This is a genomic window from Actinoplanes sp. NPDC020271 (genome assembly GCF_044388125.1).
Lineage (GTDB): Bacteria > Actinomycetota > Actinomycetes > Mycobacteriales > Micromonosporaceae > Actinoplanes.
Genome location: NZ_JBIRWQ010000019.1, coordinates 1 through 56,317, shown reverse-complemented (window position 1 = coordinate 56,317; position 56,317 = coordinate 1). Strand labels below are relative to the sequence as shown.

Here is a 56,317-nt window from a genome sequence, read left to right as displayed (position 1 = left end):
CTTGGTCACTCTCGGTCCCCCGCCGGACGCGGTGCACCCCGCGACCCTGGCGGCACGGCTCGGACTCGTTCGATGACGTTCCGCCGGTGAGACCCGCACGGCAGATCCATACGTTTCCACCTTTTCCCGATGGGCACGTTAAGAGAGGACCACTCACGACACGACAGGAGGTCGCCCGACATGGCCGGCAAGGAACACGACGTGAATCGCAGTGCGCGCAGCGGCCGATTCGTCAAGGAGTCGACCGCGAAGAAGGATCCGAAGGCCACGAGCACCGAGCACGTCGGCAAGGAACGCGGCGACCGGGAGGTGAACCGGAGCACCAGCACCGGCCGGTTCGTCAAGAAGACGACCGCTGAGCTGCATCCGTCAACGACCGAGACGCAGAAGGTCTGACCAGAAGCAATCCCCCGGTTGCCGCTCCGAGCAATTGACACGCGGCAATGGCGACCAGCAGGATCGCGGGATCGCCCGACGCGAGCAGACCACCGGCGGCGGCTCCGGCCGCCGCCGCGGTCACCTTGAACCCGGCGCCCAGGCTGAACACCTGAGTGCGCAGCTCCGGCGGGGCCTCCCGGTCCCGGGTGCTCAACAGCGCGACCGCCGCGACGCCGCTGAACACCCCGGCCACGGCGAAGGACACCGCCGGCCAGGCGAGCGTGGCCAGCCCGAACGGCACTGTCATCGCCGCCGTGCAGAGCACCACCACGAGTTCCGGCCGCCGGTGCACGGCCGGGATCCGCGTGCAGAGCACCGAGGCGAGCAGCCCGCCGCACGCGCTCACCGAAAGAAGCAGACCGGTCAGCGCGGGCCGGTGCTGGTGGGCCGCGATCGAGGCAGCGGCCAGCGGCAGCGCCCCGAAACCGAGCATCTGAAACGTCGAGGCGGCGGTCACCGCAGCCAGTCGACGCCGTTTCACAAAAACCCCGAAACCCGCCATGGGGCGTACGGCCCGAGCCGTCGACGGCGACCAGCCGCGCAACGGCAACGTCAGGAACAGCGCCGCACCCGCCACCACGAACGCGCCCAACCCGGCCAGGGCCCAGCCCGCGCCCGCCCAGCCGGCGAGCACCGCCGCGACCGCCGGGCCGGCGATCCCCGCGGTCCCGTAGGTCCCGGCGTCGAGACTGAACGCGCGGGCCCGGTTCTCCGGAACCAGTTCACCGAGCAGACTGCTGAGACCGCCGAGCATCAGCGGGGAGAGGCAACCGGCGCTGACCAGGATCAGCGCGGCCACCCAGGACCACGAGCCGATCAGGGTCGCGGCTACGGCCAGACTCACGCCGTACCAAATGAAAGCGGTTGAATAAAGCAATCGACGGCGGCGGATGCGATCGGCGGCCGCTCCGACCAGCGGCGCGGCGAGCACATGCGGCACCATCAGCGCCGCCACCAGGAGACCGCCGAGAGCCGCGTCGCCGGCGCGCTCCAGCGCGAGCAGCACGATAGCGACCCGGGCGCCCTCGTCGGCGAGACGGACAGCGACAGCGGACAGCAGATATCGAGCCAGAGTCATGGATGCCATTCTTTACCCGGCAGTGGTCTCCGGCACCTTCTCCGGAATGGCGTTTGCGCATTCGTCGACAGGGAACAACGCGAGTCGACTATCCGGAAAAGGAGTGATGAGCGATGCCACCGCGTAAGCGAGCGACAGTCAGCACCACGAGCCCGAGCTACACCGTGCCCGGGATCAAGCCCGAAGTTGCGGGTGAGGTCATCACGCTGTTGCAGGACCGGCTGAACGCGCTGAACGACCTCGCGCTCACCTTGAAGCACATTCACTGGAACGTCGTCGGGCCGCATTTCATCGCCGTTCACCAGATGCTCGACCCGCAGGTCGACGCGGTCCGCGAGATGGTCGACGACATCGCCGAGCGCATCGCCACCCTCGGCGGTTCCCCGGTCGGCACGCCCGGCGCGCTGGTCGCCCAGCGGACCTGGGACGACTACTCGATCGGCCGCGCCGACACCAACTCGCACCTGGCCGCGCTCGACATCGTCTACACCGGCGTGATCGAGGCGCACCGCGAGGCGATCGAGAAGACCGACGAGCCCGACCCGGTCACGCAGGACCTGCTCATCGCCCAGGCCGGGCAGCTCGAGCAGTACCACTGGTTCGTGCGCGCCCACCTGGAGAACGCGGCCGGCGTGCTGGTGACCGAGGGCGTCAAGGACGAGAAGACCGCCGCTCGGCGCGCCAAGCGCTGACCTGCACACGCGAAAGGCCGCCGGTGCTCCCGGCGGCCTTTTTGCTGGTACGGGCGTTGGTCCTCGCTGTATCGGAAGCCGCGCGTCACAGAACGGGACGGCACGTCACAGGATCGGTTTGCCGCCCGTGACCGGGATGATCGCGCCGGAGATGTAACTGCCCTCGTCGGAGGCGAGCAGCACGTAGGCGGGAGCGACCTCCTTCGGCTCCCCGGCGCGCCCCAGGGGTGTGTTCTTGCCGAACTCCGCCACCTGCTCCGGTGGCATCGTCGACGGGATCAGCGGCGTCCAGATCGGCCCGGGCGCGACCGCGTTGACCCGGATCCCCCGTTCGCCGAGCATCTGCGCCAGCCCCGCGGTGAAGTTCGCGATCGCACCCTTAGTCGTCGCGTACGGCAGCAGCGTCGGCTTCGGCTGGTCATAGTTGACCGAGCTGGTGTTGATGATCGACGCCCCCTCCCCGAGGTGCGGCAGCGCCGCCTTGACCAGCCGGAACATCGCGGTGATATTGGTGTCGAAGGTGTGCTGCCACTCCTCGTCGGGGATCTCCTCCACCGTCTCGTGCGTCATCTGGAACGCCGCGTTGTTCACCAGCACGTCGATCCCGCCGAGCTCGCGCACCGCCTGGTCGACGATCCGCTTGCTCAGCGCCGGGTCGGTCAGGTCCCCGGGTGCCAGCGCCACCTTGCGCCCGGCCGCCTCGACAAGCGCCGCGGTGTCCCGCGCGTCGTCCTGCTCCTCCGGCAGGTAGGAGATCAGCACGTCGGCGCCCTCCCGGGCGAACGCGATCGCCACCGCCCGCCCGATCCCGCTGTCCCCGCCGGTGATCACCGCCCGCTTGCCGGTGAGCCGCCCCGAACCCCGGTACGACTCCTCGCCGTGATCGGGCTTGCGGTCCATCCGGCTGGTGTGCCCGGGCGGCCGCTGCTGCGGCTCCTTCGCCTGCTGATCTTCTTTGGTGATGGTCATACCGGCCGCATTCCCCACCACACGGTATTTATTGCTGCAGGATCCGGATCGCGTTGCCGGACGGGTCACGCAGGCCCATGTCGGTGCCGTAGAAGTGCCGGATCGGTTCCTGCGTGAAGTCGGTGAAACCGCTCGCCTTGAGACTCTCGTACAGCCCGTGGATGTCGTCGGTGTTGAGCACGAGGCCGTTCAGCGCGCCCTTCGCGATCAGCTCGCGCAACTGCTCGGCGGTGGCCTCGTCGTGCAGGGGCGGGCCCGGCTGCTCCAGGCGGATCTCGGTGTCACCACCCGGGACGCGGACGGTCAGCCAGCGGTAGGAGCCCTGCTGGACGTCGTTGCTCTTCTCCAGACCGAGCCTGCCGGCGTAGAACTCCAGCGCTTCGTCCTTGTCCAGCACAAAAATCGATGCGACGTTCAGCTTCGTCATCATGGCCGCACGCTACGGAACGCGCCGGGCCGGCCGCTTCTCCAGAACTGCTCGATCCCGCGGCCGGATGGCCTGCGCGGTACCGGCCGGCTCAGCTCACGGCCGACTCAGCCCGAGCCCGGCTCAGCCCGAGCCCGGCTCAGCCCGAGCCCGGCTCAGCCCGAGCCCGGCTCAGCCCGAGGCCGGCTCAGCCCGAGGCCGGCTCAGCCCGAGGCCGGCTCAGCCCGAGGCCGGCTCAGCCCGAGGCCGGCTCAGCCCGAGGCCGGCTCAGCGCTGGGCGGGCCGAGGCCGGGTGGCGGCCATCTGCACGCAGTGCGGCACGACCAGCGGCCGCCCAGGCGAGATCCCCGCGCTTCGCCACGGCTGACCGCCGTCGGCAACGCCACCACTCGCCCGGCCGGCTCAGCGTTCGACCCGGTCACCCCACTCGGTCTCGCCGGTGGCGGTCACCGCCAAGTGGACGAAGATGCTGTCGTCGGTGGCACCGTGCCAGTGCGGAACCCCCGGCTCGACGTGCACCCAGTCGCCGGCCCGCAGCTCACGCGGCTCGTCGAGCCCCTCCCACTGGATCAGCCCGCGGCCGGTGACGACGATCAGCGCCTGCTCGCCGGTGTGGACGTGCCAGTGGGAGCGGCTGCCCGGCGCGTACGAGAACCGGTGCCCGCGCAGCCCGCCGGGGCGCTGCCGGTCGAGGATCTCGGCCTGCCACACGTCGCCGTCGAAGGTGCGCGACGGCCCGGCCGGCGACGGCACCGATGCTTCCGGAACGATTCTGAAGTAGCTGCTCATGCCTCCATCATCGCGAGAACGCGCTCGATACCACGAGGGTCCACCAGTTGGCCTCCGGCTGCGCCGATCAGCGCTCCGGCGGGGAAGGAGCGTACGGGCTGCGGCCCGCTCCGGCGGTCGCTGGGCTGCAACAAAATGCAAACGACGAAGTTTCTTGTGTGTTAATCGACGTCCTTCTATGCTCGGCTGAAGAAGCTTAGGAAAGCGCTTTCCTGCACCCCATCCCCAAGGAGCGCCGAGCATGAGAAAAACCCGGTTCATCGCCGCCGCGGGCACCGCCGTCGCCGCGGGCGCCATCGCCCTCGTCCTCCCCAACGCCCAGGCCTCCGCCGCCGTCACCGGCTCGGCCAGCGGTTTCGCCACCCAGAACGGCGGCACGACCGGCGGCACCACCGTGCGGGCCACCACCGGCACCCAGATCCACCAGGCCCTGTGCAGCCGGGCCAGCGCCAGCACCCCGATCGTCATCGAGGTGACCGGCACCATCAACCACGGCAACACGACGAAGGTCTCCGGCGCCAGCTGCAACACCGCCGCCGACAAGATCGAGCTGAAGGACATCTCCAACGTCACGATCGTCGGGGTCGGCAACGCCGTCTTCGACCAGCTGGGCATCCACATCAGGAACTCCAGCAACATCATCATTCAGAACGTGACCGTCCAGAACGTGAAGAAGTCCGGCTCACCGACGTCGAACGGCGGTGACGCGATCGGCATGGAGACCGACGTCCACAACGTCTGGGTCGACCACACCACGCTGATCGCCTCGGGCGGCGAGTCCGCCGGTTACGACGGCCTGTTCGACATGAAGGACAACACGAAGTACGTCACGCTGTCCTACAGCATCCTGCGCAACTCCGGCCGGGGCGGGCTCGTCGGCTCCAGCGACAGCGACCTGGCCAACGGGCCGATCACGTTCCACCACAACTGGTACGAGAACATCGACTCGCGCACGCCCCTGCTGCGGGGCGCGACCGCGCACATCTACAACAACTACTACCACAGCCTCAACGAGTCCGGGATCAACCCGCGCGCCGGCGGCAAGGCCAAGGTCGACAACAACTACTTCCAGGACTCGAAGGACGTGCTCGGCACGTTCTACACCGACCTGGCTGGATACTGGCAGGTCAGCGGCAACATCTTCGACAACGTGACCTGGTCGCCGGCCGACTCGGAGACCAACCCGGCCGGCCCGAACCCGGTTTCGAACACGACCGTCTCCATCCCGTACGCGTACACGCTGGACAACGCGTCCTGCGTACCGACGATCGTGAAGGCGACGGCCGGGGCGGACACCGGGCTGAAGAGTTCCACCGGCACCTGCGCCACCACCACGAGCAGCCCCAGCCCGACCACGTCGACCGGCCCCACCGCGTCACCGTCGACCTCGACGTCGCCGGCCACGCCCAGCGGCACCAACCTGAGCCTCGCCTCGGGCGCCGGCGCCGACGGTTCCAGCAAGGCCGGCGGCACCAGCTACGGCAACGTGAAGGACGGCAGCCTCACCACGTACTGGTCACCGAGCGGCACCACCGGTGACATCTCCATCAAGTGGGGTTCGGCCACCACCGTCTCGCGCATCAACATCCGCGAGGTCACCAGCGGCGTCATCGGCTCCTACCAGGTGATCAACGGCGCCACCGGCGCCGTCCTGGCCTCCGGTTCCGGAGCCGGCGTGATCAGTTTCGCCGCCACCTCCACGACGAAGATCACCTTCAAGATCAACTCCGCTTCCGGTACGCCGAAGGTCGCCGAGTTCGAGACCTACGCATCCTGACCACCCCGCCGGCGTCCGGGCTCGCCCCCGGACGCCGGCGCTCGTGGTCAAAGGCGGCGCACTCGCGTCACCGCACCCTCCGACGACCGCCCTGCCACCCAGCCGCGGACCACGCGCCGGGCACACAACGGCGCGCAGCGGCGGGGCGGCCCGGCCGATGTCATGAGGCGGCACGCTCGGCGGCGCTGCGCTCGATACAGAACTCGTTGCCTTCCGGGTCGGCGAGCGTGACCCATCCGGTCCCGTCCGGCCTGCGGTGATCCCCGACGAGTTTGGCACCGGCCCCGATCAGCCGCTCGACCTCCTCGTCCCGGCTGCGGTCCTGCGGCTGCAGGTCGAGGTGCACCCGGTTCTTCACCGCTTTGCCTTCGGGCACCCGGATGAACAGCATCGTCGGCAGTCCTTCGGCGGCCAGCGACGCCTCGGGGTCCCCGGGCTGATCGTCGTCGGCCGGCGGACGGCCCACTACCAGCGACCAGAACTGCGCCAGCTCGTACGGATCACCGCTCGTGTCGAACGTGATGCTGTGAATGCCTGCAACCATCGCGCTCTCCCCAGTGGACGAGTGCGCCCCGAAGCACAGCAACGGGGCGCGGGAAACCTGTCGATGACCATCTCACCGCACCTCCCCCCGGCCGGGGCACGCAACCCCGGCCGGAGGCCCGCGCCGCGCCACGGCCCGGACCACAGCCCACGTCGCGCCGCGTACCGGAAATCAGTTGATGAACCGGGTGAGCAGACGGTAGTAATTCATCGAGATCATGGCCAGCAGCATCGCCACGAAAACAGCGCTGATCAGGCCATACGCCAGGTACATCGCACGCCGCGCAGCGGAGACGGCTCGATGCGCCGCGGGCAACGGCCGGCGGAGGATCACGTGCCCCAGGTAACGGAAAGCGCGATCCCGCAGGTTGATCTCACCGAGCCCGGCCTCCATCGCGTGATGCCCGTCGGTGAACGGCAGCAGCGGGTTCAGGTTGTTGAGGACGACGAACAACTGCATGCCCAGCAGCCAGCGCAGACTCTCGAACCGCACCGGGTCGGCCACGATCAGCCCCGCGCAGATCCCGGTCGCGACGAGGTCGATCAGCGGCCCGATCAGAGCGACCGCGCTGCGCCCGAATCGCGAGCGGACGCGGTAGGCGTCGGTCCGGTCGACATACGTCAGCGGGATGATCAGGCAGAACATCTTCACCCCGGCCTCGCGGACGGGAACGCCGAGCGCCTGGCAGACCGACGCGTGCCCCATCTCGTGCACCGCGGCCTGCACCAGCAGCGCGCCGGCGGTCAGCAGCCACGGCGGCCCGGCGTGGGTGAGTGGCGCCGGCAGCGCCGTCGCGAGCACGACGAGAACCGTCGACACCAGCGCGGACAGCAATGTCAGTCCGGTGCACGTGCGCGGGAACCGGGCCAGCACCGTCGACGGCGGCCGCAGCATCCGGTTCAGGTGCCGCGCCGGGATGCGGATGCGGGGCGCGAGCCGCAGGAACCAGAAGAACGTCCGGTCCCGCCCCCGCAGCGGTTCCGGCGGGACCGACAGGACGCCGGCCGCCCGCAGGTCGGTCAGGAAGGACAGAAGAACAGGAGCCCGATCCCGTACGCCGTCAGGACCGCGCGACCGCCGGGCGGCGTCCAGCAGCGCGGTGCCCGTGCGTGAGCCGTCGAGCAGCGGGACGAGGCGCGCCCCGGTCGGGCTGAGCCGGACGTAGGTGCCGCTGACGGGGTCGAAGAGCAGGGGGTGGCCGTCGGCGCCGTCGATGAGGGTGACCTCGGGGGCCAGCGCGACGGGTCCTTCCAGCCAGTCCGTGGTGGTCATCGTGCCTTTCCTCGCCGGACCGGCCGGGGGCGTGCCCCCGACCGGCATCGTGCCTCTCGTTCGTCAGTGCATGCCGCGGGTGCCGCCGCAGCCACCGCACGGGCCGCAGTGGTGGCAGCCTCGGGTGCCGCCGCAGGGGCCGCACGGGCCGCAGTGGTGACAGCCACGGGTGCCGCCGCAGGGGCCGCACGGGCCACACGGGCCGCACGGCCCACAGGGGCCGCAGCCACCGCAGCCGCCGGTGCCGAGCAGCGACGCGCTCACCACGGTCGGCAGCTGCTCGGCGGTCAGATCGTCCTCCAGCCAGAGGTCGAGTTCCTCGATCACCTCGGGCCCGTTCAGTTCACTGTGCATGCGACTCAGCTCCTTCGATGTGTCGTGTCCATGCAGGCTCCGCCCGGCTGTCGGGCCGGGCGGCCGGGGTCCGTACGCCGGATGCGCGGACCCCAGACTGTGGACCGGGCGCTACGCCGCCGGTTCCGCCGCGGGATGCGCGACGGCGAAGGCGAGCAGCGGCGCCCGGTGATATCCGTCGGCGCCCGCGCGTTCCCGCAGCACGTGGGGCAGCAGTCCGGCGAAGACGGTGCCGGCCAGGCGCAGGCGCAGGGCGGCCAGCCACGCGGCGTGCCCGGCGGCACCGGCACGGGACAGCAGCAGCCGGTGGCCGTGGCTGCCGTGCCGGTCGAGCGACGCGGCCAGGTTGCCGGTGACCACGAGCAGCGCGGCCGCGTCGGCGAACTCGGTCTGGATGACCAGTTCGGCCGCGGCGGGTCCGGTCGGCAGGCTCGCGACCCGGCGCAGGGCGTCACGTCCGGGCAGGTAGCGGTAGAGGCCGGTGTCGACGCCGGTGACCCGCCAGGCAGCGCAGAAGAACTCCAGTCCGACGCCGCCGGCACGCTCGCCGGGCCACGACTGGGCGTCCATCGTCTCGGCGGCGGCGAGGATCGCGGAGACCTCGGCGGCGGTGATCGGGCCGGGCGCGTAGTCGCGGACCGCGACCCGGCCGGGCAGGACGTCGTCCAGGGTGGCGCGCGGGGCGGCCGGCGCCGGCAGCTCGACGATCGGCCCCTGATCAGGAGCGGGCATCAAGTACGCGGGCACGGGCGCGAGCGGGCGCCGGACCGCATCGGCGTCGAGCCGGCTGTCGATCATCAGGTCGCCGAGGAGCCGATAGCGATCCTGGTCGGTGGTCACACTCATCGCAGGCCCTCCAGGGCGATCACGGCCGTCACCGGCTCGGTGTCCGGGTCGGTACGCAACGCCTCGTGGATCGCCGTGTCGTCCCAGCGGGCGGCGAACCGGGTGGTGATGCCACGCGTCGCCGCGACCGCGGAGAGCTGGGCGAGCGCGCACCCGGCGTCGAGCCCGAGGATCCGGTAGGCGAAGTCGTAGTACTTGGCGCCGACCACGGCGAGAGCGCCGGTGAGGACGAGCAGCGCGGACGGGCCGGTCTCCTCCAGCTCGGGGCTGACCCCGGCCGACGCGCCCCGGATGCGGCCGAGGGTGTGGTCGGCGCGCTGGTAGAAGTACCACGCCGGGTCGAGCCCCTCGACGTCGAGCGCGAGCAGGTACGCCTGCACCGACCCCAGGTTCCCGCCGGTCGGGGCCCACCGGCTGATCTGACCCGGGAGGGCCTTCGCACCGAGATCGCGCAGACCGGCCGTACGGCGAAGAAGGTCCGAGAGCGACCCGTCGCCCAGCGCGAGTCGCGGAGCGGCCCGGAACTCCTTGTGGTAGCGCTGCAGTGCGTGGTTGGCCGGCCGGTAGTGCGCCTGGTGCTCCTTGAGGTTGAGCCATTCGCGGGCCGGGAACGCGACCGCCTGCTCGTAGCGGTGGGCCGGCGGCAGCGTCTCCGTCGCGGCACGCGGATCGGTCGGCAGGCAGGTCGGGCAGCCGGGGCGGCGGAACGCGCCGACCGCGAGCTGCGACCACTCGTTCAGGTCGTAGACCGTGCAGACCTGCATCGACGGCGTCTGGCCGACCCGCGACAGCAGGTGAACGGTTTCGGTCACGGCCAGCGCTACCCAGGCCGCGGCCCGCGCCGCGGACGGCACCCCGGCCGGGCCCGGGCGGCGGCGCGAGAAGCAGTCGTGGCAGCAGGTGTAGCGGGCGTCGAACAGCGGCCCGACCTCGGCCGTGTTCGCGCCGGCGGCGGTCCGCAGCCAGCTGATCCCGGCCTCCCGGCAGGCGGCGTCGACCTTGGCCATCGCGGCCGCGTCCCCGTCGTCGACGGCGACCAGGAAGTCCCCTACGGTCAGTTCCTCACCGGCCCAGGCGTGCGCGTCCGCGCCGGCCCCGGCCAGTTCGGCGCGGAGCGTCGCGGCCAGCGGCCCGTCCCCGGCGACCAGGACCCGGGCCCGGGCCAGTCGTTCGCAGGCCTGGTCGCGGCTGCGGTTGACCCGGGTGGTGTCGAGGTTGCGGCCCAGGTAGCCGGCGACCTCGGGCGGGATCACCTCGACGATCTCGCCGATCGGGCCGTCCTGCAGCAGGCCGCTCACGTAGAGCAGGGAGACGCAGGCGTGCAGCGTCTTCAGCGGTACCCGCGGCAACGCCTCGGCCAGCTCGTCGACCGTGCGGGTGCCGTCCAGGTACGGCAGCAGCCGCGGGATGAGCTGCACGGCCGAGCGGCCGCGGAGGACGGTCTGCCGGTTGCCGGTGCCCGCGAACGCCACGCCGTCGACCAGCGGGACCTGGACCAGGCCGGTCACCAGGCACGGGCGTACGGGCGGGGCGAACTGGGGGTCGGTGGCCACGGCGTACGCCATGGTCGCGGCGTCCATCCGCCCGTCGGCGCGGGTGTTCTCCTCGACCTGGATCATCGCCACACTCCCTGCAGCATCTCGGGCAGCCGTTCGTACGACCGCGTCGTCTCGTCCCGTCCCAGCCCGCACCGCGGGCAGCCGTGCGCGCCGACCGTCCGGCCGGCGCGGATCTGCTGGGTCGGTACCTCGATCTGGCGGACCCGCCCGGCTTCGGCGCCGGGGTCGGTGCGCAGCCGTTCGACCGCCTCGGCGGCGAGAGCCGCGGCGAGCAGGGCGGTCGACGGGAGGAAGCCGTCCGGCCCGGCCTCGGGGTGGGCGTCGTAGTACTCGCCGGTGGCGGCGCGGATCACGCGGGCGTTGTCGTGCTGGGCGATGCGACGGCGGTAGCAGCCGTGGCAGGCGCCGTGGCCGGGGACGATCGCCGGGCCGACCTCCAGTTGCGGATGGTCGAGGATGACCGGGAGCCACGGCTGCCCGGTGCGGAACGACTCCTCGTCGAACTCGCGCTCCCGTTGCGGGGTGCGGCGCCAGGCGGCGAGAAGATTCAGTCCGCTTTTTCCCGATAAAACGCCATCGGGTGCGTCCACCACGGAAACGTCGTGAACCAGGTCCCGCAGCCGCTCGGCGACCGCGAACCCGAACGGCCCCACCGGCGTGATGCTCAGATGCGACATCGTGACTCCTCAGGCGAACGGCTGCGGCCAGGAATTGAGCTCGGATTCGGGCCGGCTCGGGTAACCCATCCGCACCGGCGCCTCGTACAGCCGCGGGCTGCCGAGGAAACGCGAGCGGTACGTGAACGAGAGCGGCAGCAACCCGGGGATCACGGCGCGGACCACGGTCGTCCCGGCCCGGATCGCCTCGTCCGGGGTGAGATCCACCAGGTACGAGTCGAGCCCGCTCGCGTCCAGCCGGTCGAGCACCACCCGCAGGTCGCCGGTCGCGTCGCCGGTGGACAGGTCCGGCATCTCGGACAGGCGGCGGCGGGCGGTGCCGCCGAGCAGGAAGTCGTAGGCGTGCGCCCGCGACGGGTGGCCCATGTAGATCGCGCCGTCGGACACGCCGCTGAAGTCCTGCACGTCGTCCGGCGCCTTGTCGCCCTGCAGCGCGATCCGCACGGACACCGTCTCCGAGATCGCCTTCGCGGCCGCGACCTGCGGGTCCAGGCTCGCGGCGCACGCCACGACGGTGTCGCAGTCGGGATGGTGCGGGGCGGTGGAGACGGCGTACACGATCGGGATCCCGAGGTCCGTGGTCGCGTCGAACAGCTCGATCGTCACGTCACGGTCGGCGTACAGGTCGAGGAAGCTCTGCAGTCGCGGGCCGACGACGTCGGGCTCGATCCGCGGCAGCGCGAGTTCCTGCAGCCAGACCAGGCTGATCGCGTCGCGTTCGATCACCTCGCAGAGCGCGCCGGTGATCGCGCGGACCGGGTCGGTGTGCGCTGCCGCGCCGGTCGAGATCGGGTTGGTGATCCTCTCCGCCCCGTGCGCGGAGATGTGCATGTAGACCAGCACCGCCGGGACCCAGGACAATTTGCGCGTACGGAGGTTCATGCCCTTGATCCACCGCATCCGCTCCGACTTTGCGGGCAGCACGACCGGGCAGCGCGGGTCGGCGAGTTCCGTCGCCGAGCAGCGCGGCAGCACGTCCAGGTCGAGCACGTCCTCGCCGAGCGCCACCAGCTCGTCCGCGGTCGCCCAGCGCAGTTGCTCGTCGGCGTAGAGGCTGTTCGCGTACCGTTCGAGCGCCTCGGCACAGGCGACCATCCGCGCGTGGTCGGCGTCCACCCCGGTACCGGTCCCGTCCAGGCTGCCCAGACAGTCCGGCCCACACATGGTGTCGATCACCGCCGACACGTCGCCGAGGTTCGCCGAGAAGACCTTGAGCGGCGGGTTCGAGGGCTCCACCGGCAGCCGCGCCACGCCGGTTATCAGGCCGCCCAGTGGGGAGACCAGGTCCTGCAGCGTGCCCGTCGTCCGCCGCGCCACCTCTGTGGCCACCGCACTCATCCCCGCGCACCCTCTCGTCAGCCGGCTTCGCGCCGGGCTGATCAGCCCGGCGCATACTTCAAGCCTCGCCCCGAGAAAGCGCATTTCGCTGGTGTTTACGAAAAATGCAGCCTGGGTACTTTTATACTCATTTGGTAACGATGTAGGGACAGTAACCTGCCCCTGTCCACGATCGTTCCGAACCGGTTCTCAGCGCCGATTCCCCAGTACGCCGATAGGCATTGTCACTCCAGGGTGACCGTCACCTGGGTGACGTTGTCGTCCTCCAGAAGAGCACGGCGCAACCGCGTCACCCGGCCCACCAGGTCGACCTCGTCCTTCGGCGTCAGCCACAGGTTGACCAGCAGCTGCGACGGCCCGACCCAGACCCCGTGCAGATCCTTGATCGTGGCCACCCACTCCTCGTCCCGCACCCGCTCGCGGATCGGGTCGAGCACGTCCTCCGGCGCCGACTCGTCCAGCAGCAGCCCCTTCGACCGCCGCGCCAGCAGGAACGCCACCACGATCAGCAGCAACCCGATCGTCATGCTGCCGACCGCATCCCACCCGGCCCAGCCGGTCGTCGCGTGCAGCACCAGCGCCGCGAGCGCCACCGCCAGACCGATCAGCGCCGCGGTGTCCTCCAGGAAGACCGTCGTCGCGCTCGGGTCGGACGCGTGCCGCAGGTGGTGCCGCATCGACCGGTCCCGCTCCCGGGCCTCCTGGCGCAGCTGCTTGTGCGCGGTGTACCAGGAATAACTCTCGAAAACGGCGGCCACCAGTAGGACACCGACACCGACCCACAGCGACTCCACCGGCTCGGGCGCCAGCAGACTCCGGATCCCCTCACCGATCGACAGCACACCACCGACCAGGAAGATCCCCAGCGCGGCGAGGAACGTCCAGAAATAACGTTCCTGGCCGTACCCGAAAGGGTGTTTCGCATCGGGTTCCTTGCGGGACTTCTTCAAGCCGATCAGCAACAACACCTCGTTGCCGGTGTCCGCGACCGAGTGTGCCGCCTCCGCCCACATCGACGCCGACCCGGTCAGCAACCCGGCGACGATTTTCGCGATGGCGATGGCCAGATTCGCGGCCACCGCCACGATCACCGTCCAGGCGCTGCCCTTTTCCTTTTCAGACCCATTTTCGGTACGGCCGTTGTCCGCGCTGTTTTCCACGAGACCGCCGATACCCGCCCGCGCGAGCGGGCACACTTGTCGATCCTCCGCCGGCCCCTTTCGGGCAGCTTCCGGCGCCTGGCGTCACACCCGCTCGACGCTCCACGCCATGCGCCGCTTCACACCCGCTCAGCGCTTCACACCCGCGCTCAGCGCTTCACACCCGCTCAGCGCTTCACACCCGCGCTCAGCGCTTCGCACCCGCTCAGCGCCTCACACGCGCTCGACGCCTCACACGCGCTCGACGTGGATTCCTCCGACCAGGCCGAACGCCCGCACTCGCACCACGATCTCGTCCCCGCCCCGCACCGGCGCCGCGTTCCGCACCGGCCCGAAGATCCGGAACCCCTCCGGCACGACGCTGACCCCCGCCGGCACCTGCAGCGACACGCCGCCCACCAAGCTGAACTCGGTGAGCCAGTACGGCTCCCCCTTCTCCAGGCCGGCTTCGCTCAGGTCAAGATTGACGCCACCGACCGTCCCGACGAACCGCATGTCCCGTGGCATCTTCCACTCGCCGCGCCGCTTGAGCCCTCCGAAGAGCGAGATGTACCAGGCAGCCCCGTCCCGGCCCGTGAACGCCGGCGAATCTGTGTCATCCATGCCCATCACGCTATGAACGTCCGCTGCCGCGGGCAGAGGCCGATCGTCACGCCCCGGCGATGACAGATGTCATCCCGGTGGAACCATCGTCGCCCCGGCAACGTCTCATCACCGGAATCACCAGCGAGAACATGGGGGAAGACCGATGCGTGGTGTGGTCAGGGCAATCACCTTCGTCATGGCAGTGGGTGTGCTGGCGGCCTGCGCCCGCCCGGCGGACTCACCGCCGGCGGCTCCGCAGCCGAGCAGCTCGCAGCCCACGCTGCCGGCCGGCTGGCGGTGGGAGTCGTACGGCGGTGTCCAGGTCGGCGTCCCGGCCGATTGGGGCTGGGCCAGCCAGGCACTCCGGCTCGACGCCTGGTGCATCAAGCCGGGAAATCACCCGCCCGCCGTCGCCCGGCCCGGCGCCGGAGTCCCCGCCATCGGCTGCCCGGCAGCGACCAACGGGACACCGACCGGCTCCCTGATCACGAACACCGGCTGGACCGTCGGATTCGCCCGCACGGACCGGCCGGACGGCATCACCCACGAAGGCGACCGCACCACGATCCGGCGCGACACCGTCGAAGTGATCGTCCAGGCCCCGCAACAGTTACGCGACCAGATCACCGCCACCGTCCACCAGGTGGAGGTCGACAGCGCCGGCTGCCCGACGAGCCATCGGATCAGCACCGGCCCCGACCTGCGCCCCACCCCGCCCGCCGACCTCGCCACGTTGCGTGACGTCACCTCGGTTTCCGTCTGCAAGTACCCACTGCCGGAAACCAGTCCCGCGCTGTCGCCCCGTTTGCTGTCCAGCCTTCGCCTGGACGGCGCCGCCGCCGCGGACGAGATTCAGCAGATCGCCGCCGCCCCCATCGGAGCAGGCGACCTCGACACCCCAGCCGACTGCGCACCGGAGGTAGCCCACGGCGACCAGATCATTCTCCTCCTGATCCGGGCCGCGACCGGCACCAGCGAGGCCACGGTGCGCTACGCCGGCTGCGTCCAGAACGGCTTCGACGACGGCACCACCGTCCGCCGCCTGACCAAGCCCGCCGTGGCTCCCCTGGTCACCGGCCCCAACCAGATATACGGCGGCTTCGCCGGCCAACCCGAGAAGAACGAGATGCTCCTCCCCCACGACTGACCCGGCCCGTCGGCCGAAGACCCCGGTACGGTCCCGTCGTGGCTGCCGCGGCCTGCGCGGATCAAGGCGGCCCAGTCGGTGGAGCCGGCGGTCGAGCAAGCCGGGGCAGCCCCGCACCACATCCGTCGAGCCCGCCCGGGGACACGCCCGGCAGGCCGTCCTCCGCGCAATTCCGAAGGCCTGGCTGACCGGGCCGGACGTGTGGAGAATGCGCGGAGCATCGGGAGACCCTGTAGAGGATCCGCCCGCCACCTGGACCAACGCCCGGCCCACGAGCAGCCTTACGGCCGTGACACTCCGATCGACATCACGCCCGCCACTTCTGGCCGGAGTGCTTCCGGCCGCAGCCGGCCGTACCGTCGCTGCCGCGCCCTGGTCGTACGCCACTTTCACGTTCACGCGTCACGCCGTGCCCGACTCCGTGTTCATGGTGGCCGTCCTGACCGGAGTGGCGGAGCTGGCGTGGTGCGTCATCTGTCTCACGCTCTACTTCTCGGTTCGACGGACCTCCCCCGGCTTCGCGGCAGGTGTCCTTTCGGGATGGGCAGTCGGGCTGATTGCCATCCCCTGCGGCGGCACCGAGGCGATCGGGTTTCTGGCCACGACGCCCTGACAGACGTCGCGGATCGCCTCCAGGTCGTGAATCCGAGCGGGCGGCTGCCCGCGACCGGTGCCGTGCCACAGTTGCGCCGGCCCGGTACCCACCAGCACCGCCCGCAGCGCCTCGTGCCGGCTGAACTTGGCCGTCATCGCATCACGCATCACCTGGTTCTTCAGCTCGTCCCACCGGCGCAGCTGCACGTCGTCCAGCAGCACGAGTCTGCGCTGCTTACGTGCCGCGACACCGGCACCGCGGGCCAGCTCGGTCCCGCTCTCCAGCGCGAACTGCCCGGCCAGTCGAGCGTCCACCAGGGCGATCTTCGCCGCCTGGAACGCATGCTCCACCGTCCGGTAGGTCCGGTTGCCCAGGTTGAACTCAGCCGGCCAGAAGTTCGACAGCATGCGCCGCCAATGCCGCACACCCGCCAGCGCGCCGTAGCGGCCCGCATCGGCCACCTGCTCGTGAACTCCCTGCCCGGGCGGCAGGTCAGCCGAGCCCGAGAAGAAGTACAGCCGGTCCTCCGTCGTCGTCACGCCCGGCACCCTACGACCGGAGTACGACAAGAATCCGAGGCCCCGAACCGCTGGAGGCGGCGGGTCGGAAACGGCGGGCCAGGGCGACGGCACGCAGTCGCGGGGCGGTCGCTTCGGTGGTGCGCCGGTGGTCCATGTCGAGTATTCGCTGACCGATCCGGGCCGTACCGTGATGCCGGTGCTGGACGCTGTCGCCGACTGGTCGCGGGAGCATCCGATGGCGTACGAAGTAGATGGCCCATCGACAGTGATTCCTGGAGGTCCGCTGTGACCGTAGTCTCCATCCGCAGAGTCGGCGACCCGGTGCTCCGGCGGGTTGCCGCGCCGGTCACCGACTTCGACGCCGAGCTGGATCGGCTGGTCAGTGATCTGACGCAGACACTGGCCGAGTCTCGCGGCGCCGGGCTGGCCGCGCCGCAGATCGGCGTCAGCCTGCGGGTCTTCGCGATCAACCCGGATCTGCCCGGTAACGATCTGAAGCTCGATCACCTGGTCAACCCGGTGCTGGCGTTCCCTGACGATCAGGAGCAGGCGGGCCCGGAGGGCTGCCTGTCGATCCCCGGGATCTACCTCGACACCAAGCGCCGCATGAATGTCTCCGCCAAGGGTTTCACGAAGAAGGGCGATCCTGTCCAGGTCGTCGGCGACGGCATCCTGGCCCGCTGCATGCAGCACGAGACCGACCACCTCGACGGCATCCTGTTCATCGACCGGCAGGACGCCGAGGGCCGGCAGCGGATCCTGGACACGCTGCGGGAGGCGGCCTGGTTCGAGGGCCTGCCGGCGCCGGACGTCAAGGTCAGCCCGCACTGACGCCCGGTTGTAGGCGACGACACCGCCGGTGACCAGCGCCAGCGCCACCAGGACACCGGCGGTGATCGGCTCGCCGAAGATCGGCACGGCCAGCAGCGTGGTCAGCACGGGACTCAGCGCGCCGGTCACCGCCGGGATCCCGCTGCCCAGGCAGCGGACCGCATGGACGTAACTGAGCGTGGAAAAGATCCCCGTCCCGACGCCTTGCAAGATCAAGAACATGATGTGGGATCTCGTGGGCACGCTGAGCAGATGCGCTCCGTCACCGAGGTCGAGCGCCAGCGCCACCACCGCCGACGGCACGCACACGACGAGCACGACGCTGATCAGATCCAGTCGTGTGGCGCGCAGCGCGATCGTGTAGACGGCCCACGCGCACCCGGCGGCGAGCAGGATCCCGATTCCGGCGAGGCTGGCCGTCGACCCGGTGAACACGGCGGTGGCGGCGACTCCGAGCGTGATCGCGGTCAGGGCGGCCAGTTTCCGGCCGGTGGGGCGGTCGTTACGACGTACTGCGGAAATAATCGCGACGAAAAGCGGCACCGAACCGGGCAGGAGCAGGCCGACCAGCGCCGCCGAGGTGAGGCTGCCGCCGGCCGCGGAGAGCAGGTAGTGCGGCAGCCCGGCGAGGCTCAGCGCCAGAATCGTGCCGGGCCGCTCGCGGCGCACCGCGCGGAACGCCCGCGGCAGCCACGGCGCCAGGATGATCACCGGCGTGCCGAACCGCAGCACGGCGGCGTCGACCGGGGTCAGACCGGAGGCGCCGATCCCGCGGATGGTGAGGGCGAACGACGCCCAGAGGACGACGGCGACCGCTAAGGCGGCCATGCCGCTTCGACGTTGCATGACAGCAACGCTAGGAACAAACGCCCGGCAGCCGATTGCGAATTCTGCCAGTACCGCGGAGTCCAGTGGCAGAATCTGCCACTGTGACGACTCTCGACGCCATCGACCGCCGGATTCTCCTCGAACTGCAGCGCGACGGGCGGCTCACCAACCAGGAGCTCGCCGACCGGGTCGGGCTCTCCCCGTCACCGTGCCTGCGCCGCGTGCGCCACCTGCAGGAGTCCGGCGTGATCGCGCGGTACACGGCCGTGCTGTCGCAGGAGGCGGTCGGCCTGCCGATCACCGCGTTCGCCCGGCTGACGTTGCTGTCGCACACGTCGGAGGCCGTCGACGAGGTGGAGGCCCGGCTGCGGGCGATCCCCGAGGTGGTCGAGGCGTACCTGCTGGCCGGGGACGACGACTACCTGGTCAAAATCGTCATCCCGTCGTTCGCCGCCTACGAGGACCTGCTGCGCCGCGAGATCCGGCCGATTCCGGCGTTCGCGTCGATCAAGACGACGTTCGCGTTCGCGGTGACGAAACAGCAGTCGCCGCTACCGCTGCCCTGACAGTCGCGCGGCCCGCGACTCCAGGTAACGCTGCTCGGGCCGGCTGAGCGTGAGCCGGGCCGCCCGCCGATACTGCTCGCGCGCCGCGTCCCGCTCACCGGCCAGCTCCAGCAGGTGGGCGCGGACCGCGGCGGTGCGGTGATGGCGGTCCAGCAGCGGATCCTCGGTGGCCCGGTTCAGCTCGGCGAGCGCGGGCTGCGGGCCGTCGACCATGGCGCGCGACGACCCGGTTCAGCGTCACCATCGGGCTCGGGGCGAGCGCGTGCAACAACCCGTACAGGGAAAGAATTTGCGGCCAATCGGTCTCCTCGGCCCGCGTCGCCTCGTCGTGCACCGCAGCGATCGCGGCCTGCACCTGCAGCGGGCCGACCGGCGCCCGGGTCAGCGTGTCCGTGATGAGCGCGACGCCCTCGGCGACGGCGGCCGCGTCCCAGCGGCTGCGGTCCTGCTCGGCCAGCGGGACCAGGCTGCCGTCGGCCCGGGTCCGCGCGGGCCGACGGGCGTCGGTGAGCAGCATCAAGGCGAGCAGCCCGGCCACCTCCCCGTCGTCCGGCCGCAGCCGGCGCAACTGCCGGGTCAGCCGGATCGCCTCCCGGGTCAGCTCCACCCGGTGCAGGTCGTCGCCGGAACTGGCCGTGTACCCCTCGTTGAAGATCAGATAGAGCACGTGCCGGACCGCGGTGAGCCGCTCGTCGGTGGCCGGCAGGTCGAAACGGGTGCCGGTCGCCCGGATCCGCTGCTTGGCCCGGCTGATCCGTTGACCCACGGTCGCCTCCGGCAGCAGCAACGCCCGCGCGATCTCCGCGGTGGTGAGCCCGCCGACCGCCCGCAGGGTCAGCGTGACCTGTGCCGGCACGCTCAGCGCGGGATGACAGCAGAGCAGCAGCACCGCCAGCTCGTCGTCACCGCGGACCTCCGGCTCGGGCTCGTGCCGGACCGCTTCCTCACGACGCCGGCGCGAAGTCTCGTTGCGCGTCAGCTCGACCCGGCGGCGGCTCGCCACGGTTGTCAGCCAGCTCTTCGGCTGCTCCGGGACACCGTCCCGCGGCCACTGCTGAGCCGCCGCGATCAAAGCCTCCTGCACCGCGTCCTCGCAGGCCTCGAAGTCGCCGTAACGCCGCACGACCGTGGCCAGGACCTGCGGCGCGCACTCCCGCAGCAGGTCCGGCAGCGCGGTCATTGCTCCCAGGCGCTCATGTCGAGGACCGGACGAACTTCGACCCGGGTGTACGCGGCGTCCGGCGCCTTCGCGGCCCAGGCCACCGCCTCGTCGAGATCGGCGACGTCGATCAGGTAGAAACCGGCCAGATGCTCCTTGACCTCGGCGTACGGCCCGTCGGAGGTGATCGTCCGGCCGTCGCGCACACTCACCTGGGTGGCCAGCGCCGGATCGCCCAGCCCTTCGCTGACCACGAGCACCCCGGCCTCGCGCATCTCCTCGCTCAGGCGCAGATGACCGAGGCCGAAATCGGTGCGCTGCTGCTCGGTCAGCGTCTCCCAGACCGCCAGCGACTGCGGGTTCGACTGGATCAGGATCAGATATTTCACCAATTCTCTCCTTCTCTCTGCCCAGGACGTCGAAGCCGGGCCGGCCGGTTTCGACATCAGGGCATGAACGAGATCCAAGAAACCATCGAACGCAAAGCCGCGCTGCTGGAGACCGGCGACGTGGAAGCCATCATGTCGCACTACGCACCCGGGTACGTCGAGTACAACCTCGCCCCGCCGCTGCGCCAACCCAGCGGGCCCGGCGACGGTGCCCAGCTGAAAGCGTGGATGGCCGGTTTCGAGAAGCCGCCGCGCCGCGAGGTCACCCAGTTGGAGATCACCACGGACGGCGACGTGGCGTTCGCAACCAGCCTCGACCGGCTCAGCGCGGTGCCTCGCGGCGCGACCGGGGGCTTCAGCATGTGGTTCCGGGTGACCCTGGGGTTGCGCCGCATCGACGGCCGGTGGCTGGTCACACACGAGCACGAGTCGGTCCCGTTCGAGATGGACGGCTCCTTGCGCGCCGCGACCGGCCTCACCCCGGCCGACTGATCCCGCCGTACCCGACACCGGTCCGGTGCTGACGGGGTCGCCCGATGCCCCGCACGGTCGGCATCATGGGTCCATGAATCTGCCGCTGTTGCTGTCACTCACCGGTCTCGCGCTGATCGACAGCACCAGCATCGGCACCCTGTTCATCCCGGTGTGGCTGCTGCTCGCGCCGGGCGGGGTGCGCACCGCGCGTCTGGTCGGCTACCTCGCCACGATCGCGGCGTTCTACTTCGGCGTCGGCCTGGTGCTCGTCGTCGGTGGCTCCCGGCTCGCGTCCGCCGCCGCGGCGCTGCCGGCCCGGCCACTGCTGATCGTCCAGCTGGTGATCGGTGCGGCCCTGTTCGCCCTCAGCTTCTGGGTGGAGAAGCGCCGCAGCGCCACCACCACGCGGATCCTGCGCTGGCGCGACCGAGCCGTGAGCGGCGCGGCCGATTCCGGGGCGTTGACCGGCCTGGCTCTGCTCGCGGCGCTGGCCGAGGTGGCGACGATGCTGCCTTATGTGGGCGCGATCGGGATGATGGCCTCGGCCGGCTTGCCCGGGTGGTCCGTTCCGCTGGTTCTCGCCGGCTACTGCCTGGTGATGGTCGTGCCGGCGCTGGCGCTGCTGTCGCTGCGCGCGATCGGCGCCGCGCGAGTCGAGCGACCTCTGGAGCGTCTGAACACGTGGGTGACGGCCAAGGGCGCCGGCTTGCTGGGCTGGATGCTGGGCATCGCCGGTTTCCTCGTCGCCCGCGACGCCGCCGCGCGCCTGTGGTTTCCGGAGCTGTTCGGCGGCTCGTGAACTCTCAGCCGAGCTGCCACGGGGCGACCGGGCTGGTCGGGTCGGCGCCGACCATGAGCCGGTCCGGGCGCTCGGCGGCGAAGACGGACGCGGATGCTGTACAGCGGCACCGTGGCGAAGGTGGGCGGGCCGGCTAGACCCCAGGGGTGAGCTTGGGCGCGAGCATCGCCTCCGGGATCGGCTCGCGGCCGATCATCGCGATGAGTTCGTCGGTCCAGGTGGTCAGCGCGGCGACGGGGATCTCGTGCGGGCCGATCGGCGCGTACGCCGAGATCCGCTCCCCCGCCCGGCCGAGCAACCGGACCGCCCCGATCTCGTTGCCGCGCCGCAGGTGGGTCACGCCGGCCGCGAGCTGGGCCAACCCTTTCCACAGCTCCCTCGTGTCGTCGTCGCACGCCTTCCACGCGCCTTCGAGCACCTCGTGCGCGTGGAACGGCCGACCGGCGGCGAGCAGACGCTCCGCCTCGCGCAACGCCTCGCCGGGCGGCAGCACGAGATCGTCCGGGGTGGTGGGAACACCGGTCAGGCCGTGCGGCAGGGGCCGGCCGAGCCCGTCCCGCGGCCGGGCGTTGCGGGCCCGGCCGGTCGCGTCCCGGTCCCGTTCCACGCGCTGAGGTTCCATGCCTTCCATACTGCCCGTTCAGGGAGCCGCCACGATGCGCCGGGCCGCCACGCGAACCCTCGTCCACGTGAACCTCGTCGTCGACCTCCTGCTCGCCGATGGGATCGCGTCCCCGTTCCGTGGCGCATGTCTCGTCGGCCGACCGCACCTTGACCTGAAGTCAGCTTGAGGTTTTACCGTCGACGCGTGGATCTAGGAACTTTGCCGGGTGTCGGCGAGCGCATGAAGGGCGCGTTCCGCCGATATCCCACCGGGGTGGCGGTGATCACCGCGGCCGGCCCGGACGGTCCGGTCGGGCTGACGGCCTCCAGTGTCGCCTCGGTCGCGGTCGACCCGCCCGCGTTGTCATTTTCGGTCATGGGCGGCAACTCGGCGCGGGCGCTGCTGACCGCGCCGAGTTTCGTCGTGCACCTGCTCGGCACCCGCCACGCGGACCTGGCCCGCCACTTCGCCCGCTCCGGCGGCGAGCGGTTCACGCCCGGTCAGGGCTGGAGCACGCTGCCGACGGGCGAGCCGATCCTGTTCGACGCGGTCGCCGCGCTGCGCAGCGCACCGTTGCACCTCGTGCCGGTCGGCGACTCGACATTGGTCGTGGCGAATGTTCTCGAAGTCTTTCACGGCCCCGAGGATCGTCCCCTGATTCACCATTCCCGGCAATTCTTGAGCACGGAGGAATTCTGATGCGTCTGTCGCGTCTCCTGCGCCCGCGTACCGTCGTGAGCGCGCATTGCGATCTGCCCTGCGGCGTCTACGACCCGGCGCAGGCCCGCATCGAGGCGGAGTCGATCAAGGCGATTGCCGAGAAGTACCAGGCCAGCGAGGACCCGGAGTTCCGCACCCGCGCCCTGATCATCAAGGAACAGCGCGCCGAGCTGATCAAACACCATCTCTGGGTGTTGTGGACCGACTACTTCAAGGCGCCGCACTTCGAGAAGTACCCACACCTGCACCAGCTCTTCAACGAGGCCACGAAGCTCGCCGGCGCCGGCGGCGCGAAGGGCTCGGTCGATCCCGCCGTCGCCGGCCGACTGCTCGCGAAGATCGAGGAGATCTCCACCATCTTCTGGGAGACCAAAAAGGCATAATCCTTTCCGCGTACGTCCGGAAAGCGCGGCCTCGTGACATCCGTCCGCGAGGCCGCCGCCACGTGCGGAAGTCCCACGACTACCGGCCCCGGCTGGTTCTCACCACGGATGTTCGGCCCTCGTAACAGGGGGTGAGAACCAGCCGGAGAGCGAGAGCCGCCCCGCAGGGCCGGCCCCCGTCGCGGGACCGGCCGGCGCCGAGGGGTGCGTCAACAGCCGCGGCACGCCGTCAGCGCCGGCCGGAATCGCGGGCTCACGGCGTTGCCGGGGCCGGGAGGGCGGACTTGTCGGGCTTGCCGCTCGGCGCCAGCGGGATTTGGTCGATAACGGTCACGGACCGGGGCACTGAGGACGGGCCGAGTTGGGCCGCGACCAGGGCGCGCAGGGCGGCCGGATCCGGGGTGCGGTCGGTGGCCGGGACGACGTACGCGTGAATTGCTTCTCCTGTCTCGTCGTCAGGGCGACCGATCACATAGGCCTCCGCGACCGACGGGTCCGTCGCCAGCGCGCGTTCGATCGGGCCGGCGTAGACCAGCGTCGCCTGCACGATGATCACGTCCCGGGCCCGGCCGAGCAGGCGCAGATAGCCGTCGTCACCGAGTGTGGCCAGGTCGCGGGTGCGGACCCAGCCGTCGACGAACACCCGCGCCGACTCTTCCGGGTCCTGCCAGTAGAAACTCGCCTGCGCGGGCGTACGCACATAAAGCTCTCCGCCCTCGAACCGCAGCGACGTCACCGGCGGTGGCCGGCCGACCGAGTCGAGCCGCTCCCCCGGTGTGGTCATGGCGATCATGCCGGTCTCGGTCTGCCCGTAGCCGTGGAAGATCACCGGACCGAGCACGTCGAGCGCCTCCCGCAGCCGGCCCGGTTCCAGCGGCGAGCCGGAGACCATCAGCGCCCGGAGGCTGCTCAGGTCGACCGGTTCGGTGCGCTGGGCGCGGACCAGCTGGTGCAGTTTGCCGACCGTGATCACGCTCGCGGTGGCCCGGTGCTCGACGATCGCGCCCGGGAAGGCCGGCGGGTGGGCCGCGACGAGCGTGCCGCCGGCGGCGAGGGTCAAGATGCCGTACTCGAGCATGACCTGGCTGCTCAGCGACCCGAACACGAGGTAGCGGTCGAGTCGTTTCGCCAGTTCGGCGATGGCCGTCGGCCAGCGGTCCGGGTGCGGCGCCCAGGCGGCGGACATCGCGGCGTACGTCTGGGCGCAGCCTTTCGGATTGCCGGTGCTGCCGCTGGTGTAGATGATCCGGGCGACGTCACCCGGGCGGCCGGCGGCTTCCACGGGTTTTTCCGGGAAGTCGGCCAGTGCCCTGACCGTCGCGTCGTCGATCAGCACGGCGTCGTCGCGTTCGAGCAGGTAGGACAACTGGCCCGGGGCGAGTCCGGACGGCATCCCGGACACCCGCGCGCCGGCAGCGAACGCCGCGATCGTCGCCGCGAACGCGTGCGCGTCCACCCCGAGCCGCAACGCCACCCCGCGCCCCGGCCCGAGCCCGTGATGCCGCAGCCCCGTCGCGATCCGCCGGACCAGCGCATACATCTCCGCCGCGGTGACCACCCGCCCGCCGTCCTCGAAGACCGGCCGGTCCCCGCCCCCGGCGAGCAGCTCCAGCACCGGGGCGGGCCACGTCGTCAGAGGACGCCCTTGATGAATCGAGCCAGGGGCTCCTGGTGCACCAGCGGCAGGTTCCACTGGTTCTCCAGGTTCTCCGCCAGGTGGTGCTCGGCGACCACCTCGCCGTGCCGCCGGACCCGGACGACCGGATGCAGGTAGCTCGCACGATGCGCGGTCGCGGCGTCGTTCTCGGGCACCCGCGGGATCGTGATGTCGAACGGGTCCACCTGGTCGTGGCCGGGCCCGTATTCGAGCGTGACCACGACCGCGAGCGGCTCCGGAGCCAGGTACGCGACCGGCACCTCCCGGCGGTACTCCGCGGTGCCGCGGTCCACCGCGATCACGTCGGCGAGCACCGCGAACTGCTGCCACAGCCCGGAGGAGACGTTGATCCGGGCGATGATCGCGTCGGTGATCGCCTCCGGGCTCGCCTCGACCGGGGTGGACGGCCACGCGATGTCGTGGTGACGTTCGCGCAGGATGTGGTGCAGCGCGCGGACGGCGTACCGGAATCCGTGAATGAAGCCGTTGGTGGACTTCTTGAAATCGCGTTGCTGGGAGAGGGTGCCGGCGAAGTAGAGGCCGGGCACGTCGACCGACTCGAAGGCCGGGGTCTGCTCCGGGAACCGGTCGTTGATGACCAGCCGCGGGCGGGCCGACTCGTCGAAGATCGACGCGTCGAAGCGGAAGCCGGTGGCCAGAATGATCCGGTCGTAGTCGATCTCGCGCAGCCGTTCGCTGGTCCGGGCGTAACGGAAGGTGATCCGGAATCCGCCGTCGTCGCGGCGGACGATGCGTTCGACGGTGCCGTCCAGCACCGCATTCTGCGATTTCAGCTGGTACGTGTCGAGGAAGTTGTTGTTGACGGCGCGGAGGTGCCCGACGTAGTGCGTCTGCCAGGCGAGGCGCACGGAGTGCGGGCCGGCCACGTGGATGACCGCGGCGGTCTCGACGAGCGCATCCGCGGTCTCGAAGGCCGAGTTGCCCTTGCCGATGATCAGCACCCGCTGGTTGACGAAGTCCTCCGGGTCGACGCTGACGGTGTCGTAGCGTTCGCACAGCTCGGCGCCCTCGATCGGCGGGACGTAAAGCTGGGAGACGCCGGTGGCGACGACAATTCTCCTCGCCGTGAAGGTCTCCTCCGCGGTGGCGACGGTGAAGATCGCCTCCGCCGACGGCGGCCCCGAGCGCGACACCCGTCGAACTTTCCTGCCGTAAAGAATGTTCAAACCGTCGGAGAAATCCTTCAGGTAACGCACGAAGTCGTCGGCGGCCGGAAAATACTTCCGGCTGTAGTTCTTGAAAAGAAGTGCCGGGTCCTCGGTCAGCAGCGAGTTCCAGTCCGCCCGCAGGTTGAACTCCGGGTCGTCCGACCCGGTCCACACCTTGTTGATCGAGATCAGCGTCCGGTGCCGCGGATACCGGGTGAAGAAGGTTCCCGCCGCGTCACCGGCCTCCAGGACGACGTAGTCATGACCGTCGCGCTCCAGCAGCGCGGCGAGCTGCAGGCCGGCCGGTCCGGCGCCGATGATGAGATAGTCGTGCGTCATGCGGCGGAAATTACCGACGCGATTTCAGAGGGCTCTGAGAAGTTCTCACTAGCGTCGGCGGCCATGACGACCGAGGTGGACCTGGCAGCCCCGCTGCGCATCGCCGACCTGCGCGCCGCCCGCGAGCCGATCACCGTGCTGGCCGGGCCGGGGGTCCGCGAACGGGTCACGGCCGGCCGGGTCTTCCTGGCCAAGGTGCTCGGCGACGACCGCGCGGTCTACGGCGCGACCACCGGTTTCGGCGCCCTCGTCGGCTACGCGGGCCGCGCCGACCAGCGCGACCAGGCCGACAACACGCTCGCGCACCTCGGCGCCGGCCACGGCCCGGACCTCGACCCGGATCTCGCCCGCGCCACGCTGCTGGTCCGCGCGCACTCACTCGCCCGCGGCCACTCGGGCGTGTCCCCGCACGTCGTCGACGCCCTGGTCGCGGCGCTGGGCACCACGTTCGCCCCGGCGATGCCGCGGCTGGGCTCGGTCGGCGCGAGCGGCGACCTCATCCCGCTGGGCGCGGCGGCGCAGGCCCTGCGCGGGCGAGGACACGCTTACGTGTACGGCGAACGCCTTCCCGCCGCGGAAGCGCTGGACCGGGCCGGGCTCACCCCGCTGCCGCTCGACGGGCGCGACGCGCTGGCGCTGGTCAACGGCACGTCGCTGACCACGGCCGCGGCCGCGCTCGCCCTCGACCGGGTCCGCACCTCGCACCGTGTGATCCAGCTGCTCTCGTGTGTGCTGGCCGACCTGCTCGGCTGTGACCCGCAGTTCCTCGACGCGTCGCTGCTGGCCGCCTACGGGCACTCGGGCGCGGCCGCGGTCGGCGCACGGATGCGATCGTTGCTCGACGGGGTGACGCCGTCGGGGACGCGGCCGTTGCAGGAGCCGTACTCGATCCGGTGCACGCCGCAGCTGCTCGGCGCGGCCGAGGACGCGTTGCGCTATGCCGACGGCGTCGTCGCGGCCGACCTGGCGAGTGTCAGCGACAACCCGTTGTTCTTTCCTGGCGCCGACAACGTCGTACACGGTGGAAATTTCTTCGGTCAACCCGCCGCCTTCGCCGCCGACGTCCTCACGATGGTGCTGGGACAACTCGGCAACCTGGCCGAACGGCAGCTCGACCTGCTGGTCGACCCGGTCCGCAACGGTGGCCTCCCGCCGATGCTGGCCGCCGGCCCCGGCCGGCAGCACGGCCTGCAGGGCGTCCAACTGGCGTCCACCGCGCTGATCGCGGAGATCCGCCGCGACGCGATGCCGGCCGGTCTCCAGAGCCTGCCGACAAACCTTCACAACCAGGACATCATCCCCCTGGGTACGCAGTCAGCCCTGCGCGCCCTGGACCAGTCCCGCCTGCTCAGCCTGATCACCGGCTCGCTGGCGCTGGGCCTGCGCCAGGCCGTGCACGTCGGCGCCCGCACCCCGACCGCGCCGGCCTGCGCGCGACTGATCACCGCTCTCGCCGACGCGATCCCCCCGATCGACCCGGACCGGCCGCTGGAGTCCGACGTCCGCCGAGCCGCCGAGCTCGTGGAAACCCATCCGGGCGTCGCGCCGGAGCCACCTCCGGCACCGCGCTGAACGCCGGATCCGCCGGCTGTCCGGTGCTCAGCCTCGGCACGCCGAGCAGTGGCAGCTCAGGAGTCGCCCAGCCGCGGGGTGACCGTGCGGACGGCGACCGGAGCACCCGGTCCCCCACCCGGCCGCGACCGGTACTCCGGAACACCGACGCACGTGAACAGCAGCGTCGCCAGCTCGCCCGGCTCGCCGAGCAGCCCCGGCACCTCCGAGTCCAGGAACGTCATGCCGGTGGCGCTCGCTCCCAGGGCGTACGCGGCAAGGTGCAACCGGCCTTCGACCAGCCCCGCGGCCAACTGGGCGTCGCGGTAGCCCCGGTCGTCGAGACCGGCGAGCGGTGTGGCCGCGATGACGACGTACGCCGCGTCAGCCGCCAGCGCCTGGTCCAAGCAGACCCGCAGCAACTCGTCGCGCAGGTCCTCCGCCCGCAACGGATGCTCCAGATCCGGCCACCGGTAGAGCCCCGCGCCGACGCCGTCGACGCCGTGCACGACCACCCAGTGCGGCACCGTCACGCCGCGCAGCGCCGCTTCGAGGGGCCAGCGCAGCTGCTCGGTGGTGAGCGTGCGGGAACGATCCATCCGGCGCTGCGACCCGCGGCGGCGGACGATGTCGTCGAGCGGGTCGGACGGCGGCACCTCCGGCACCGCACCGCCCACCGGCCAGGGGTCGCCCAGGGTGTCCCGCTCCCCGGCGCGCTGCGCGGCGGTGCACAGCGGGAACTCCACTTCGGGCAGCTCGCCCCGGGTCGCGGCGCCACCGGGCTGGATCGCCGGTTCGCCGTCCCCGAGCGAGAGCAGCGCCAGCGGGTATTCGTGCACCCCGTCCGCGCCGACCAGGTCCCGCACTGTCGCGTCCGGGAACAATGACCGCAGCCGCGGCGCGAACCCGGCACTGTCCGCCGCGGCGGTCAGCTGGGCGAGCACGGTGCCGGCATCCCAGTACAGGTGGCGCCAGCCGCGCTCGGCGTAACGCCAGCCGGTCCGCCACGGAATCCCGGTCACGACCAGCGTGGACACCGCCCCGCCGGCCGCCGGCGCGACGCGGACCAGAGCATGCGCGACCGGGTCGTACCAGTACACCGCGTCCGGAACCCCGTCGATGCCGCGAGCGCTGACGTAGATCTCCAGCGGGAACCGGGCACCGGCCGACCCGGCCGCACGGAACAGGAGCGGCTTGCCGTTGCGCTCCCCGGTCCGCACCACACCCGCGCCCAGGAACAGCAGCCGACCCAATTGCGCCGCGTCCAGCCGCTGCGCCGGGGCGTCGACGCCGGCCAGGACCGCCGTGGCGCTCACCCCCGGATCGGGCAGTTCCTGCGGCAGAATCAGAGTTCCGAGCCCATCCGCGTACGCCTTGACCTGCGGCGGCAGCGTGGACGCATCGTTCGGCGTCAGGTCGTGACGGACCCGCGGATCATCGACGGGGACATCCCACTCACGGTCCGGCACGTACGACGTGAGCCGGTGCAGCAGCCCGGCCCCCTCAGCAAGATTCACCCTGTCACTCTGCCAGACGGTGCACGCCGCCACGACGAGGTCGCCGCGCCCGATCAGCGGCCGGTGACCCCGTCGATCAGCTCGCGCAGGATGTCGGCGTACCCGGCGTGCCGCACGGTCTCGCTGCTCACGTGGGCGATCAGCCACCGATGCTGCACCAGCCCGAGCAGGGTCGTGTCCGGCACCACCAGCCGCCGCCGCAACTGCTCCTCGTCGAGCCCGTCGGTCTTCTTCAACACGCACGACCGCGCGAACGCCGGGAACGCCGGCGCCGTGTCCAGTTCACCGTCGTCGTCGAGGGGCACGCGCTCCCGCTGGGTCTCGAGCATGCCCGCGGCCCTACCGCCGGCGGTCACTCACCGCGGTCCCGCCGCCGGCCGCCACTCCCCCTCCTACCGGGACCACGCTCAGCGCCGGCCCGGCCCACCGAGCTGGGCGCCGGAGCGCGCTCTGAAAATTCGCTGAGTTCTGATTCGTACCGTCGGCGCCATGCCGCTTGATTACTTGATCGTCGGGGCGGGGCCGGCCGGCCTGCAGCTCGCCGCCCTGCTGGAAGCTGACGGCAAGCGCGACTACCTGGTGCTGGAGGGCGCGGCCGGGCCCGGCGCGTTTTTCACCCGTTATCCCCGGCACCGGACGCTGATCTCCATCAACAAGCCGCACACCGGCTCCGACGATCCGGAGCTCAACCTGCGGCTGGACTGGAATTCGCTGCTGAGCGACGACCCGGATCTGCTCTTCGGAAAGTACACCGAGCGCTATTTCCCGGCCGCCGACGATTACGTGCGCTATCTCCACGATTTCGCGCGCGGCCTGCGGATAAAATACGACTCCCGGGTGACCAGGATCAGCAAGAACGACGAACTGTTCACGGCCGAGACCGATGCCGGCACTTTCTCCGCGAGATGCGTGATCGTGGCGACGGGCGTGTCGAGAACCCATCGGCCCGACATCCCCGGCTTCGAGCTGGCCGAGGGCTACGACGAGATGTCCGTCGACCCGCGCGACTTCCTCGACCAGCGGGTGCTGATCATCGGCAAGGGCAACTCGGCGTTCGAGACCGCGGACAACCTGATGGAGACGACCACGGTGATCCATGTGGCCGGGCCGAGTTCGGTGCATCTGGCCTGGCGGACGCATTACGTCGGGCATCTGCGTGCGGTCAACAACAACTTCCTCGACTCGTACCAGTTGAAGTCGGCGAACGCCGTCCTCGACGGCACGGTCCGGCGGATCGAACGCGACGGCGACGGTTTCCGGGTCACGTTCAGCTTCTCCCGGGCGAACGAAGTCGTCAAAGAACTGTATTATGACCGGGTCCTGGCCTGCACCGGATTCCGTTTCGACCCGTCGATGTTCGACGGTTCCGCCCGCCCCGAGATGATTATCAAGGACCGCTTTCCCGCGCAGACCGAGGCCTGGGAATCGGTCAACGTTCCCGGCCTGTTCTTCGCCGGAACCATCTCCCAGGTGCGGGACTTCAAGAAATCCACGAGCGGTTTCATCCATGGCTTCCGCTATGCGGTGCGCGCTCTTCACAAAATCCTCGAACGTACGTACGCGGAAGTCCCCTGGCCGGCCGGGAAACTCGATGCCACGCCGGAAGCGGTCACCGACGCCATCATTGCCCGGGTCAACCGGTCCTCGGCGCTGTGGCAGCAGTTCGGTTTCCTCGCCGACGTGGTGACGGTCGCCGCGACGGACGCGCGCTACCACGACGAGGTGCCGGTCGCCTGGTTCGCGCAGCACGGGCTGGCGACCGGCGATCACGAGTACCGGCACGCGTTCACGGTGACGCTGGAGTACGGCCCCGAGCACGACAAGGTCGACCCGTTCGACGTCACGGTGACCCGGGTCGCGCAGGACGTGCCGGGTCAGGCACACGCCGCCGCGTACCTGCACCCGGTCGTCCGGTACTTCCGCGACGGTACGCACGAGGCAACGCACCACCTGGCCGAGAACCTGGAGAACCAGTGGGACCGGCCGGACGTGCACGTCGCCCCGTTGAGAAGTTTCGTCACGCGCAGCCTGTCATGAACCCCGTTCACGCCGACTTCTTCGCCGGTGGCGCCGGTGAGGAACGCACGGTGCGCGGCAACCTCGCGGCGTTCGACCGGCTGCGGATCGTCCCCCGGGTGCTGCGCGCCACCGGCGACCGCGACCTGCGCACCACCCTGTTCGGCACGGAGCTGGCGACGCCGATCCTGGTCGCGCCGACCGCGTTCCACCTGCTGGCGCACCCGGGCGGGGAGGCGGCGACCGCGCAGGGGGCGGCCGCCGCCGGAACCGTCATGGTGGTGAGCATGGCCGCCACCCAGCCGGTGGAGATCATCGCCGCAGCCGGTGGCCCGTTGTGGTTCCAGCTGTATCCGCAGCCGGACCCGGCGTTCACCGCGGCGGTGGTGAAGCGTGCCGAGTCCGCCGGGTGCCGGGCCCTGGTCGTGACCGTCGACTCCCCCGTCCTCGGTCACCGCGCCCGGGACGTGCGCAACGGCTTCACCGATCTGCCGGCCGGATTGGCCTGCGAGAACATGCGCGACGACACCGGGCGGGTGCGGCCCGTCGCCATGGACGCGACGCTCGGCTGGGACCGGATCGCCTGGTTGCGCTCGGTGACCGGATTGCCGATCGTGCTCAAGGGCGTGCTGCACCCGGCCGACGCACGGCTGGCGGTGGAGCACGGGGTGGACGGCCTGATCGTCTCCAACCATGGCGGTCGCCAACTCGACGGCGCCATCGCCACCATCGACGCCCTGCCGGCCGTGGCGGAGGCGGTCGCGAACCGCATCCCGGTGCTGGTCGACGGCGGAATCCGGCGCGGGACGGACGCGCTGATCGCCCTGGCCCGTGGCGCTACCGCGGTGCTGCTCGGCCGGCCGGTGCTGGACGCCCTCGCCGCCGGCGGCGCCACCGCCGTCCACGAGAAGCTGCGCACCCTGACCGCCGACCTCGATCGGGCAATGGCCCTCGCCGGGGCCCGGCGCCCGTCCGACCTGACCCCGGACCTGGTGACGGTGACCGGGTGAACACCGTGGTGCGCCTCCGTGAGTGGATCTTCCAGCGGGTCAACGGGGCGGAGGGGATTCCCGTGCCCGGGCCGCTGGTCGGTGCCGAGCACTTCGAGCGGGTCTACAGCGACCCGGCCGCGGACGGGCGCAGTCGGGGTGCCGGGCTGTCGGATCTGTTCTGGTACTGGCTGGCGCCCGGTCCGCAGATGCACCAGGAGCACCTCGAGCCGGGTGATCGCTATCAGACGGTCGCGCGGACCACGCGAAGGATTCTCGCCGTCCCGCACGCGCGTTCGGACGAGCTGGCGACCGCGGCGACCCGGCGGGCCCTGGACGAGCTCCCGGCGGCGCGGACTTCCTTCGTCCGGCTCCGGGATCTGATGATGCCGGTCTGGGCGGAAGTCTTCTTCGAGCTCGTCTTCGAGGAGAGGTGCCCACCGGAGGTGCGGGAACTTGTCGTCGCCAACGCCGACGACGTCGTCACCGCCCTGAAAGGTCTGAGCCTGCGCCACATGCGACGCCGGCAGCGCCTGACCCGATACCTCCTGGCCCGTTTGACGGAAAAGTCCTGCCCGGTCGTGCTCCCGGCACCGTTCACCGAGCAGGAAACCGCCTGGTACCTGCAGGGCGCGTTCTTCAACACCGCCGTCGTCCAGATGTCCGAGGCGATGGCCCACGTCCTGCTCTGCGCGGCGCAGTCCGGGGTCACCGACCGCTCCGACGACGGCATCGACCGCCTCATCGACGAGACCCTGCGGGTCCATCCGCTCTTCGGCATCGCGCATCGGATCACCTCGGCGCCGATCGTCGCCGGGGATGTCACGATCCCCACCGGATCGGTGCTGCTCTTCAACTATCTGGCGTTCCAGCGCACGGGACCGGCCGCCGACGACGTCTTCGACCCGGATCGCTGGCTCACGCTCAAGCGCAGGGACGCTCACTTCATCCCCTACGGCGTGACCGCGAACCGTGCATGCCCCGCGCGCGGCGCCGCGCCGGTGATGTTGCGGGCCGCCACCCGCGAGGTGCTGCGCCGCTTCCACCTCGCGTCCTCGGTCCCGCACACCCGGTCGCTGCCCCACCGCGGCCCCGCGTACCTGACCCCTGTCGGTCACGACGGCCCGAGCCGGGCCCGCCTCACCGCCCTGCGCCGAGCCGACCGGCTCGCCGACCTGGGGCGTTCGATCAAGCAACTGGTGCTCGGTACCTGGATGGTGCTCGACGCCCGGCGCCAGAAGCTCTGCACCACCTACTTCGAGGAGGTTCGCCGGTGACTCCCACTGAACTCGCGCCGCGGTTCTTCATCGCGGTCGCGGTGATCATCCTGTTCTGCCGCCTGGTCACCTGGCTGCTGGCCAAGGTCGGCCAGCCCCCGGTGGTGAGCGAGATGCTGGCCGGCGTCCTGCTCGGCCCGTCGCTGCTGGGACTGCTCTTCCCGCAGGTGCAGGCGGCACTGTTCCCGGCGCCGCTGCTGCCGGTCCTCTACGTGGTCGGGCAGATCGGCCTGGTCCTTTTCATGTTCCAGACCGGGTACGCCTTCAAGTCCCACAAGGTCACGAAGCTGGCCGGCACCGCGGGCGCGGTCTCCCTGGCCGGGGTCACGGTGCCGCTCGCGCTCGGTGCGCTGCTGGTGCTGGCCACCGCGGATGTCGTGCCGATCCGGGTGGACGGGGTGTCGATCGGGGTGACCGCCGCGTTCGTCGGCGTGGCGCTGGCGATCACCGCGTTCCCGATGCTGGCGCGGATCATCACCGAGCGCAACATCGCCGGGACCCGTCACGGTTCGCTGGCGCTGGCCAGTGGTGCGGTCGACGACTGCGTCGCGTGGATCATGCTGGCGGTGGTGCTGGCGTTCGGGTCGGGTGAGGCCGGTCCGGCGTTCGTCACCGCCGGTGGCACGATCGTTTTCGGTCTGGTCCTGTGGCTGGTGGCGCCGCGGGTGACCGGCCCGCTGATCCACACCGACCGGCTCGACGAACGGGCCCGGATGCTGGGCGTGGTGGCGCTGCTGTTCCTGGTGGCGTTCTACACCGACGAGATCGGGCTCTACGCCGTGTTCGGGGCGTTCGCGCTGGGTGTGGTGATGCCCCGGCACGAGCGCACGGATCGGATCATGGAGCGGGTCGGTCCGGTCGCGTCGGCGGTGTTCCTGCCCTTGTTCTTCACGTTCTCCGGATTGCGGACGGAGTTCGGCCTGTTCGGGGATCCGCGGGTGTTGTCGTTCGGCGGGGCGTGCGTGGCGTTGGCGATCGCCGGGAAGTTCGGCGCGTGCTGGGCCACTGCCCGGTTGCGGGGTGAGCCGCAGCCGGTGGCGTTGCGGGTCGGGATCCTGATGAACGCGCGCGGCCTGATGCAGCTGATCGCGCTGAACGTGGGCCTGGAGGCGGGGATCGTGAACTCGTCGCTGTTCACGGTGCTGGTGCTGGTCGCGCTGGTGACGACGCTGATGACGACACCGTTGCTGTCCTGGGTGGAGCACCGGGAGGCTCGGCGTGCGCCGGTCCCGGAGGCGCCGGCGCCGGTCCTGGCCGGTAACTGAGCGCGGTTCACGACGTACCTTAAGAAAGATCTTGGGGGTTCTTAAGAAGTTGGTTGAATTATCAAACTTTTCTCCCGGAACGTCACTACATATGAGATCTTCGATGTCATGCGCCGGCTTCTTGTGGTCGAGGACGACTCGGATCTGCGCGAGATGGTCACCGAGACGCTGGTCGACGAGGGGTATCACGTCGACCAGGCCCCGGATGGCCAGCGCGGTCTCCACCTGGGCCTGACCAGGCCATATGACGTGCTGGTGATCGACCGGCGGCTACCCGCGCTCGACGGCCTGGACCTGATCACCCGCCTGCGGGCGCGGGCGGTCGCGGCCCGCGCGCTGATGCTGACGGCGCTCGGCACCGTCGACGACCGGATCGCCGGGCTGGACGCCGGCGCCGACGACTACCTGGTGAAACCGTTCGATCTGGACGAGCTGAGCGCCCGGATCCGTGCCCTGTGCCGGCGCACGTCCGACGCCACTGACGTGCTGCGTCTCGGGGACGGGTTCCTCGACCTGGGGGTACGCGACGTCGCCCTTCCCGACGGCACCCGCGTGTCCCTGTCGGCGCGCGAGTTCGAGCTGCTGCGGGTCCTGGCGGCACGGCCCCGGGCGGTGCACTCGCGGGCGGTGCTGCGCAGCAAGGTGTTCGACGAGGCCGCGGCGGCGTCGATCGTGGACACCTACGTCTACTACCTGCGCCGCAAGCTGGGACGTCCCGTGGTGCAGACCGTGCACGGCCTCGGCTACCGGCTGGGGGCGCTGTGAGCCAGTCGCTGGAACTGCGGGCGGTGCGGCAGGCGCGCTGGCGGATCGGGTTGCTCGTCGGGCTCGCGATCGGAGTGCTGCTGGCGATGGCCGGCGCCATCTCGTACGAGGTGTTGCGCCACAGCCAGGAGGACCAGATCGGCCGCGAGCTGGACTACGGCCTCCAGAACGGTGTCATCGCCGGACCGCCGGCGTGCACCTGGGTCTTCTTCTACGCGACCGACGGCACCCTGGCCCACGGTGACCGGGCCGCCCCGGCCGGTCTGCCGTTGCGCGGTGACGTCGACCGGGTGGTGGCCACCGGCGTCACCCAGAACCGGCAGGTCGACCGGGACGGCACCACCTACTGGGTGCGCACCCAGACGCGCGGTGAGGTGATCGTCCAGGCCGTGTTCGACGCCCGTTTCCAGCTCGCCGACCGGCGGCATCTGCTGACCGCGTTCCTGCTCGCGGCGGCGGCCGGGCTGTTCGCGGCGGTGCTGACCGCGATGATGGTGGGGCACCGGGCGGTGGCGCCGCTGGCCGAGGCGCTCGGGCGGCAGCGCCGGTTCGTGGCCGACGCGAGCCACGAGTTGCGGACGCCGATCGCTCAAGTACACACCCGGGCCCAGCTCCTCGCCCGGCGGGCCGCGCGCGACGGCACCGACCAGCGCGACCTGGACCGACTGGTCAGCACGACGCGGCGGCTCGGCGAGATCGTCGACGAATTGCTGTTGTCGGCGCGGCTCGCCGCCGACCCGGGGAACCTGCCGCCGGGGCAGCCGGTGGACCTGGCGCGGCTGGCCGCGGAGGAGACCGAGCGGGCCCAGAACTCGGCCACCCCGATCTCGCTGGACGTCCCGCCGAGGACGGTGCTGGTCAGCGGGGTGGAGTCGGCGCTGCGCCGGGTGGTGAGCGAACTGCTGGCCAACGCGCTGACGCACACGCCCGACGGGTGCGTCACGGTCACCGTGCGGACCCTGGCAACCGGCGCCGAGCTGGTGGTGGCCGACACCGGTGACGGGTTCGACCCGGCCGACGCCGCGAGGATCTTCGACCGTTTCCACCGCGGAGCGGGCGCCGGGGAGCGGCGTTTCGGGCTGGGGCTGGCGTTGCTTCGGGAAGTCGTCACCGGGCACGGGGGCACGATCGTGGCGGAGGGGCGCCCGGGCGCGGGCGCGACGTTCACCGTTCGGTTGCCGCTCGCGCCCGGCGCGGAGCGGCGGCCGTCCGGTGGCCCGCTGGACGCGGGGCCGCGCCTGATCCCGGCCCTGCGGCTCGCCGGTCGGCGCTCAATCAGCCGGCGGTGACGGCCGGTAACCCAGCATCGGCAGCCACAACTGCTCCACGATGTCGACGATCGCCTCGTCCGGCACCGGCTTCATCGTCATCAGCAGCTCGTGCCGGAACAGGTCGAACGGCAGGCTGATCATCCGCGGCGGCCGGGGAACGTCCGGCACCTCGCCCCGCGCGACCGCCCGCGCCACGATCCGCTCCAGCGAGTTCGGCTGCCCGGGCGTCCGCAGCGTGTCCCGCAACTGGGCGAAGCTGCTCCCACTCTCCCGGAAGTAATCCATCAGCTGCACGCTGAGCAGCGTGAACAGCCGGAACCGGCCGTCGGCGGCGTGCCGCAGGAACTCGACCGCGTCGTCGCGCAGGTTGCCGGTGTCGGGCACCGGGATCGGCCGCGACCACCAGTGTTTGCGCAGGGTCGCCAGGAGCAGGTCGTCGCGCTGCGGCCAGCGGCGGTAGAGCACCGGGCGGCTGGTCTCGGCGCGGGCGGCCACCGCCTCGTACGTGAAATGGGGGTAGCCCTGCTCGACCAGCACGTCCCAGGCGGCGTCGAGGATCGCGTCCTCGAGCTCGGCGCCGCGGCGACGGGTGCCCTTAAGAGTCACTTGCGTATCTTATCGCGGCGCCGTACGGTGGCCAAAGTTAGATACGCTCGCGTACCTTAAGGCGGTACCGATGTCCGGAACCCGTATCGACCCGACCGCCCTGCGCACCGCGATCGCGGTGCTCACCGGCGGCATCACGGTCATCCTCGACTCGACGATCGTCAGCGTCGCGCTGCACGAACTCGCCACCGACCTGCACGCCGACGTCAGCACCATCCAGTGGGTGAGCACCGCCTACCTGCTGGCGCTCGGCGTGGTCACCCCGCTCGTCGGCTGGCTGCAGAGCCGGCTCGGCGGCAAGCGGCTGTGGATCGCCGCGCTCACCGTGTTCCTGCTCGGCTCGGTGCTCTGCTCGTTCGCCTGGAGCGCGGCCGGCCTGATCGGCTTCCGCGTGGTCCAGGGCCTCGGCGGCGGCGCGATGATGCCGCTGATGATGACCATGATCATGCAGCAGGTGCAGGGTAAGGACGTGGGGCGGCTGATGTCGCTGGTCGCGCTGCCGGCCGCGCTCGGGCCCATCCTCGGCCCGGTGATCGGCGGCCTGATCCTCGGCGCCGGCGACTGGCGCTGGCTGTTCCTGGTCAACGTGCCGCTCTGCCTGATCGGCCTGTTCCTCGCGGCCCGGCTGCTCCCGGCCGACCGGCCGTCCCCGCGCGTGCGTCTCGACGTGGTCGGCCTGGCCCTGCTCTCCCCCGCGCTGGTCGCGCTGCTCTACGGGCTGTCCGAGATCAACGGCACGGACAGCGGCGGCGCGGTCCTGCCGATCGTCGCCGGGGCGGTGCTGCTGACCGGGTTCGTGCTGTGGGCGGTCCGGCGGCCCGGGACGGCGCTGGTCGACCTGGCCGTGCTGCGGTCCCGGCCGACCTGGACGTCGACCGCGCTGATGTTCCTCTCCGGGGCCTCCCTGTACGGCGCGATGATCCTGCTCCCCCTCTACTGGCAGGAGGTCCGGGGCGAGGACGCGCTCGGCGCGGGTCTGCTGCTGATCCCGCAGGGCGTCGGTTCGCTGCTCAGCCGCGCCGCCACCGGCCGTCTCACGGAGCGGGTCGGCGGGCGCGGCGTGGCGCTGATCGGTTTCGTGCTGACCGGGCTGGCGACCGTCCCGTTCGGGTTCGCCGACGCCGGCACCGCCAACTGGCCGCTGCTGGTCACGCTCTTCGTCCGCGGGCTCGGGCTGGGCATGGTGGTGATCCCGCTGATGCAGATGGCCTTCGTCGGCCTGGCCCGGGAGCAGGTGCCGCACGCCAGCATCGTGGTCCGGATCGGGCAGCAGGTCGGCGGCTCGGTCGGGGTCGCGCTGCTCACCGTCGTGCTGGCGGCTTCGGCGCAGCGCAGCGGTTCGCTGATCACCGGGTTCGACACCGCGTTCTGGTGGTCGATCGGGTTCACCGGCGTGGCCGTCCTGGTCTCGTTCCTGCTCCCCGGGAAAGCGCCCGCCCCGGCCCCCGAGCCGGTCGCCGCCAAAGGATAGATTCGCGGCCATGTCACCCATGGCCGTCGAGGAACGGCACGCCACCTGGCTGGAGCTCTTCTTCGACCTGGTGATCGTCGCCGCCGTCGCCCAGCTCGCCCACCTGCTGCACAGCGAACCGGACGGCCGGCAGCTGCTGATCTTCGCGGTTCTCTACTACGCGATGTGGAGCGTGTGGACCGGTTTCACGCTGTACGCGAACGTCGCCGCCACCCGGACTCGCCTGCTCACCATGCTGGCCGCGATGTTCGGCATCGCCGTGATGGCCGCGTCCGTCCCGCAGCTGGCCGAGCACGACCGGCCGCAGCCGTTCATCGTCGCGTACCTGGCCTGCCGCATGCTCGCCATCGCCTCGTGGAAGCGGGAGAACGAGGTGATGACCGAGTGGCCGGGCGTGCACCAGGCGCTCGGCCTCATCCCGTGGGTGGCGTCGCTCGGCTTCGACGCCCCGGCGCGCTACTGGCTGTGGGCGCTGGGGATCGTCTTCGACATCGGGTTCTCGCTGCTGGCGTCGCGCTCGCCGGAACGGCTGCTCGCCGCCGAGCGCCGCGACTACGAGCGCGACCAGCGCCGGTGGACGACGCGACTGGTCCGCCGGTACGCGCCGTGGCACGAGGCCGACCCGGAGCCGCAGGCCGCCGCGGCGGATCGGCCGCACCTGGTCGAGCGGCTGGGACTGTTCGTGATCATCGTGCTCGGCGAGGCCGTCGCGCAGTTGGTCAACGCGGCCGCCGGGGTGGACGAATGGTCGTACCGAATGTGGTTGCTGGGGTTGATCGGTTTCGGTCTTCTGGTCGCGCTCTGGTGGCTGACGCTGAACGCCGCGCCGGCCTCCGAAGCGCTGCGGGCGTTGCGTCTGACCATGCCGGTGCACTACCTGACCACCGCCGCGATCGTGGCGATCGCCGCCGGGCTGGGCGGGCTGGCCGGCGAGTCCGGGCACGCGAGCGCCGCCGTCCGCTGGGTGCTGTGCGGCGGTGCAGCCGTGTACTTCCTGGTCGCAGGCCCGATCGGCGGGTCGGGCACGGCGCTTCGATGGACGCTCGGATGGGCCCTGCCGTCCGCGGCCGGCGCGATCCTGCTCGGCGCGTTCGGCGCTCACCTGGCCGCCTGGCTGCTCGTCGGCGGCCTGCTGGTCCTGACGCTGTGGCAGGTCGGTCACCGCCGGCTCGCCAGCATCCCCACCGTACCGGCCTGACCTGTGGCCATGGTCGGACCGTGTTGTCGATGACAGCCCGGCCGATCGTCGAGGCGACCCTGCCGGGGCGCTCGCCCGGGACGAGGTCTACTGGCTGATGGCGTATGCGCTGATCAACCACGAGCGCGGAGGCTACCCGGCGAGCGTGCCGGGGCCGGCGATCCTGCGCTCGGCCGGGGTGACGCCGCCGGCCGAGGCGAGACAGGACGGCCTCGCGCCGCGGGTCCGGAAGCCGATCAGCGCGCTGCTCCGGCCCGGCTGACCAGCACGATCATCACCACGGTGGCGGCGACGTCGAGCTCGACCAGCACCGCGCGCGGGCCCAGGAACAGGCCGAGGAACGGCATGGCCAGGAACGTGGCGACGCAGAGCGCCGACACGGTCGGGAACGGGCAGGGCGCCGCGCTCATCCGCCGGGCGAACCCCGGGTCGGTCGCGTGGAGCTGCTGTTCGATGTCCGCGAGGGCGCGGCGGTCCTTCTCCTCCAGCATGCCGTCCCCCATCCGGACATAAGAGGAATAGCCGATCTGCCACGACTTAATGCGCAAGAAGCCTATAACAGAGGGTGAGCAGTAGATCTCCGTATGCGCAGTCGAGGAGTCTGGATGACCACCGTCGCCCCGAGGCCCACCCCGATCAGGCCTCATCCGGTCCGCCGGCAGGTGAGAGGGTCGGCACTGGCCCGGACCCTGCGCACCACCGATGCGAAGCAGATCGGGATCATGTACATGGTCACCTCGATCATCTTCTATGTCATCGGTGGCATCATGGCCTTGCTGATCCGGGCCGAACTGGCCCGGCCGGGCATGCAGTTCCTGTCACCGGAGCAGTACAACCAGCTCTTCACCATGCACGGCACGGCGATGCTGCTGTTCTTCGCGACGCCGATCGTGTTCGCGTTCGGCAACTTCGTGGTGCCGATCCAGATCGGTGCGCCCGACGTCGCGTTCCCACGGCTGAACGCGTTCGCGTACTGGCTGTACCTGTTCGGCACGCTGACCGCCATGACCGGTTTCGTCATGCCGGGCGGCGCGGCCGACTTCGGCTGGTTCGCCTACACCCCGCTGAGCGACTCGCTGCACTCGCCCGGCATCGGCGGCAACGCCTGGGTGGTCGGCCTGGCCATCTCCGGTCTCGGCACGATCCTCGGCTCGGTCAACCTGATCACCACGATCCTGACCCTGCGCGCGCCCGGCATGACCATGTTCCGGATGCCGATCATGACGTGGAACATGCTGGTCACCGCACTGCTCGCGATCATGGTGTTCCCGTTCCTGGCGGCCGCGCTCTTCGCGCTCGCCGCCGACCGGGTGATCGGCGCGCACGTGTTCGACGTGGAGACCGGCGGCCCGATGCTCTGGCAGCACCTGTTCTGGTTCTTCGGCCACCCCGAGGTCTACATCATCGCCCTGCCGTTCTTCGGCATCATCACCGAGGTCATTCCGGTCTTCAGCCGCAAACCGCTCTTCGGCTACAAGGGTCTGGTCGCCGCCACCATCGCGATCGCCGCGCTGTCGATGAGCGTGTGGGCGCACCACATGTATGCGACCGGTCAGGTGCTGCTGCCGTTCTTCAGCTTCCTCACGTTCATGATCGGCGTGCCGACCGGCATGAAGTTCTTCACCTGGATCGGCACCATGTGGCGCGGCCAGGTCAGTTTCGAGACGCCGATGCTGTTCGCGGTCGGCTTCCTGGTCACGTTCCTGTTCGGCGGCCTGTCCGGCATCATTCTGGCCTCGCCGCCGATGGACTTCCACGTCTCCGACTCGTACTTCGTGGTCGCCCACTTCCACTACGTGCTCTTCGGCACGATCGTGTTCGCGGTCTTCTCCGGCATCTATTTCTGGTTCCCGAAGATGTTCGGCCGGATGCTCGACGAACGCCTCGGCAAACTGCACTTCTGGCTCACGTTCATCGGATTCCACACCACATTCCTCGTGCAGCACTGGGTCGGCACGAAAGGCATGCCGCGCCGCTACGCGGACTACCTGCCCACCGACGGCTTCACCGGGCTGAACACCATCTCGTCGATCGGCTCGTTCATCCTGGGCGCGGCCACGCTGCCGTTCCTCTACAACGTGTGGCGCTCCTACAAGATCGGCACGCTGGTCACCGTCGACGACCCGTGGGGGCACGGCAACTCGCTGGAATGGGCCACGAGCAGCCCGCCGCCGCTGCGCAACTTCGACAAGATGCCGCGGATCCGATCGGAACGGCCCGCCTTCGACCTGAAATTCCCGCATCTCGCCGCCGGGGAACAATCACTGGCCGGGCCGCCCGAGGGCGGTGCGCGGCCGCTCAGCCGGGAATCGGACGGCGGGGCGACCTACGCCGAGGACATCGCCGCCGATCGCGACCGCAAGAAGAAAAAACGCTGACCGATCCGGCATCAGGCCGCCCACCCGCTTCCAGCGGGTGGGCGGCCGTCAGGTCAAGGCCCTTCGCGCGTACGCCGCAAGCCGCTCTTGACGCCGAAAGCTCCTGGGGAGCGGGTCGTCAGCCCGTGTAGTCCGTGCCACACGTCTTGGCGGTGGTGCCCGGCGACAGGAACGCCATCGCGTCGAAGGCGACATCGATGGTGCCGTTGGCCGAATCGTCATCGTTGGTCAGCTGGAAGCGAGCGCCCGGCGACAGTGTGTAAGTCCCGAGATTCACCCACTTGTCGACGCCGTTGGTGTCCTGATTGATCTTGCAGGTGGCGCTGCCGACCGACGCGGCCGTCGCACTGTTGTAGTAGTAGTACTGCGCGTTGGTCACCTGCCCGCCGTGGCTCGGGAGATGGACGATGACGTCGTACTTGGCCGCGCCCGCCTTCAGGTTCGGTGTCCACGCCCCGACCACCCGGTGATAGGCCTTCCGGGACGCCGGATAGGTGTGGGTGAACCACATGTGACCTTGATAGCCGGCACCGAGCTGGTGCAGGTCGATCTGAGCGGTGAGCGCGAGGCTGTTCTCGTAGGTCTGGACGGAACCGTCCGCGTTGACATGGGGAACGTCACCGGCCGGGGAGCCCACCCGCAGAGCGAACTTTCCGCCGGTCGCCTCGCCCGGGCAGCCGAGCACGTTGTACGAGCCGTTCGCCGTCTCCGGCGGCCCGTTGATCGCGCCCGGCACAGCGGCGGAGTCGGGTAGATCGTCGACCACCGTGGCGGTGACCCCGCTGGGAACCTTCAGCTTCCCACAATCCTTGGGATAGGTTCGCTCCGTGGCCGGCTCCGGGTCACTGTGGGTGAACAGCAGCCTCTCAGTGGCACAAGCACTCGGGCAGTCGGTCCAGTTCCTGCTGCCGTGCCACCAGCACGCGTCGCTGTTCGCGGGACATGGATTGCTCTGGTTCGCATAGTCGCACGCCTGACCGACGGCATTGCAGAACAGCGAGTAGCGAACAGAGGGGTGATCAGCCGGCAGATCCAGGTGAGAAGGCACCACGGGCGCGGTGCCGAACGTCGGCGTCAGGTACTTCGGCGCGGGCAGCCCGTCGATCCACTGCCACTGCGGCCGCTCGGCCCACCCCATGATCCGCTCCTGGTACGGCCAGTCGCCCGGATGCGAGGCGTCGTCGAGCGAGCCCCGGAGGAAGGGATCCCGGTTGTACGGATACCGCGGGTTCGCCGGGTTGTTCAGCCAGCCCAAACCCCAGTTCGTCCCCTGCTGGCCCGGCATGTAGATACCGGTGTTGTAGCCCCAGGCGGCGAGATACCAGTTCTCGATGTAGTGCGGGTCGCCGCCGTTGACCGTCATGCCGAGCGCGTTCAGCTGCTTCCATTTGTCGACCAGAACGTACAGGGATGCGGCGATGTTCGCGGCGTAGTCGGTAGCGGCCGCCACCTGCTGAGCCTTGGAGAGAACCACTTCGGTGTCCTCGGCCCGCATGCCGGTGGTCACCTGGCCGATGCCGTAGCCGCAGTCCGTGTTGTCGTAGTTGATGCTGTCGATGTCGGTGTTTCGGTTGCCGTAGTAGTCCGACACCAGCGGGTTACCGGCGTCACCCGGAACAGCGTGCCAGCTGGCCTGTGCCTCGTTGGTCTCCTGGGCAAGAATCGCCAGCATCAACTGGGCCGGCACCGCCACGGACGTGTCCGGGTACGGGAAGAGGTCCTGCGGCCGGTACCCGGGCAACCGGGTGTTCAGGTAGGTGTCCGGGCGCAGCACGTCGAGCCGGTTGTGGACAGCCAGGTCGACAGCCCATTCCACCTGCCGGACGTCCGGCTGCGGAACCTGACGGTTGAGCTGGTTGCGCTCGACTGCGCAGGACGGCTTGGCCACCGCCCCCACCGGGCCGACGCCCAGGGTCGTCACGGCCGGCGCGGCAGCCCGCGAGACCGCAGCGGCACTGGGGGTCTCCGACGGAACCGTGACCGGGGTGATCGTCCCGGTCGCTACGCGGCCACTGTGCAGCGCCCTGACCGCGATGTCCACGTGGTCGTCGGCCTCGACCGACGCCGATCCCTGCGTGACCTGCCGGCTCGCCGCACGCTGCAACAGCAGGTGACCCTTGGTCGAGACCGCCTCCACACCGGTGTCGCTGGCGACCGTCACCAGGTCGGCCTTGCCGCTGGCATGCAGCCCGGAGACGTCGCCGATCAGCGCGTTACGCCCGCCGGCCAGCCCTTCGAGCTGCAACCGGGTGCGAGGCGCGGAGCCGAGCTCGGTCACCTTCGTCTTGTCGTAACGCCACGCCAACGCCTTCTCGTCCACCACGGTGAGCACGTCGACAGAGCCTTGCGCGGTCGCACGGACGGCGAAGGGACGCCCTGTCACGGTGGCCACCGAGCGGGCGACGCCCGCGTCGTCGACGCGGACCAGCCGGCCGCGCACGATGCCGTAGTCGGTGGTGGCCGACGCAGTCGGCGAGGTCAGCTGGGCGTCCACCCGGCGTGTACTGAGCACTCGGCCGCTGGCCGCGTCGACGGCCAGCAGGTCCGTCTGCTCATCATTGTCACCGACCGATCGGGTCAGCAGCACCCGGTCGGTCGGGCCGCACGCGGGGTTGAAATAGGCGATCTCCACCCCGCCGGTGATCTCGTGCACCTGTCCGGTCGCCATGTCCACGACCGCGGCGAAGCCGCCGGATCGGACGAGCGCGGGCTTGTTGAGGGCGACGGCCGGGGCGTACACCGCGACGACGTATTTACCGGAGCCGGTCACACAGGTGTAACCGGTGAACGAGCCGAGACCGGTCAGGTTCGTGCCCAGGCTGGCCAGCGTCTTCCACTCGTACGCGTCCTTCTCCCGCGCAATCATGACGTGGAAGCCGCCGGCGTCGCCGACACCCTTCGCGATCACGTCACCGGATTCGCGGTACCCGCTGCCGAGCGCCGATGCCGGGTCCGGAAGCTTTCCCCGGCTGCCGGTCAGATGCACGTGCCCGTCGTCCTTCGGCGCGGCCTGAGCCGGACCGGCCGAGCCGACCACGGTGGCCAGCGCGGCCGCCGCCATGAATGCCACACCGGCTCGCAGCCGCTGGCCCCGTCGCATGATTCTCCTCGCCTTGGCCATGGCTCGCCTCACGTCCACAACGTGCAGAAACTGCCCGTGTCCGACTGTTTGTTGGTGTAGGGGTCCGGGTCGGTGTACGGGGGCGGCTCGTTCAGGATGTAGCAGGCCTTCAGGGAATAGTCCCAGTCCAGGAGCGTGCTCACCTGCACCGTGCTGCTGACACCGATGGTCTTGGCGGACAACGCGCGGCCCCCGTTCTGCGGCATGTAGAGCGGGAGCAGCGCGTGGAGCTGAGCGGTGCCACCGGGGTCGGGGATGACCATCTCGGCATAAGCCGCGTGGCAGGTGCTGGAATAGCGGATGGTGAGCACTGCACGGTCGCTGCTGCCGGACTGGAAATAGGGCACGAACGTCCCGCAGCCGCTGACCACAGTGGTGTCGAACGGGCTCTTGCCGTCGCAGGCGGCACCGAAGCAGGGCGGCGCGGCAAGGGCGGGTTGATCCATCAGGATTGTCGGCACGGTGCCGGCCAGCACGGCGACGGCTACCCAGGCCAGGCGCCTGAACAGGCGATTCACGTCTTTCCTCCCCGTGGCCGCCGTTCGACCGGTTTGTCAAGATCACGGCAGGACCGAGGAGACGGTAGACGCACCGTCAGGCTTGGATCAATGTGAATATTTTCTCACGTTCTGGCATTGCTTTCATCGCGTCGCATCTATTACATCATCGAGTAATGGATCTTCGAGAACTAGATACTCAGGAGGGTCCCGTGCCGGTCTCGCAAACGGGGACGGCCCGGGCCGTCCTGCTGGCCAGCATCCTCGCCGTCTCCGTCGGCACGCTCACTGCCTGCGGTGACGACCCGGCGCATCCGGCCGCAGGGCCTGCGTCCTCGGCGGTCACACCGTCGGTCACACCGTCATTGGGCGGCGAAGCAAGCGGCGCAGCCACGATCCCCGGAACCATCGGCGGTGCTGCCACCGCCGGTACCACCGGCACGACTCCGTCGGGCGCCGTGGCCCCGAGCGCGGGCAGCACGGATTCGCAGGTGTGGAATTTTGCCGCCGTCCCCGGCGCCTCAGCGGCACCGATCACCGGCACGCTGGCGGCGAAGTGGAAACTGACCCGGGCCAACCAGACGACAATGGGCCGGTACGTGGAATCGATCTACTACGCGGGCTCGGCCGACCTGAACAAGGGCCGGTCGATCCGCGTGCAGCTCGACGTCGGCGCCACCGACGGACTGCCGCATTACGTCAGTTGCATGGGCGGTGGCCCGGGCGTCGACCGCACCCGGGACACGGCGGCGCGCGACTTCGTCGAGGAGTGCTTCCAGGCGGTCGTGCCGCCGGCTGAGCGCGCGAAGTTCCAGGAGTGGTTCGACACGTCGTTCAGCAAAACCGGCTCGACCCGGTACCACTACAGCGGTACAGGATTCGGCTCCTCGCTGTTGCTGACGGACAACTGGATCAACGTGGAGATGGTCGGCCATGACCCGAAGGCCGCCCCCGACTCCACGCCGCTAGGTCAGTAGTACCTGATATGCGGTAGTTCATCAACAGTTGTAAGTATTCCTCCAGATTGATACGGTCCGGTCGCACGGGGGAGATCGTCTTCGGTGGCCGCGACGGATACGCGGTCACCCGGTTCCGCACGCCACTGTCGCGTCGGCACTGCTCCGGCCGCTGTCAGTCCGGTATCGGGAGGCACCATGCCATCGAAGAGAGGCAGAGCATCGGCTCTGCTCGCGGCCATAGCAGTGGGGGTGCCGCTGGGACTCTCCGGGCCGGTCGCCGCCGCCCCGTCGCCCCAGCCCACCGCCACGCCCGCCAAGCCCGCCACTCCGGTGGCTCGGCCGGCCGTCCCTGAACCCGACAAGACCCTGCGCAGCGGCTGGCGCAGCTCGGCCGACCGGGCGGTGACGGTCGCCGGTGACCTCGACGGCCTGCACGTGCTGGCCGCAACCGAGAGATCCGGATACTCCTGGAACACCGTGGCCACACTGTCCGAGCCGGGAGTCGATACCAGCCAGTGGATCGGGCAGGCCTGCACCACTGGCTCCGGGCAGCGGGCGGTGGTCGTCTACGCCCCGGTCGAGGCGTCCAACCATCCCGACCGGATGGAGAGCGGCGGTTTTGTCGCGACCGTCGATCTGACCACCGGAACGGTGCACAAACTCGGCCTCCGCGCCTCGCTGGCCTACTACAACCCGGGCTGCGGCAGCGGCGAGACCGCCGTGATCACCGCTCAGCAGACCACTGATTCCGGCATCGACTCCACGCTCACGGTCGTCGACGCGGCCCGCGGCAAAGCCGGACGCAGCCAGAAGATCCGCAAGCAGATCAGCTCGGCCGTGCCCTACCAGGACGGGATCGCGGCAGTCGACGGCAACCAGCTGATCAGCCTCGGCTCGACCGGTGCCCGGCGCAACCTGACCACCGCCGACGGCAGCCCGCTGCGCCTGCACCCGGACCTCGACGGCGGCCTCGGCTACGAGGTCGTGAACGGTTCGGATACTCAGGTACGGCGCCTCGCCGGAGGCAAGAGCGCACTGCTCGGGCACGGCGCCGGCGGGGATGTCCAGCTCCAAGCCGCGGGCGGACGGGTCTTCGTCATCGGACAGAGGGCCGACCAGGTCACACTGCCCAAGGCCAAGAGCTGGAAGCGCGTCCCAGCCGCCGCGGACTCGGACATCTCGACCACGGGCGAACTGGCCGTCACCTCGGCCCGGTCGACCGCGACCGCGCGGCCCGGCGGCGGACAGACCCTGATCGCGGCCGATGTCACTGCGACGGCCAAGCCGGTGAGCTTCGCGGTCAACCCGTCGTCCGTGACCGACACCGACGGTGCCGCACCCGCGCCCGGGACGACCGGCACCAGCTCGTCCGGTCCGATCGCGCCCAAGTCCTCACTGGCCACTGTGGACCCGGCCACTGTGCCCTGGGACCCCGACCGCGGCTGCGCGGTGGCTCGCAACGACCCGAGCATGATGACCTACCAGGCCACCTCCCAGCAGGTCGAGTGGGCGGCCGACCTGGCGGTCAAGGGCCAGCTGATGGTGTCCCGGCCGGCCAACTGGGAGGGTTCCGGCATGCCCTCGACCTGGCAGCCGCAAGCCCTGTTCCCGCTGCACCCGCTGCTCGGCGGCGGGCACGTCCCGGTGCAGGTGCTGCTCGGCGTGCTAGCTCAGGAGTCGAACACGATGATGGCCAGCCCCCATGCGGTCGACGGCGAACGCGGGAATTTCAACCAGGGCGGCTTCTACGGTGACACGATCACGTTCAGCAAGGTCGACTGCGGGTACGGTGTCGGCCAGGTGACCTCAGGCATGGCAGTGGCCGACGGCACGAGGAGCTACACGGCGCTGCAGCAGCAGGCGATCGCCACCGACTACGCGTCCAACATCGCCGCCTCGCTGAATATCTTGATCGACAAGTGGAACACGCTCTACCAGATGGGCGTCAAGCTGAACGGCGGCGACCCGCAATTCATCGAGAACTGGTGGTTCGCCCTCTGGGCCTACAACTCCGGCATCCAGCCGGCCACCGCCGACCTCGGGAACACCACCGGCTGCTCGCCCGGGCCATCCTGCACCGACTCGGCCGGTTACTGGGGGCTCGGCTGGAGCAACAACCCGGCCAACCCGAACTACCCGGCCGACCGCAAGGCGTTCCACCTCTCCGACGACGACGCCAAGGTACCCAACCACTGGTCGTACCCGGAGCGGGTGCTGGGTTGGGCGGCCCGTCCGGTGGCCCGCTACGACTACATCAACCAGACCTGGCGGGCGGCATTCGTGCCTGGTGTCTGGGGCGGTTCCAGCCCGTGGCTGCCGAGCAACCTGAACCTGTTCTGCGTCACGACCACCAACCACTGCCTGCCCAACAGTGTCAACGACAACTTCGGGCACCCGGGCGCGGGCACCTGCCAGCTGGCGAACCTGCACTGCTGGTGGCACGTGGCCCAGACGTACGGGAGCGACACGACCTGCGCGACGGTATGCGGCCGGGAGAACGCCACCTACCAGGCCGGTGACGCCGAGCCGCAGGGCGTCCGTGTGTACCCGCCGGACTGCCTGATGGACGGCCTGCACTCGGCGGCCGTCGTGGACGACACCACGGTCACCAGCGACCTGTGCACCAAGGCCTGGACCGACCAGGGCAGCTTCAGTTTCAGCTTCAACAATCTGAAGAACACGACGTGCACTACCAAGTGCGTCATCTACCAGGGCAAGATTGACCTGCACCAACTCGGCTCCGGCTTCGGCGGGCACTTCTGGTTCACCCACACGAACTCCTTCCAGCGGGTGACCGGAACCTGGAGGCCGCCCGCGTCGAGGACCGGCTGGACCCGGATCAAGGTGCACGTCCCGGAGATCCACGGAGCGACCACCCGAGAAGCCGACTACATCATCAACCTGGGCAACGGCGAGACCCGGCACCGGATCGTCAACCAGTACTGGAAGCAGAACGAGTGGATCGACCTGGGCTCGTTCAACCTCTCCGCCGGTGCCTCGGTGTCACTGAGTGACTCGACCAAGAACGTCCCGGTCAGCCGGGTCGACCGCGGCGACATCTCCTGGGACGCGATGGCTTTCATTCCCACCTCGAGCCCGACGGCGAACTACGTGGCGCTCGGCGACTCCTACTCCTCCGGCGAGAGTGTGGCGCCTTACGAGCCGGACACCACTCTGGACGACGACAACTGTCACCGCTCGGACGGCGGCGCCTACGCCTATCAGATCCGCACACCCGGCCACTCGTCGTCGATCGCCCTGGAAGCGGCCGGCGGCACCGCGAACTTCCACCTCCTGGCCTGCAGCGGGGCCCAGTCCGTCGATCTGACGCAGGACTCCGTCGACACCACCAACACCTGGAACACCCAGTGGGGTTACGTCCAGAACTACCACTACAACGAAGTCAACCAGATCGACGACTCGGGCTGGCTCGACCGGGACACCACCCTGGTGACGGTGAGCATCGGCGGCAACGACGTCGGCTTCGGTGACATCGTCAAGGGATGCCTGCCACCCGTGATCAAGAACTGCCTGGCGTCCGATTTCAAGCTGCCTCGCGAGTTGGGGGACGAGGGCAAGAAGGTGACAGTGGTCGACCCCGAGCCGCTCATCACCTATGAGCCGAAGCTGGTTGTCGCCCTGCGCAGTCACTTGGTCTCGGTTTACCAGGCAATCCATACCCACGCTCCGAACGCTCAGGTGGTCGTGGTCGGCTATCCGGCCCTGTTCGACCGGAACGACGGGTACTGCAGTCTGTACTCGCCGGACAAGCAAAAGTGGATGAACGACCTCGCGGAACAAGTCAAGACAACGACCCTGAACGCCATCACGGACACCAAGGCCGCGTATCCCGGGCTCGATATTCGGTTCGCCGACCCGGATGCGGCGTTCGACGGGCACCACCCGTGCGACTCCGACGCCTATCTCCACGCGATCGAGCCCCTCGACCAGGCCTCCTCCTTCCATCCCAACGACAAGGGGCACGTCGCCTACGGGAAAGTCGTCAACGACGTGCTGAACTGAACCAGCGATGAGAGAAGGACGACGGGTGCGACGGCTACGACCGCCGGCCGCCGCGGCGACCGCCGCCGCGGTGGGGTACGTGCTGGTCTGGTTCGGAGTCTCGGTGCTGCTCGCGATGCAGGATCGCGTCGACTGGGGCATCTACGACCTGACCATCTTTGTCGGCTACCTCGTCGGGCTACCACTCGTCGGATGGGCGTTGCTCGGGCTGCTCCGGGTGCGCCCGGCCTGGCCGGTGGCATTCCTCGCCCCCGTCGTCCTCGTCGTGCTCCTGGACGTCGTCCAGCCGTTCAGCGGTGACCATGTCGCCATGGCCAACGCTCTGCTCGCGGCGGCGGCCTACGCGGTCTCCGCAGCCGCGGTGACCGTTGTCGCCGAATGGTTCAAGCGGCGATTCGGCTGACTTGACAGCAATTCACGGATCATTTGCCACGAGATTTTTTTTCTCGCTGCAAACCTCGACTTGAGCAAGTCCTTAAGATACTTTTCTGCTTGTCGAAGAATCCACCGGTCACGGGGAGAATTACATGTCTTATCAGAAATTCCGCGGATGGGTGCGTGCGCTTACGGTGGCCGCCACCGCAGCCACAATGGTCGGCGTCGCGCCGGTTTCCGCGCACGCCGAGACCACCCTCCTGCCCGGGTGGGACCTGCCCGCCACGGTGAGCACGCAGGCCGACGGCTCGATCCTGGCCGAGGTGGATCCCGCCGCGCTGGCCGCGAAGTCCACGACGTTCACCACGCTGGCGACCACCGGATGCGGCTCCACCTGCGACGGCAAGGACCCGAACAACTACAAGTACGCTGGTGCGACCTGCGCCGCGGACGCGACCACGGTCCGAGCCGTCTATGAGCCCGGGGGCACCTACGCCGGCGTCGAGTTGCGCTACAGCCCGCGCTGCCGCACCGCCTGGGCCCGCTGGTCGAACAACGCGCAGCTCCTCAGCTCGATCTCGCTGTACAACTACACCTCCAGCGGCACCGAGCGCCTGCACTACATCCTGGACGGGCTGGATCGCGCGAGCCAGGCCTGGGGACCGATGGTGAACGACGCGGGCTACCTTTCCAAGGCCTGCTATTTCTACTACGACGGCGGCAGCACCGCGAACCCGTACTACACCATCTGCACCACCAAATACTGATTGACGACTATGTAAAACTGACCGCCCACCTGCTTCCGGCAGGTGGGCGGCAGTCCCTCTTTCAAACCCGATTTGCGCGTACGTCGTGAGCCGCCCGCTCCCAGCGATACGTCACGCGAAAGCGGCGACCTTCTCGGGGGTCACGATCCAGAGGATGCGCTCGATGCCGCCCTCCGCGGCGACCACCGTCATCACGCCCTGCAGAACCCCGTCCCGGCGCAGCACTGCCGACGTCTCGCCGTTCGTCGCGACCCAGTCGACCTCGATGCCCTCCCAATACCAGGCCAGCGCGCCGAAGAATTTCGTGACCCGCTCGACACCGAGGACCGGGATCCGGGCGACCCTGACCGCGCCGTTGCCGTCCGAGTAACTGGCGACATCGGCGGCGAAAAGGCGTTCCAGCGCGGTCATGTCACCGGTGCGGGCAGCCGCGACGAACTTGGTGAGCAGATCCTTCTGTGCCTCCGGGGCGACCCTGGTCTTCCGCTCACCGGCGACGTGTTTACGGGCGCGACTGACCAATTGCCGGACGGCGGGTTCGGTCGACCGGAGAATGTCGGCGATCTGCCCGTACGGATAATCGAAAGCCTCACGCAGCACGTAGGCCGCGCGTTCGCTCGGCGTCAGTTTCTCCATCAGCAGCAGAGCCGCGAACGCGAGCGCCTCCCCACGCTCGGCCCCCAGATAGGGATCGGCGCTGGTGTCGACCGGCTCGGGCAGCCACGGGCCGACATAGGTCTCCCGGCGAACCCGCGCGGACTGCAGCGCATTGATCGCCATCCGGGTCGTGGTGGTGGCCAGGAACGCGGCCGGACTCCGCACGGAGGCGCGATCGTAGGCCTGCCAGCGCAGCCACACATCCTGCACCAGATCCTCGGCTTCGCTCGCACTGCCCAGCATCCGATAGGCGATGCCGAACAGCCGCGGCCGCACCTCGGTGAAGATGCGTGCTGCCTCGTCGAGATCGTCCGCAGTGCGCGCTTTCGAATCCGTCACCGCTCCCCCGTTCCGCCGTGTCCGCCCGAGCCATCGTGGCCGTTTTCATTCGATCCCACAGCGAATCGAGGTGTCCGTCACAGGTTGGACGGCGGCGCTCTCCACCGGTGTCGGGCGGCGGCTTTCTCCGCAGTCAGGCCGGCTCGTTCCGACCCTCAGGCGGCGGCTTTCTCCGCAGCCAGGCCGGCTCGCTCCGCCAATCAAGCGGCGGCTCTCTCCACCAGTCGCGCGATGCGGGACACCCCTTCGGGGAGATCAACGTCGCTCAGCGCATACGAGAAACGGAAGTAACCCGGCGTGCCGAACGCCTCCCCGGGCACCACCGCGACCTCCGCCTCGTCGAGAACAAAATTCGCGAGCTCGGCCGACGTGCCCGGCAGCCGGCCGCGCCCGAGCAGGCCCTTCACCGACGGGTAAAGGAATGGAACTTCGCATCGCCGTACACCAAATGCTGGTAAATCTCGTCGGTGACGACGAAAAGATTGTGCTCGACGGCCCAGTCGCCGATTTCTTGCAACTGCTCGCGTGAATAAACTGCGCCCGTCGGATTCGACGGAGAACACATCAACAACAATTTGGTACGCGGGGTTCGCGCGGCCTCGAGCTGGTCGGCGCTCACCAGATACCCGGTCGACTCGTCGGTGTTCACCGCGACCGGGACACCCCCGGCCAGTTGCACCGCCTCCGGATAGGTCGTCCAGTAGGGAGCCGGGATCAGCACCTCGTCACCCAGGTCGAGAAGCGCGGCAAAAGCCTGGTAGACGCCCTGCTTCCCGCCATTCGTGACGATCACCTGGGACGGCTCGACCGGGTGCGCGGACACCGCCGCGATCGCCTCACGCAGCGCGGGCTGGCCGGCGGCCGGCGTGTACTTGTGCGAGCGCGGGTCACGGCACGCCTCGACGGCCGCCTCCACGATGTAATCCGGGGTGGGGAAATCAGGCTCACCGGCCCCGAAACCGATGACCGGGCGGCCGGCGGCGCGCAGGGCCTTCGCCCTCGCGTCCACGGCCAGGGTTGCGGATTCAGCGATGCTGGAGATTCGCTCAGAAATACGGCGCATAGGCTGATCCTGCCAGCTTTCACGGCGTACGGGAAAGTCAATAAAATCTTTTGAATTGCCTTTCCGGTACGACATTATTCGCGGCCGTGGGGATAATGGACGGGTGGAGATGCGTTTCGCCCGCGCCGAGGACGGCGTCACGATCGGTTACCAGATGTTCGGGCAGGGCCCGGTGCTGGTGTGGATGCCGTCGCTAAGCAACATCTCCGCGCAGTGGCGGATTCCGGCGTTGCGCGCGGCCTACGAAAGGCTCGCCCGGGACATGACGGTCGTGCTCTACGACGGGCGCGGAATGGGCGCGTCGGATCGGCGGATCGACCTCGCCGACCTCGGTGTCGACGCGCACCTGCGGGACCTGCGGGCCGTTCTCGACGACGCCGGAATTCGCAGCGCGTCCCTTCTGGGGTATTACCACGCGACGGCCACGGCCATCGCCTTCGCGGCGCGGGAACCGGAACGGGTCGAACGACTGGTGCTGTTCGGTGGCGCCGCCCGGATGCGGGAAGCAATGCGGCCGGCTCAGACGCAGGCGTTGTTGTCGCTGGTCGAGCAGGATTGGGGCCTGTTCGCGGACGCGGTGGCGACAGCGTGGCTGGGATGGGATTCGGCGCCGTCCGGGCGGTGGACGGCGGAAGCGTTCCGGACGGCGACCACCGCGGCGGTTGCCCGGGCGTGGTTCTCGGCGGCGGAGGAAATCGATGTGACCGGGGAATTGGCGTCGGTTCGGGCGCCGGTTCTGGTATTGCACCGGCAGAGCCAGGAACAGATTCCGGTGGAGGTTTTCCGGCGGCTCGCGGACGGTTTGCCGGATGCCCGGCTGGTGGAGTTGGCAGGGGCTACGCCGACGTTGTTCATGGAGGATGCGGCTCGGGACACCAGGTTGGTGACCGATTTTGTCCTCTCCGGGCGCGTGTCCTACGGCGATTCCTGGGTTGCCGGGACCGGCGGTCTTACTGTGCGTGACATCCCTGCGGTGGACGGATTCGCGGGGCCGGGCGGCTTCCCTGCGCGGGACGGGGTCGATGCACTAGATGAGTAAGTCCTAACTGAGGTCAGTGGTCATACGCGATTAGTGACCTGGTCAGAGGCTGTCCGGTTGCCCGGTTGTGCCAGATAGCTGCGGTCATGGCGAGGAGGCGTTGGGCGATGCGGGCGCCGACGCCTTCGATGCTGCGGCCTCCGTGCAGTTCGAGGTCGAGTTGACCTTTAAGGGTGTCGTTGACTGATTCGATGAGCTGGCGAACGGGCTTGAGCAGGTGTTCTCCGGGGTGCGGAGCCCGGTTGCGGTATGAGGGTCGCAGTAGCCGGGCTCCGCGTTCAGCCAGCCATCGGTCGAGTTCAGCGGAGACGTAGCCCTTATCCGCGATGATCAGCTGCCCTGGCCGGGATGCGAGCAGATCGGGATCTTCCTCCAGCGCCGCGGCCAAGACCTGACGCTCATCGGTTTTCGCAGTGGCCAGCGACCAGGCGATCGGTAGTCCTGCGGGCGTGCAGATCAGATGCAGGCGCAGGCCCCAGAAGAACCG

General features: G+C 69.8%; 56 protein-coding genes and 2 pseudogenes (1 of these 58 cut by a window edge). 28 read left to right on the top strand and 30 right to left on the bottom strand.

The window, feature by feature from the left end:
- Both ACH442_RS32875 and ACH442_RS32870 read left to right on the top strand, forming a co-directional pair.
- Positions 1-76, top strand: partial view of a LysR family transcriptional regulator gene (locus tag ACH442_RS32875; RefSeq protein WP_396342033.1) — the 3' portion only. It extends 767 nt beyond the left edge of the window; only the last 76 of its 843 coding nucleotides appear in the window; its start codon lies beyond the left edge, outside the window; it ends in the stop codon at positions 74-76.
- 125 nt (positions 77-201) lie between these two features.
- Complete coding sequence (locus ACH442_RS32870) at positions 202-396, top strand: hypothetical protein (RefSeq protein WP_396342032.1); 195 nt, start codon at positions 202-204, stop codon at positions 394-396.
- On the opposite strand, the gene ACH442_RS32865 is transcribed toward ACH442_RS32870, so the two are convergent.
- Entirely contained in the window at positions 341-1,516 is a 1,176-nt protein-coding gene (locus ACH442_RS32865; RefSeq protein ID WP_396342031.1) for an MFS transporter, read from the bottom strand. The two genes, ACH442_RS32870 and ACH442_RS32865, sit on opposite strands and share 56 nt — an antisense overlap.
- 113 nt (positions 1,517-1,629) lie before the next feature.
- Between ACH442_RS32865 and ACH442_RS32860 the strand changes: the two genes are divergently transcribed.
- Positions 1,630-2,208 (top strand): Dps family protein, encoded by a 579-nt coding sequence (locus tag ACH442_RS32860; RefSeq protein WP_396342030.1) that lies wholly within the window; start codon positions 1,630-1,632, stop codon positions 2,206-2,208.
- A gap of 105 nt (positions 2,209-2,313) precedes the next feature.
- Here the strand turns inward: ACH442_RS32860 and ACH442_RS32855 are convergent, their stop codons facing one another.
- The 3 genes from ACH442_RS32855 to ACH442_RS32845 form a co-directional block, all read right to left on the bottom strand.
- Positions 2,314-3,177, bottom strand: a complete 864-nt coding sequence (locus ACH442_RS32855; RefSeq protein WP_396342029.1) for an SDR family oxidoreductase — start codon at positions 3,175-3,177, stop codon at positions 2,314-2,316.
- A 28-nt stretch (positions 3,178-3,205) separates the two neighbouring features.
- Positions 3,206-3,607, bottom strand: coding sequence for a VOC family protein (locus ACH442_RS32850; RefSeq protein WP_396342028.1), 402 nt, complete (start codon positions 3,605-3,607; stop codon positions 3,206-3,208).
- Positions 3,608-4,006: 399 nt separating this feature from the next.
- Positions 4,007-4,393 (bottom strand): cupin domain-containing protein, encoded by a 387-nt coding sequence (locus ACH442_RS32845; RefSeq protein WP_396342027.1) that lies wholly within the window; start codon positions 4,391-4,393, stop codon positions 4,007-4,009.
- 241 nt (positions 4,394-4,634) lie between these two features.
- On the opposite strand from ACH442_RS32845, the gene ACH442_RS32840 reads away from it, so the two are divergent.
- Positions 4,635-6,170: a polysaccharide lyase family 1 protein gene (locus ACH442_RS32840; protein ID WP_396342026.1), complete on the top strand. Its 1,536-nt coding sequence runs from the start codon at positions 4,635-4,637 to the stop codon at positions 6,168-6,170.
- Positions 6,171-6,330: 160 nt separating this feature from the next.
- Here the strand turns inward: ACH442_RS32840 and ACH442_RS32835 are convergent, their stop codons facing one another.
- The 9 genes from ACH442_RS32835 to ACH442_RS32795 all read right to left on the bottom strand — a co-directional run bounded on the left by ACH442_RS32835 (position 6,331) and on the right by ACH442_RS32795 (position 14,523).
- On the bottom strand, positions 6,331-6,714 hold the full coding sequence (locus ACH442_RS32835; protein WP_396342025.1) for a VOC family protein: 384 nt from the start codon (positions 6,712-6,714) through the stop codon (positions 6,331-6,333).
- Positions 6,715-6,885: 171 nt separating this feature from the next.
- Positions 6,886-7,986, bottom strand: coding sequence for a hypothetical protein (locus ACH442_RS32830; protein ID WP_396342024.1), 1,101 nt, complete (start codon positions 7,984-7,986; stop codon positions 6,886-6,888).
- A 63-nt stretch (positions 7,987-8,049) separates the two neighbouring features.
- A complete protein-coding gene (locus ACH442_RS32825; RefSeq protein ID WP_396342023.1) occupies positions 8,050-8,340 on the bottom strand; it encodes a hypothetical protein in 291 nt (96 codons plus the stop codon).
- A gap of 111 nt (positions 8,341-8,451) precedes the next feature.
- Positions 8,452-9,186, bottom strand: a complete 735-nt coding sequence (locus ACH442_RS32820) for a nitroreductase family protein (protein WP_396342022.1) — start codon at positions 9,184-9,186, stop codon at positions 8,452-8,454.
- A complete protein-coding gene (locus ACH442_RS32815; protein WP_396342021.1) occupies positions 9,183-10,805 on the bottom strand; it encodes a hypothetical protein in 1,623 nt (540 codons plus the stop codon). The genes ACH442_RS32820 and ACH442_RS32815 overlap by 4 nt, the downstream gene beginning before the upstream one ends.
- A complete protein-coding gene (locus ACH442_RS32810) occupies positions 10,802-11,422 on the bottom strand; it encodes a TOMM precursor leader peptide-binding protein (RefSeq protein WP_396342020.1) in 621 nt (206 codons plus the stop codon). The genes ACH442_RS32815 and ACH442_RS32810 overlap by 4 nt, the downstream gene beginning before the upstream one ends.
- 9 nt (positions 11,423-11,431) lie before the next feature.
- Complete coding sequence (locus ACH442_RS32805; RefSeq protein WP_396342019.1) at positions 11,432-12,760, bottom strand: YcaO-like family protein; 1,329 nt, start codon at positions 12,758-12,760, stop codon at positions 11,432-11,434.
- A gap of 224 nt (positions 12,761-12,984) precedes the next feature.
- Positions 12,985-13,851 carry a cation diffusion facilitator family transporter gene (locus ACH442_RS32800; protein WP_396342018.1) on the bottom strand — a complete coding sequence of 289 codons (867 nt, stop codon included), beginning with the start codon at positions 13,849-13,851 and terminating at the stop codon, positions 12,985-12,987.
- A 300-nt stretch (positions 13,852-14,151) separates the two neighbouring features.
- Positions 14,152-14,523, bottom strand: a complete 372-nt coding sequence (locus tag ACH442_RS32795) for a hypothetical protein (protein WP_396342017.1) — start codon at positions 14,521-14,523, stop codon at positions 14,152-14,154.
- A gap of 178 nt (positions 14,524-14,701) precedes the next feature.
- On the opposite strand from ACH442_RS32795, the gene ACH442_RS32790 reads away from it, so the two are divergent.
- Positions 14,702-15,652: a hypothetical protein gene (locus tag ACH442_RS32790; RefSeq protein ID WP_396342016.1), complete on the top strand. Its 951-nt coding sequence runs from the start codon at positions 14,702-14,704 to the stop codon at positions 15,650-15,652.
- Between the two features lie 486 nt (positions 15,653-16,138).
- On the opposite strand, the gene ACH442_RS32785 is transcribed toward ACH442_RS32790, so the two are convergent.
- The gene (locus tag ACH442_RS32785) at positions 16,139-16,654 is read right to left on the bottom strand and encodes an NADAR family protein (RefSeq protein WP_396342072.1); all 516 of its coding nucleotides are present in this window, start codon (positions 16,652-16,654) and stop codon (positions 16,139-16,141) included.
- Between the two features lie 259 nt (positions 16,655-16,913).
- Between ACH442_RS32785 and ACH442_RS32780 the strand changes: the two genes are divergently transcribed.
- Together ACH442_RS32780 and def are read left to right on the top strand one after the other, a co-directional pair.
- A complete protein-coding gene (locus ACH442_RS32780; RefSeq protein WP_396342015.1) occupies positions 16,914-17,057 on the top strand; it encodes a winged helix-turn-helix transcriptional regulator in 144 nt (47 codons plus the stop codon).
- The gene (gene def / locus ACH442_RS32775) at positions 17,054-17,599 is read left to right on the top strand and encodes a peptide deformylase (RefSeq protein ID WP_396342014.1); all 546 of its coding nucleotides are present in this window, start codon (positions 17,054-17,056) and stop codon (positions 17,597-17,599) included. Before ACH442_RS32780 ends, def begins: the two co-directional genes overlap by 4 nt.
- Positions 17,600-17,623: 24 nt before the next feature.
- Here the strand turns inward: def and ACH442_RS32770 are convergent.
- A pseudogene (locus ACH442_RS32770) lies at positions 17,624-18,427 on the bottom strand (DMT family transporter); the annotation flags it as partial.
- A gap of 101 nt (positions 18,428-18,528) precedes the next feature.
- On the opposite strand from ACH442_RS32770, the gene ACH442_RS32765 reads away from it, so the two are divergent.
- The gene (locus tag ACH442_RS32765; protein ID WP_396342013.1) at positions 18,529-18,993 is read left to right on the top strand and encodes an Lrp/AsnC family transcriptional regulator; all 465 of its coding nucleotides are present in this window, start codon (positions 18,529-18,531) and stop codon (positions 18,991-18,993) included.
- On the opposite strand, the pseudogene ACH442_RS32760 reads toward ACH442_RS32765, so the two are convergent.
- Both ACH442_RS32760 and ACH442_RS32755 read right to left on the bottom strand, forming a co-directional pair.
- A pseudogene (locus ACH442_RS32760) lies at positions 18,979-20,173 on the bottom strand (RNA polymerase sigma factor). The gene ACH442_RS32765 and the pseudogene ACH442_RS32760 overlap by 15 nt on opposite strands.
- A complete protein-coding gene (locus ACH442_RS32755; RefSeq protein ID WP_396342012.1) occupies positions 20,170-20,541 on the bottom strand; it encodes a YciI family protein in 372 nt (123 codons plus the stop codon). Before ACH442_RS32755 ends, ACH442_RS32760 begins: the two are co-directional and overlap by 4 nt.
- A gap of 63 nt (positions 20,542-20,604) precedes the next feature.
- Here ACH442_RS32755 and ACH442_RS32750 point away from each other — a divergent pair, with 63 nt between their 5' ends.
- Entirely contained in the window at positions 20,605-21,033 is a 429-nt protein-coding gene (locus ACH442_RS32750; RefSeq protein WP_396342011.1) for a YybH family protein, read from the top strand.
- A 73-nt stretch (positions 21,034-21,106) separates the two neighbouring features.
- Positions 21,107-21,814: a GAP family protein gene (locus ACH442_RS32745; protein WP_396342010.1), complete on the top strand. Its 708-nt coding sequence runs from the start codon at positions 21,107-21,109 to the stop codon at positions 21,812-21,814.
- 133 nt (positions 21,815-21,947) lie between these two features.
- Here the strand turns inward: ACH442_RS32745 and ACH442_RS32740 are convergent, their stop codons facing one another.
- Positions 21,948-22,436 (bottom strand): DUF309 domain-containing protein, encoded by a 489-nt coding sequence (locus tag ACH442_RS32740; RefSeq protein ID WP_396342009.1) that lies wholly within the window; start codon positions 22,434-22,436, stop codon positions 21,948-21,950.
- A gap of 186 nt (positions 22,437-22,622) precedes the next feature.
- On the opposite strand from ACH442_RS32740, the gene ACH442_RS32735 reads away from it, so the two are divergent.
- Both ACH442_RS32735 and sodN read left to right on the top strand, forming a co-directional pair.
- Positions 22,623-23,117: a flavin reductase family protein gene (locus ACH442_RS32735; RefSeq protein ID WP_396342008.1), complete on the top strand. Its 495-nt coding sequence runs from the start codon at positions 22,623-22,625 to the stop codon at positions 23,115-23,117.
- Positions 23,117-23,521, top strand: a complete 405-nt coding sequence (sodN, locus tag ACH442_RS32730) for a superoxide dismutase, Ni (RefSeq protein WP_396342007.1) — start codon at positions 23,117-23,119, stop codon at positions 23,519-23,521. Before ACH442_RS32735 ends, sodN begins: the two co-directional genes overlap by 1 nt.
- Before the next feature lie 253 nt (positions 23,522-23,774).
- On the opposite strand, the gene ACH442_RS32725 is transcribed toward sodN, so the two are convergent.
- Together ACH442_RS32725 and ACH442_RS32720 are read right to left on the bottom strand one after the other, a co-directional pair.
- The gene (locus tag ACH442_RS32725; RefSeq protein WP_396342006.1) at positions 23,775-25,136 is read right to left on the bottom strand and encodes a class I adenylate-forming enzyme family protein; all 1,362 of its coding nucleotides are present in this window, start codon (positions 25,134-25,136) and stop codon (positions 23,775-23,777) included.
- 17 nt (positions 25,137-25,153) lie between these two features.
- The gene (locus ACH442_RS32720) at positions 25,154-26,686 is read right to left on the bottom strand and encodes an NAD(P)-binding domain-containing protein (RefSeq protein ID WP_396342005.1); all 1,533 of its coding nucleotides are present in this window, start codon (positions 26,684-26,686) and stop codon (positions 25,154-25,156) included.
- A gap of 63 nt (positions 26,687-26,749) precedes the next feature.
- Between ACH442_RS32720 and ACH442_RS32715 the strand changes: the two genes are divergently transcribed.
- Positions 26,750-28,258 (top strand): aromatic amino acid ammonia-lyase, encoded by a 1,509-nt coding sequence (locus tag ACH442_RS32715; protein ID WP_396342004.1) that lies wholly within the window; start codon positions 26,750-26,752, stop codon positions 28,256-28,258.
- Positions 28,259-28,314: 56 nt separating this feature from the next.
- Here ACH442_RS32715 and ACH442_RS32710 read toward each other — a convergent pair whose 3' ends face one another.
- Both ACH442_RS32710 and ACH442_RS32705 read right to left on the bottom strand, forming a co-directional pair.
- The gene (locus tag ACH442_RS32710; protein ID WP_396342003.1) at positions 28,315-29,754 is read right to left on the bottom strand and encodes a SagB/ThcOx family dehydrogenase; all 1,440 of its coding nucleotides are present in this window, start codon (positions 29,752-29,754) and stop codon (positions 28,315-28,317) included.
- A gap of 53 nt (positions 29,755-29,807) precedes the next feature.
- Complete coding sequence (locus ACH442_RS32705) at positions 29,808-30,083, bottom strand: DUF664 domain-containing protein (RefSeq protein ID WP_396342002.1); 276 nt, start codon at positions 30,081-30,083, stop codon at positions 29,808-29,810.
- A 160-nt stretch (positions 30,084-30,243) separates the two neighbouring features.
- Here ACH442_RS32705 and ACH442_RS32700 point away from each other — a divergent pair, with 160 nt between their 5' ends.
- The 6 genes from ACH442_RS32700 to ACH442_RS32675 all read left to right on the top strand — a co-directional run bounded on the left by ACH442_RS32700 (position 30,244) and on the right by ACH442_RS32675 (position 37,355).
- Complete coding sequence (locus ACH442_RS32700; protein WP_396342001.1) at positions 30,244-31,791, top strand: NAD(P)-binding domain-containing protein; 1,548 nt, start codon at positions 30,244-30,246, stop codon at positions 31,789-31,791.
- Complete coding sequence (locus tag ACH442_RS32695) at positions 31,788-32,780, top strand: alpha-hydroxy acid oxidase (protein ID WP_396342000.1); 993 nt, start codon at positions 31,788-31,790, stop codon at positions 32,778-32,780. The genes ACH442_RS32700 and ACH442_RS32695 overlap by 4 nt, the downstream gene beginning before the upstream one ends.
- On the top strand, positions 32,777-34,036 hold the full coding sequence (locus tag ACH442_RS32690) for a cytochrome P450 (protein WP_396341999.1): 1,260 nt from the start codon (positions 32,777-32,779) through the stop codon (positions 34,034-34,036). Before ACH442_RS32695 ends, ACH442_RS32690 begins: the two co-directional genes overlap by 4 nt.
- Entirely contained in the window at positions 34,033-35,301 is a 1,269-nt protein-coding gene (locus ACH442_RS32685) for a cation:proton antiporter (RefSeq protein WP_396341998.1), read from the top strand. The genes ACH442_RS32690 and ACH442_RS32685 overlap by 4 nt, the downstream gene beginning before the upstream one ends.
- Before the next feature lie 108 nt (positions 35,302-35,409).
- Positions 35,410-36,066, top strand: a complete 657-nt coding sequence (locus ACH442_RS32680; protein WP_396341997.1) for a response regulator transcription factor — start codon at positions 35,410-35,412, stop codon at positions 36,064-36,066.
- Positions 36,063-37,355, top strand: a complete 1,293-nt coding sequence (locus ACH442_RS32675; RefSeq protein WP_396341996.1) for a sensor histidine kinase — start codon at positions 36,063-36,065, stop codon at positions 37,353-37,355. The genes ACH442_RS32680 and ACH442_RS32675 overlap by 4 nt, the downstream gene beginning before the upstream one ends.
- Here ACH442_RS32675 and ACH442_RS32670 read toward each other — a convergent pair.
- Positions 37,338-37,943: a TetR/AcrR family transcriptional regulator gene (locus ACH442_RS32670; RefSeq protein WP_396341995.1), complete on the bottom strand. Its 606-nt coding sequence runs from the start codon at positions 37,941-37,943 to the stop codon at positions 37,338-37,340. The two genes, ACH442_RS32675 and ACH442_RS32670, sit on opposite strands and share 18 nt — an antisense overlap.
- Positions 37,944-38,013: 70 nt before the next feature.
- On the opposite strand from ACH442_RS32670, the gene ACH442_RS32665 reads away from it, so the two are divergent.
- The 3 genes from ACH442_RS32665 (at position 38,014) to ACH442_RS32655 (ending at position 40,874) form a co-directional block, all read left to right on the top strand.
- Positions 38,014-39,414, top strand: a complete 1,401-nt coding sequence (locus ACH442_RS32665; protein ID WP_396341994.1) for an MDR family MFS transporter — start codon at positions 38,014-38,016, stop codon at positions 39,412-39,414.
- Positions 39,415-39,424: 10 nt separating this feature from the next.
- The gene (locus tag ACH442_RS32660) at positions 39,425-40,612 is read left to right on the top strand and encodes a low temperature requirement protein A (protein ID WP_396341993.1); all 1,188 of its coding nucleotides are present in this window, start codon (positions 39,425-39,427) and stop codon (positions 40,610-40,612) included.
- Between the two features lie 97 nt (positions 40,613-40,709).
- Positions 40,710-40,874 (top strand): hypothetical protein, encoded by a 165-nt coding sequence (locus tag ACH442_RS32655; RefSeq protein ID WP_396341992.1) that lies wholly within the window; start codon positions 40,710-40,712, stop codon positions 40,872-40,874.
- On the opposite strand, the gene ACH442_RS32650 is transcribed toward ACH442_RS32655, so the two are convergent.
- Positions 40,849-41,160, bottom strand: a complete 312-nt coding sequence (locus tag ACH442_RS32650; RefSeq protein ID WP_396341991.1) for a DUF3040 domain-containing protein — start codon at positions 41,158-41,160, stop codon at positions 40,849-40,851. The two genes, ACH442_RS32655 and ACH442_RS32650, sit on opposite strands and share 26 nt — an antisense overlap.
- A gap of 57 nt (positions 41,161-41,217) precedes the next feature.
- Here ACH442_RS32650 and ctaD point away from each other — a divergent pair, with 57 nt between their 5' ends.
- Positions 41,218-42,990, top strand: a complete 1,773-nt coding sequence (gene ctaD / locus ACH442_RS32645; protein ID WP_396341990.1) for a cytochrome c oxidase subunit I — start codon at positions 41,218-41,220, stop codon at positions 42,988-42,990.
- Positions 42,991-43,108: 118 nt separating this feature from the next.
- Here the strand turns inward: ctaD and ACH442_RS32640 are convergent, their stop codons facing one another.
- Complete coding sequence (locus tag ACH442_RS32640; protein ID WP_396341989.1) at positions 43,109-46,090, bottom strand: hypothetical protein; 2,982 nt, start codon at positions 46,088-46,090, stop codon at positions 43,109-43,111.
- A gap of 29 nt (positions 46,091-46,119) precedes the next feature.
- Positions 46,120-46,629: a DUF2690 domain-containing protein gene (locus ACH442_RS32635; protein WP_396341988.1), complete on the bottom strand. Its 510-nt coding sequence runs from the start codon at positions 46,627-46,629 to the stop codon at positions 46,120-46,122.
- Positions 46,630-46,820: 191 nt separating this feature from the next.
- On the opposite strand from ACH442_RS32635, the gene ACH442_RS32630 reads away from it, so the two are divergent.
- The 4 genes from ACH442_RS32630 (at position 46,821) to ACH442_RS32615 (ending at position 52,732) form a co-directional block, all read left to right on the top strand.
- Positions 46,821-47,585, top strand: a complete 765-nt coding sequence (locus ACH442_RS32630; protein ID WP_396341987.1) for a hypothetical protein — start codon at positions 46,821-46,823, stop codon at positions 47,583-47,585.
- 177 nt (positions 47,586-47,762) lie between these two features.
- On the top strand, positions 47,763-51,590 hold the full coding sequence (locus ACH442_RS32625) for a GDSL-type esterase/lipase family protein (protein ID WP_396341986.1): 3,828 nt from the start codon (positions 47,763-47,765) through the stop codon (positions 51,588-51,590).
- Between the two features lie 25 nt (positions 51,591-51,615).
- Positions 51,616-51,993, top strand: a complete 378-nt coding sequence (locus ACH442_RS32620; protein ID WP_396341985.1) for a hypothetical protein — start codon at positions 51,616-51,618, stop codon at positions 51,991-51,993.
- Between the two features lie 124 nt (positions 51,994-52,117).
- Positions 52,118-52,732 carry a DUF2690 domain-containing protein gene (locus tag ACH442_RS32615; RefSeq protein WP_396341984.1) on the top strand — a complete coding sequence of 205 codons (615 nt, stop codon included), beginning with the start codon at positions 52,118-52,120 and terminating at the stop codon, positions 52,730-52,732.
- A gap of 111 nt (positions 52,733-52,843) precedes the next feature.
- On the opposite strand, the gene ACH442_RS32610 is transcribed toward ACH442_RS32615, so the two are convergent.
- From ACH442_RS32610 to ACH442_RS32600, 3 genes are all read right to left on the bottom strand, one after another.
- Positions 52,844-53,728: an RNA polymerase sigma-70 factor gene (locus ACH442_RS32610; protein ID WP_396341983.1), complete on the bottom strand. Its 885-nt coding sequence runs from the start codon at positions 53,726-53,728 to the stop codon at positions 52,844-52,846.
- Between the two features lie 200 nt (positions 53,729-53,928).
- Positions 53,929-54,135, bottom strand: coding sequence for an aminotransferase class I/II-fold pyridoxal phosphate-dependent enzyme (locus ACH442_RS32605; RefSeq protein WP_396341982.1), 207 nt, complete (start codon positions 54,133-54,135; stop codon positions 53,929-53,931).
- On the bottom strand, positions 54,132-54,866 hold the full coding sequence (locus ACH442_RS32600; RefSeq protein WP_396341981.1) for an aminotransferase class I/II-fold pyridoxal phosphate-dependent enzyme: 735 nt from the start codon (positions 54,864-54,866) through the stop codon (positions 54,132-54,134). Before ACH442_RS32600 ends, ACH442_RS32605 begins: the two co-directional genes overlap by 4 nt.
- Between ACH442_RS32600 and ACH442_RS32595 the strand changes: the two genes are divergently transcribed.
- Complete coding sequence (locus ACH442_RS32595; RefSeq protein WP_396341980.1) at positions 54,847-55,830, top strand: alpha/beta fold hydrolase; 984 nt, start codon at positions 54,847-54,849, stop codon at positions 55,828-55,830. The genes ACH442_RS32600 and ACH442_RS32595 overlap by 20 nt on opposite strands.
- A gap of 13 nt (positions 55,831-55,843) precedes the next feature.
- Here the strand turns inward: ACH442_RS32595 and ACH442_RS32590 are convergent.
- Positions 55,844-56,317, bottom strand: a 474-nt coding sequence (locus ACH442_RS32590) for a transposase (protein WP_396341979.1), incomplete at its 5' end; no start/stop codon positions are given.

Bases quoted from the DNA above. Each gene is read 5' to 3' on its own strand.
- ACH442_RS32845 (WP_396342027.1), bottom strand. From the start codon at position 4,393: ATGAGCAGCTACTTCAGAATCGTTCCGGAAGCATCGGTGCCGTCGCCG.
- ACH442_RS32695 (WP_396342000.1), top strand. From the start codon at position 31,788: ATGAACCCCGTTCACGCCGACTTCTTCGCCGGTGGCGCCGGTGAGGAA.
- ACH442_RS32750 (WP_396342011.1), top strand. From the start codon at position 20,605: ATGAACGAGATCCAAGAAACCATCGAACGCAAAGCCGCGCTGCTGGAG.
- ACH442_RS32850 (WP_396342028.1), bottom strand. From the start codon at position 3,607: ATGATGACGAAGCTGAACGTCGCATCGATTTTTGTGCTGGACAAGGAC.
- ACH442_RS32700 (WP_396342001.1), top strand. From the start codon at position 30,244: ATGCCGCTTGATTACTTGATCGTCGGGGCGGGGCCGGCCGGCCTGCAG.
- ACH442_RS32640 (WP_396341989.1), bottom strand. From the start codon at position 46,090: ATGCGACGGGGCCAGCGGCTGCGAGCCGGTGTGGCATTCATGGCGGCG.
- ACH442_RS32660 (WP_396341993.1), top strand. From the start codon at position 39,425: ATGTCACCCATGGCCGTCGAGGAACGGCACGCCACCTGGCTGGAGCTC.
- ACH442_RS32625 (WP_396341986.1), top strand. From the start codon at position 47,763: ATGCCATCGAAGAGAGGCAGAGCATCGGCTCTGCTCGCGGCCATAGCA.
- ACH442_RS32655 (WP_396341992.1), top strand. From the start codon at position 40,710: ATGGCGTATGCGCTGATCAACCACGAGCGCGGAGGCTACCCGGCGAGC.
- ACH442_RS32705 (WP_396342002.1), bottom strand. From the start codon at position 30,083: ATGCTCGAGACCCAGCGGGAGCGCGTGCCCCTCGACGACGACGGTGAA.
- ACH442_RS32840 (WP_396342026.1), top strand. From the start codon at position 4,635: ATGAGAAAAACCCGGTTCATCGCCGCCGCGGGCACCGCCGTCGCCGCG.
- ACH442_RS32825 (WP_396342023.1), bottom strand. From the start codon at position 8,340: ATGCACAGTGAACTGAACGGGCCCGAGGTGATCGAGGAACTCGACCTC.
- ACH442_RS32785 (WP_396342072.1), bottom strand. From the start codon at position 16,654: ATGCTGTCGAACTTCTGGCCGGCTGAGTTCAACCTGGGCAACCGGACC.
- ctaD (WP_396341990.1), top strand. From the start codon at position 41,218: ATGACCACCGTCGCCCCGAGGCCCACCCCGATCAGGCCTCATCCGGTC.
- ACH442_RS32745 (WP_396342010.1), top strand. From the start codon at position 21,107: ATGAATCTGCCGCTGTTGCTGTCACTCACCGGTCTCGCGCTGATCGAC.
- ACH442_RS32720 (WP_396342005.1), bottom strand. From the start codon at position 26,686: ATGACGCACGACTATCTCATCATCGGCGCCGGACCGGCCGGCCTGCAG.
- ACH442_RS32835 (WP_396342025.1), bottom strand. From the start codon at position 6,714: ATGGTTGCAGGCATTCACAGCATCACGTTCGACACGAGCGGTGATCCG.
- ACH442_RS32865 (WP_396342031.1), bottom strand. From the start codon at position 1,516: ATGACTCTGGCTCGATATCTGCTGTCCGCTGTCGCTGTCCGTCTCGCC.
- ACH442_RS32600 (WP_396341981.1), bottom strand. From the start codon at position 54,866: ATGTCGTACCGGAAAGGCAATTCAAAAGATTTTATTGACTTTCCCGTA.
- ACH442_RS32805 (WP_396342019.1), bottom strand. From the start codon at position 12,760: ATGAGTGCGGTGGCCACAGAGGTGGCGCGGCGGACGACGGGCACGCTG.
- ACH442_RS32790 (WP_396342016.1), top strand. From the start codon at position 14,702: ATGGCAGTGGGTGTGCTGGCGGCCTGCGCCCGCCCGGCGGACTCACCG.
- ACH442_RS32860 (WP_396342030.1), top strand. From the start codon at position 1,630: ATGCCACCGCGTAAGCGAGCGACAGTCAGCACCACGAGCCCGAGCTAC.
- ACH442_RS32680 (WP_396341997.1), top strand. From the start codon at position 35,410: ATGCGCCGGCTTCTTGTGGTCGAGGACGACTCGGATCTGCGCGAGATG.
- ACH442_RS32715 (WP_396342004.1), top strand. From the start codon at position 26,750: ATGACGACCGAGGTGGACCTGGCAGCCCCGCTGCGCATCGCCGACCTG.
- ACH442_RS32795 (WP_396342017.1), bottom strand. From the start codon at position 14,523: ATGGATGACACAGATTCGCCGGCGTTCACGGGCCGGGACGGGGCTGCC.
- ACH442_RS32615 (WP_396341984.1), top strand. From the start codon at position 52,118: ATGTCTTATCAGAAATTCCGCGGATGGGTGCGTGCGCTTACGGTGGCC.
- ACH442_RS32820 (WP_396342022.1), bottom strand. From the start codon at position 9,186: ATGAGTGTGACCACCGACCAGGATCGCTATCGGCTCCTCGGCGACCTG.
- ACH442_RS32665 (WP_396341994.1), top strand. From the start codon at position 38,014: ATGTCCGGAACCCGTATCGACCCGACCGCCCTGCGCACCGCGATCGCG.
- ACH442_RS32830 (WP_396342024.1), bottom strand. From the start codon at position 7,986: ATGACCACCACGGACTGGCTGGAAGGACCCGTCGCGCTGGCCCCCGAG.
- ACH442_RS32740 (WP_396342009.1), bottom strand. From the start codon at position 22,436: ATGGAACCTCAGCGCGTGGAACGGGACCGGGACGCGACCGGCCGGGCC.
- ACH442_RS32815 (WP_396342021.1), bottom strand. From the start codon at position 10,805: ATGATCCAGGTCGAGGAGAACACCCGCGCCGACGGGCGGATGGACGCC.
- sodN (WP_396342007.1), top strand. From the start codon at position 23,117: ATGCGTCTGTCGCGTCTCCTGCGCCCGCGTACCGTCGTGAGCGCGCAT.
- ACH442_RS32810 (WP_396342020.1), bottom strand. From the start codon at position 11,422: ATGTCGCATCTGAGCATCACGCCGGTGGGGCCGTTCGGGTTCGCGGTC.
- ACH442_RS32855 (WP_396342029.1), bottom strand. From the start codon at position 3,177: ATGACCATCACCAAAGAAGATCAGCAGGCGAAGGAGCCGCAGCAGCGG.